This window comes from Myxococcus sp. SDU36, from assembly GCF_030168875.1.
Taxonomy (GTDB): domain Bacteria; phylum Myxococcota; class Myxococcia; order Myxococcales; family Myxococcaceae; genus Myxococcus; species Myxococcus vastator.
In genome coordinates this window covers 6886265-6942880 of the sequence record NZ_CP077414.1, presented here as the reverse complement: position 1 = coordinate 6942880, position 56616 = coordinate 6886265, and the positions used below count along the sequence as shown (strand labels likewise).

Below are 56616 nucleotides of genomic sequence, written 5' to 3'. Positions count from 1 at the left end.
GTGGACGCTGGAGCACTTCGGCGGACGCGGCGCCTGCCACTTCGTCACGCCTTCGGGCCGGGAGGTGGACGCCTGGGCGCTGGCCTGGGTGTTCAAGCACCATGCGCTGCGTGGCTTCCGACTGACACAGGCGGACGTCTCGCACTTCCAGTTGGAGCTGGCGGGCGCGAGCCCTTCGGACGTTGCGCCCCTGCGCGAGCGGCTTGCCGGCGCCTTGCGGAACCTGGGTTGGACACAGCCGAGCCTGGACGTGTGTTACGTGGAGGGAGCGTCGCTGGCCGTGGGCACCAAGCCACAGCCGTTCCGCCGGCTGCGTTGAGCAGCCTTGCATGCCAGAGCGGCGAGCAAGATGTCATGCAGTGGGTTTCGGTGCTTACCTGAGAGGTGCGCGGTCCCTCCTCGGGGGTATGCAGCCGGCTGGGAGCCCGCCTTTGGCCATGCACGCACGTCCGGAACGACATCACCCACGCTGGGCTTCAAGCGCCGGACGTTATGGCGTCGCGCTGCTCGCCTTCGTCGCGGCGTGGCTCATCCAGGCGAGCGTGGCATCGTTCATCCCCGCCACCCCGTTCCTGTTCTTCTTCGGAGCGGTGATGGTGGCCGGCTGGTGGGGCGGCTGGGGTCCCGCCCTGGCGACGACGCTCCTGTCGGCGGTGGTGGTGGACTTCTACTTCCTGAAGCTGCTGCTCAATCAGGAGACTGGCGCGGGAAGGGCCGTCTCGCTGGCGGCCTTCGCGGTGCTCTCGATGCTGATGACGAAGCTGAACGTCCTGCTGCGCGAGGCCAATGCGGAGCGGGCGCGGCTGCTGGAGCGGGAGCGGGCGGCCCGAAGCGAGGCGGAGGCCGGACGCGCACGGCTCCACACGCTCTTCCAGGACGCGCCCGCGGGCATCATCCTCATGCGTGGCCCCCGACACGTCTATTCCTTCTCCAACACGATGAACAACGCGCTGATGGGGACGGACAAGCTGGAGGGCCGGGAGGCCCGCGAGGCCGTGCCCTGGGCGGAGACACGGGGCCTCATCGTCCTGATGGACGAGGTCTACCGCACCGGCGTCCCTTTCGCGGGCAATGCGGTGCCGTTCCCTCGCAAGCTCCCCAATGGGGAGATACAGGAGACGTATCTCAACATCGCGTATCAGCCCACGCGGAACGAGCAGGGTGAGATCGACGGCATCGTCGGCTTCGGGTTCGACGTGACGGACCTGGTCCGGGCCCGACAGCGCGCCGAGGCCCTGACGCACGAGCTCCAGCAGGCCGAGGCGCGTGACTGGCTCCTCGCGGAGTCGGGCGCGGTGCTGACGTCGTCGCTCGACGACGAGGCGACGCTGCGGAACCTGGCGAAGCTGGTGGTGCCCACCTTCGCGGACTGGTGCGTCGTCGACGTGGCGGCGCCAGACGGGACGTTCCGGCGGCTCGCGGCGGCGCACTTCCGGCCCGAGGACGAGGCGCTGGCGGAGGATGTCCTCCGCTTCGGAATGCAGCCCAGCGGCAACCCGGGGCATCCCCCCACGGGCGCCTTGCTGCGGGCGGAGACGGTTCACATCGAGCGGTTGACCCGCGAGCGCATTCACGCGCTCGCGCACAATCCGGAACACGCCCGGGTGATGGAAGCGATGGGGCCCAACTCCCTCATCTCCGTGCCCTTGATTGCGCGCGGACAGGTGTTGGGGGTGCTCAGCTTCATCCACTCCTACTCCGGCCGGCACTACTCGACGTCGGACCTGGCGTTCGCCAAGGAGCTGGCACACCGGGCCGCGCTCTCCCTGGAGAATGCCCGGCTCTATGCGGAGGCTCGGGAGGCCATCCGCCTGCGCGACGAGTTCATGTCCATTGCCAGCCACGAGCTGAAGACGCCGCTCACCCCGCTGAGCCTGAAGCTCCAGGCGCTCGCGCGGGAGCTGGCCCGCCAGCCGGGCCCGGTTCCGCGCGACCTGGTGGAGCGCTATGTGGTGGTGGGCGCACGGCAGGTGCAGAAGCTGGCGGAGCTGGTGGGCGACCTGCTCGACGTATCGCGCATCTCCGCGGGGCGGCTCTCGCTGGAGATGGAGGAGCTGGAGCTGGGGTCGCTCGTCCGGGACGTCGTCACCCGGTATGAACCCCAGGCGGCGCGCGCCGGCTCTTCCTTGCTGCTGGAGGCGGGGGACTTCTACATCGTGGGCCGGTGGGACCGGCTGCGCCTGGAGCAGGTCATCACCAACCTGGTGGACAACGCCGTGAAGTACGGCGACGGCAAGCCCATCCACGTGCGCCTGGAGCCGCATGACGGCGGAGCGCGGCTGACGGTGCGGGACGAGGGCATCGGTATCGCGCCCGAGCACCTGCCCCGCCTCTTTGGCCGCTTCGAGCGCGCCGTGTCGGAGCGCAACTATGGTGGCCTGGGCCTGGGCCTGTACATCACCCGCACGCTGGTGGAGGCCATGGGCGGTAGGGTCCACGTGGAGAGCACGCTGGGGCGGGGCTCTACCTTCATCGTGGAGCTGCCCGGCAACCTGGGCGCGGAGCAGGCCCTCCGTGCCCCCCTGATTGACGATTCCAGACTCGAAGGTCATGCGAGGCCGGGAGGCACCAGTTAGAGGGGCGTCACCACGAGGAAGGAGTGAGGGACATGGAGACTCGGAAGCTGGGAAGGCAGGGCCCCACCGTTTCGGCGCTGGGCCTGGGCTGCATGGGGATGTCCGACTTCTACGCGGGCAGGGATGACGCGGAGTCGGAGGCCACGCTGCTGCACGCGCTGGAGCGGGGCATCACCTTCTTCGACACCGCAGATATGTACGGCTCGGGCGCCAACGAGACGTTGGTGGGCCGGGTGCTCAAGCCGCACCGGGCGAACGTCGTGCTGGCGACGAAGTTCGGTATCGTCCGCGACCCGGCGGACCCGCAGAAGCGCGGCATCAACGGACGGCCGGAGTATGTAAAGCAGGCGTGCGAGGCCAGCCTGCGCCGGCTGGGCGTGGACGTCATCGACCTGTACTACCTGCACCGGCTGGACGCGCAGACGCCCATCGAGGACACGGTGGGAGCCATGGCGGAGCTGGTGCGTGAGGGCAAGGTGCGCTTCCTCGGCCTGTCGGAGGTGGACGCGGACACGCTGCGCCGTGCGTCGAAGGTGCATCCCATCAGCGCGCTCCAGAGCGAGTACTCGCTGTGGAGCCGTGAGCCGGAGGACGGCGTGCTCCAGGCGTGCCGCGAGCTGGGCGTGGGCTTCGTCCCGTACAGCCCGCTGGGGCGCGGCTTCCTCACGGGGCAAATCAAACGCTTCGAGGACCTGGCGCAGGACGACTACCGCCGCTTCTCACCTCGCTTCCAGGGGGAGAACTTCACGCGCAACCTGGAGCTGGTCGGCCACATCGAGCGGCTGGCATGGGAGAAGGGCTGCACGCCGGCGCAGCTCGCGCTCGCGTGGGTGCTGGCCCAAGGGAAGGACCTGGTGCCCATCCCCGGCACCAAGCGCCGCAAGTACCTGGATGAGAACCTGGGCGCGCTGGAGGTGACGCTCACGGACCAGGACGTGGCCGCCATCAACGCCGTCGCGCCTCCGGGCGTCGCCGCGGGCGGGCGCTATCCGCCGTCCATGCAGTCCTCGCTCCCCAAGGCGTCCCAGCCGCGCGCCCGGTGAGGTGACCTTCAGACTCGAATGCGAGGGAGCTGGGCGTGCGGCTGCCATGCGCCGTCGCCGCCCAGGCAGTAGCGGCAGGTGGCCAGCGGCGTCTCCCGTTCGAGGAAGCCGAGCAGTTGGCCCACCAGGTCCGGCGTGTCCAGCGGCACGCCGTCGACCTCGCCCAGCGCGGGCATCTCCGGGTACGTGCCGCCGAGCACCGTCGCCACATGCGGCGGGCGCGTGCAGGCGTAGAAGCGGCCCGCGTGGACCAGGTGACAGCGGACCTTCAGCCAGCAGCGCGCGTGGATGCCTCGCACGGCGTCCTCGGAGGCGTGCGGCGCCTCCGGCGTGAGCTGCTGGAAGGCGTCGATGCGCTTCACCGTGAGGAAGACGCCGTGCTGCTCGCAGCGCTCGGTGATGCGGGCGATGGAGCGCTCCGGCAGCGGCGCGGAGGTGTAGACGGACAGGGTCATCCGGTCCAGGCGCTCGTAGACGGCGTCAGGGGCGCTCTGGGCGAGGAAGCCGTTGGTGGTGACGGACACCTGCGGGGAGATGCCCGAGGCGCGCACGGCGTCCAGCACCGCTGGCAGGTCGGGGTGGAGGAAGGGCTCGCCGCCGGTGAGCTTGAAGACGTTGGGCCGGAGGGCCCGGGCCAACTGGCGCAAGTCCTTGCCCAGCGCAGCGGGGTCCACGGACCAGGCAGGCAGGTGCGGCGACAGCGGGCAGCACTGCACGCAGCGCAGGTTGCAGTGCGTGGCGACATGCGTCTCCAGGGACCAGGTGAGGATGCGTCCGTCTTGGAGCTCGTAGCGCACGGCGGGACTATACGAGGTTGCCCGACGCCCCTGGCGCTTGCCACAGTGCTCACGTGTCTCACGCTTCCGGCGGAATGCTCGCCACCCTGCCCCGCTACCAGTCATCGGCGCGCCTGGCGCCTTCCGTGTTGCGGCTCCATCCCCCGGGTCTGTCACCGGAGGCCGTGGCCGCCTTCCTGCGCCATGCGCTGCCTGCCGACAGCAGCGTGTTCCAGGGCGTGCGCCGGGTTCCGGGCGCCTTGCCTCGCGTGCGTCGGAGCACGGGGACTCCGGAGACTCGCGAGGATGAGGACAGGCTGGCGGAGCGGCTCGTGGCCGCCCTGGCGGACAGCGTAGGCAAGCACCTGGCGACGGGCGCGGTGGACGTGAGCCTGAGCGGTGGCGTGGACAGCGCCGCGTTGTGCGCCCTGGCCGCGCGGCAGGCCCCCGGGCGGGTGCGCGCGTGGACCATGGACGTCCACTTCGCGGATGCCACGGAGCGGCGGAATGCCCGGATGGTGGCGAGTACAACCGGAGTCGAGCTGGTGGACGTGTCCATCCCGGACGCCGTGCTCCCGGAGCTGCTCGAGCCCGCCGTCCTGAGCCAGGAGACGGCCATCCTCAACGCCCGCGCCGTGGCCAGCCACGCCTTCTACGCGGAGGCCCGACGGCAGGGCGCCTCCACGTTGCTGAGCGGCGCGGGCGCGGATGAGGTGCTCATGGGCAACCCGGCGGCGCTCGCGGGTGCGGCGGCCCGTGTGATGGAAGACCGGCGCCTCGTGCACGAGGTGCTGCGCGCAGGGCCTGTGGACAACTTGGGGGTGGATCAGCGGGCCCTCCGCCTTCCCTGGGACGCGGAGCTGGCCTCCCATGACGAGGATCACCCCGAAGAGGTCCGCTACGCGGCCTGGGTGCTGTGGGAGCTGGTGCTGCCTCCCGAGCTCCGGAGCGCGCGCGCGCACAGCGTGAACGTGTGCACGCCCTACCTGGACGCGGACTTCGCGGACGTGGCGCTGGGGCTCCCCTTGGACGTGCTCGCGCGGCACGGGGCCGGCAAGTGGCTCTTCCGGCAGGCGGTGCGCACGCTGGTACCGGACGAGGTCCGGTGGGCCCGGAAGACGCCGCGCTATGCGCACACCGCGCTCTCCAGCCCCGTCCGCGCGCGCTGGCTGGAGCTGTACCGGGAATGGCTCACACCGGTCCGGCTGGCGCCGTTGGAGGTCGTCGACCCGGAAGCGACCCGGGCCCTGCTGGAGCGCTCCGCACGTCTGGCCGCCGACGCTCCCGAGGCGAGCGTCATGGACCGGCTGTTGATGCGGTTGTGCTCCCTCGCCATGCTCCACGCCCACGCCAGCGCCCATCCCCCATGTCCCGAATCCTGATTGCCACCTCCCCCGAGAAGGGCCACCTCAACCCCATGGCCGGCGTCGCGCAGTGGCTGCGCCGCATGGGCCACCACGTGGGCTGGCTGTGCATCCCCGAGCCCGCGCCACAGCTCGAACGGCTGGGCGTGGAGGTGCTGGCGTTGCCTCACGCCGAGGCGCCCGTGCCCGCCATCGAGACGGGCGGCGAGGCGCTCGCGCGGTTGGTGCTCGATGAAGCGGCGCTGGGGCGGTGGATTCGCGGCCTGTTGATTGACGCCGTGCCCTCGCTGCTGGCGCCGGTGCGAGCGGCCGTCGAGCGCTTCCGTCCGGACGTCATGGCCCTGGACGGCATGCAGTACGCCGCCGTGCTGGCCGCCCATGACTTGCAAATCCCCTGGGCGGGCGTGTCCTCCGCGCTGTCACTGCTGGAGCCGCCCACAGACTACGGCCTGCGCCGCAACGTGCGCGCGCTGGCCGACGAGCGGCAAGCCCTGTTCGCCCGCCACGGCTTCGAGGCCCGCTTCCGCAACTGTGAGTGCCTGTCGCCGGACCTCAACGTCATCTTCGCCACCGAGGCCTTCCTGGGCTCCGATGCGGGGCTGCCTCCCGCCACCCACCTGGTCGGACCGTCACGGCCTCCCGAGGCGCGCGGTGACGAGGTGGACTTCCCGTGGGAGCGGCTGGGCACCAGGCCCGTGGTGTACGTGTCTTTCGGCAGCCAGATTTCGTGGCAACCCGATTTGTTTCAGACGATTACCGAGGCCGCCGCGCCCCTGGGCGTCACCGTGGTGCTCAGCGCGGGCGAGCTGGCTGATACAGATTTTATTCACGACCTTTCCGGGGACGTGGTCGCTGTGTCATACACACCGCAGCGACAACTGTTATCGCGAGCCTCCGTGCTCGTGTCCCACGGCGGCGCCAACTCCGTCATGGAGGCGCTGACCGAAGGCGTTCCGATGCTGCTCCTGCCCGTCTGCAACGACCAGCCCATCCAGGCGCACTTCCTGGCGAAGTCGGGCGCGGGACTGGTGCGGGCGCCGCGCTCGCTCTCCGTGGAAGACTGCCGCGAGGCGCTGCGACAGCTGCTGGAGCCGGGCACGGTGCTGCGACAGCGGGTGGCCGGCATCGCCGCGTCCTACCAGGCGCGGGACGGCGCGAAGGACGCCGCTGAACGCATCCTCCGACTCGTGGCGTGAGTGATTGCATGCGTGACTGGGACGTGTGGCGACTGGTGTTGCCGGGTGTGTCGCCGCTGGAGGTGTGGAACCTGCCCGTGATGGGGCGCGAGCTGTGGGAGTTGCTCGGGGCGCCTCGCGTGGACGCGGACCGTCGCGCGGGGGTTTCCGAGCCGGCGCTCGCGGGCCAGCTGGGCCCGGCGCTCGCGGTGGCGCTGTCCACGCTGGTGAAGCGGCACGCGGTGGAGGCCGTGTGGCTCAGTGGCGGATTGGTGTGCCTGGAGGGCTTCGGCGCCATGCTCTCGCACGTGGCCACCGCGCTTCCCTGCCCTGTGTACGTGGCGGAGCATCCCCTCTTCGCGCCGGCGCAGGCGGGCCTGCGCCTGCTTGCACCGCTCGCGCCCGCGCACCCGGTGGCGCTCGACGTGGGCCAGACGGGCATCAAGTGCGTGAGTCACACCGCGGCACCGCGCATCTTCGAGCGCGATACGGCGCTGCTGCCCCGGTACTTCATCGGCATGGCGCGGCCTCCGGACAGGCGTCATGTGCAAGCGGCGGTGGCGTTCATCGCCAGTGCCCTGCGCGTGTTCTCGGCACAGGCTCCCGATGCCTTGTGCCTCGCGCTGCCGTGTCCGCTGGACGCTTCGCTCATCCCTGGAGGCTGCACCTACGGCTGGGAGGGCCACGCGTCGCTGGTGGCGGACATCCTCCAGGCGGCCCTGGGGAACGAGGGCCGCGGCGGTACGGCGCTGGTGCTCAATGACGCGGAGCTGGCCACGGAGGCCGCGCGGAGGGATTCGCGGCTGGCGAACCACTCACGCGTGTTGTGCCTCACGCTGGGCTTCGGGCCGGGTGGCGCGTTGCTGGAACGGCGGTAAGCGGGCGCTCGCCCAGCCTCAGTGCAGGTCCAGCTCCTTCTTGGGCGCGATGTCGGGGCGCTGCTTCGTCACCAGCGCCTTCGCGGTGCTGAAGAGCACCTTGAGCTTTCCGCCCGCGGGGTGGACGTATTCGGCGTGCTCGGGCGTGAAGCGCAGCAGGGCGATGTCGCCCTCATCCGGGCCCTGGGGAAACCAGGGCTTCCAGCCGGGCTCCCACAAGTCATGGATGGTCCTCCGGTCGCGGACGATTTCCACCACGCCCGATACGGAGAGATACGTGGCGCTGTCCTCCGTCGCGTGGAAGGCCAGCGCGCAGTGCGGGTCCGACTCCAGGTCCTGCACCTTCTGCGTGTCCGTCCAGGTGGCGAACCAGAGCACGGTGCCGGACTTGTGCTTCTTCGCCACCGCCATGGGCCGCGTGTGGAAGTGTCCGTCCGCGCCACGGGTGGTGAGCAGGGCGGTGTCATGGCCCTTCAGCAGCTCCTCGAACTCCCGGCGGTCTCCCTGGATGGCCCCCTGCGGCTGATTCATCGTGCGCTCGCCTGTCTCTTCCATGGGGATGACCTTTCGTTCGCCATCGTGAAGTTCCTGGAGAACGTAGGGACGCGCGGGCCGTGGGGAAGCAGCAGGGCTGGAGTCGCGCGGACCGCTCCCCTGGTGGGTTGGTCGCCGCCGGACTCAGGCCACGCCGCTGCCCGGCGTCCGCCCCTGCGCGTCCGGCATCTTCCCCTGGAGCAGGATGTTGTCGCCCCGGCAGAGGCTCTTGTAGGACCACACCCAGAACGAGTCTCCAGGACGTGACTCCTGGAGATACTCGTCCAGCACGTCGGCATCGTCACAGATGAAGCGGTGCGGGGCGCGCGTCTCCCGGTAGAAGCGGTGCTCGATGATGAGCGGGCTTTCGTTCGCCAGCATCTCCCGCAGGCGGCTCAACGTCTCCGGGTCGGTGATGCGCGAGCCTTCGAGAGTCCACGCGTCCATGGTGCGGTGCCGCGCCTTTCTTCCCACGAGCTGAAACGGGCCCGGAGGATGATAGCGGATGACGGCCCACATCAGGGCCGCGCGTCTTGCGATGGCGCCGGACGGTGCTCGGTGAAGAGCTCGTCCTCGTAGCACCAGGCCCACTCCTCACCCGGCTCGAAGGACTGGACGACGGGATGCGCCGACTGCTGGAAGTGCTTCGTCGCGTGCCGGTTGGGCGAGGAATCACAACATCCCACATGGCCACAACTCAGGCAGCGACGCAGGTGCACCCAGCTCGCTCCCATGGCCAGACATTCCTCGCAGCCTCGCGAGCGCGGAGGCGGGTCTCCGGCCTGTTGGATGTGCTCGCAAATCGGCTCCATGTGACACCTCCGTGTGACTGGGGCGACCCAGTGCCCTCCACAGCGTAGGCACTGGGGGCGGGGTCCTTCAGTGAGCACCAGCCAGGATGGCGAGCCACCGGAGGCACGTCCCCACCCCGCCGTGGCGGATGGCGTGCGCGGAGCCCCGGGTGCACGGTAGAGCCACATGGCCACCACCGCACCCGACACCCCCGTCGCCTATGACAGTCCCCGCGGCCGGGGCGTGCTGCTCGCCAGCGTGCTGGGCAGCGGCATGGCGTTCCTCGATTCCACCGCCGTCAACGTCGCCCTGCCCGCCATGGGCCGCGAACTCCACACGGGCCTGTCCGGCCTCCAATGGGCCGTGGACGCGTATCTGCTCACGCTCGGCTCCCTGGTGCTCACAGGGGGCGCGCTCGGCGACGCGAAGGGGCAGCGCCGCGTCTTCCTGCTGGGCATGCTCGTCTTCACCGTCACATCGGTGTTGTGCGGGATGGCGCCCAACACCTGGACGCTGGCCGCCTTCCGCGCGGCGCAGGGCGTGGGCGCCGCGCTGCTGGTGCCCGCGAGCCTCGCCTTGCTGCGCACGTCGTTCCCGCCTCAGGACCGGCAGCGCGCCGTGTCCGCCTGGGCCGGGCTGTCCGGCGTCACCACGGCCGTGGGGCCGCTGCTGGGCGGGTGGCTCGTGTACGCGGGCTCATGGCGCTTCGTCTTCTTCCTCAACGTGCCCCTGGCCGCGCTCACCGCCTGGGCGGCGCTGCGGTACGTGCCGGACATCGCGCCGAAGACAGGGGCGCGCGGGCTGGATGTCGCGGGCTCGGTGACGGCGGCGCTCGGGTTGGGTGGCCTCATCTACGCGCTCATCGAAGGCCCCGCCCATGGATGGCCCCTGGCGGCCAGCGTCGCCGCGGCCGGAGGCGCCGTCCTGCTGGCCGCGTTCTTCGTCCTGGAGGCGCGGCAGCGGGAGCCGATGCTGCCGCTCACCCTCTTCCACTCGCGCACGTTCTCCGGCGCGAACCTCACCACGCTCGTCGTGTACTTCGCGCTCGGAGGCGCCACCTTCCTGGTGGTGCTCGCCCTGCAGCAGCAGCTCGGCTATTCGGCGCTCGGCGCGGGCGCGGCGCTGCTCCCCATCACGCTGATGCTGCTCCTGTTCTCACCTTCGGTGGGGCGGCTCGCGGGGCACATCGGCGCACGTCCGTTGATGACGGCGGGGCCGCTGCTCGCGGGCGTGGGGCTGGCGCTCCTGACGCGCCTCCAGCGCGGAGGTGACTACGTCAGCACGGTGCTCCCCGGCATCGTGGTGCTGGGGCTGGGGCTGGCGCTCACCGTCGGTCCGCTCACGGCGGTGGTGCTCGGCGCCGTCGAGGACCGCCACGCGGGCATCGCCTCCGGCGTGAACAACGCCGTGGCCCGCATCGCCGGCTTGCTGGCGGTGGCGCTGCTGCCGCTGCTGGGCGGGCTCGCCGGCGACGCCAGCGTGGACTTCCTGGTGGGCACACGGCGCGCGCTCTGGGTGTCCGCTGGCCTGTGCGCCGTGGGAGCGCTGTGCTCGCTGCTCACGATTCCGCGCGAGGCCGGGCGGACGACCTCCACGCGACAGGAGCGCGGGACGGACGGGTCCTAGCGCTCCGCACGGGGCAAGGCGCCTGCCATGGCGCCGTTGCCCGCCGCTCAAGCAGAAGGCCCCCAGCCGAGCCAGCGCTAGCTCTTGTACTTCACCGAGCAGCCATAGGGCGTGGTGGTGCTGGCCGGGACCTGCTGGCCACCCACCACCGCGTCCACCGCCGTCTTCACGTGGTTGGTCGGCTTGGCGTTCTTGCCGCGCGGGTCATCGTCGATGGCGCCCGCGTAGCGGACAACGCCCTTCTCATCGATGACATACATGTGCGGCGTCGTCTTCGCGCCGTAGGACTTGCCCACCGTACCGCTCGCGTCCTGGAGCACCGGGTAGGGGAAGCCCTCATCCTTCTTCCACGCCGCGGACTTCTCCGACGTGTTGTGCGCGGTGGAGTCCACCGCCAGCCACACGACCTTCTTCGCGTCGAAGCCCTTCAGCGTGGTGGCCATCGTGTCGCTCTTGTAGTGCCGCTGAACGAAGGGGCACTCGGGGTTGGTCCACTCCAGGACCACGACCTTGCCCTTGTACTGCGCCAGCGTGTGCTCCTTGCCGGACTCGTCCTTCAGCGTGAAGGTCGGCGCGGGCTTGCCGACCTCCGCGTCGGCGAGGGCGGGCGCCCCCGTGAACAACGTGCCCAGCGCGAGTGCGGTGAAGACCTGCTTCATGGCGTTGCTCCAGCGTTTTGGGGACTGCGGGGAAGACAGCACGACGTCAGTGATTCGGGAAACCCGCGGCGCAGAGGACGTTCGCCCCGCTGCCCAGCTTCGAGGGTGCGCACTCCGCCGCGCGCTTCACGGCGTCCGCCACCACGCCCGGCGTGAGCAACTCCGGCAGCACCTCCGGCGTGTCGGGGGCCCCTGGGCTCAGCACCAGGTACATGGGCACACCGGCCCGGCCGTGCTCGGCCAGCTTGGTGGTGATGCTCGCGTCCCGGCGCGTCCAGTCCGCGATGAAGAAGGCCACCTGGTGCTTCGTGAAGGCGTCGCGCACCTCGTCGGTGGCCAGCACGGTGCGCTCGTTGAACTTGCAGGTGAGGCACCAGTCCGCCGTGAAGTCGATGAACACCGGCTGCCCCGCCGCCAGCGCCGCGTTCACCGCGTCCGAGCTCCACGGCCGCGCCTGCGCCACCGCGGACCCGAGCCGAGGCGCCGCCACGGGGTCCTCGTCCTCGAAGCGCAACGTCAGCAGGCCGGACGCCACCAGCACACCCGCGGCCACCGCCACGGTGGCCAGCTTGCGCACGCCGTCCTGCGCCTGCCCCTGGCCATACAGCCACGTGACGAGCCCCACCGCGACCAGGAACGCCAGGAGCCGCGCCATGCCGTCCACGCCGGCCAGCCCGCCCATCACCCACACCAGCCAGACGGTGGTGGCCAGCAGCGCGAAGCCCAGCACCTGCTTGAAGCGCTCCATCCACGCGCCCGGCCTGGGCAGCTTCTTCGCCAGCCCGGGCACCAGCACCAGCACGCAGAAGGGCAGCGCGAGCCCCAGGCCCAGCGCGGTGAAGACGGCCAGCACCGTCAGGGGGCCCGCCGCGAAGGCGAAGCCCACCGCGGTGCCCAGCAGCGGCGCCGAGCACGGCGTGGCCAGCACCACCGCCAGCACGCCCTCGCCAGCGCTGTGCATCAGGCCGTGGCTTTGGTCCACCTTGCCCGCCAGCGCCGTGCCGTCCAGGCCCACGTTGAAGACACCGAAGAGGTTGAGCGCGAAGGCCACCAGCACCGCGCACACGCCCGCGACGAAGAGCGGCTCCTGGAACTGGAAGCCCCAGCCCACGCTCGCCCCGCCCGCGCGCACGGCCAGCACGCCGCCGGCCAGCAGCAGCATGCTGCCGATGATGCCCCCCGCGTAGGCCGCCGCGTGCGCGCCGACGCGGCCCTGCTCCTGCTGCACCATGCGCGTGAAGCCGTAGGCCTTGAGCGCCAGCACGGGGAACACACATGGCATCAGGTTGAGCAGCGCGCCGCCGAAGAAGGCGAACACCAGCGCCAGCCCCAGGCCCATGGACGACTCGGCCGCGGGCGGCGGGGCGATGGCGGCGCCCACCGGCTTCACCGCCGCGATGCTGTCCTTCACCGACGGCGGCTTCACCGCGGCCGGCGTCCCCGCCGCGCCACCGGCCGCCACCATGGGGGCCAGCGGCGCCGTCACCTCGAGGTACTGGTAGCCCGTGGCCGCCGTGCCCAGCCGCAGCACGCCCGTCAGGCCCGGCGCAGACGCCTGCGCGTCCGGCTCCGCCTTGCCCTTGAGCTTGAAGCGGCCCGGACCGTCCGAGGCCAGCCCCACGCGCGCGACGCCGGGGATGCGGTCGGCGACGAAGAAGTCACCTTCCACCGCGGGCACCGCCGCGCCGCCCGGGGCCGTCAGGGTGAGGGTGCCCGTGAAATCCTGGCCCGCGGTGAGCTGGGGCGCATCCAGCGCCAGCGTCGCCGCGTGGCCGCTGTCCTGGGCGGGACGGGGCACCTTGGCCAGCTCGGCGTCGAGGACGGCCGCCGTCTCGGCGTCGCGCACCGTCTGGGGTCCCAGGGGAATGGAGCGCGTCAGCATCAGCTCCGCGGGGATGCAGTGCACCTCGCACACCAGCGCTTCCACGGCGGCGGACACCGTCACCGTGCCCGTGGCGGCCCCTTCCACGGCCCTGGCGTCGGCGACGAGGATGGCCTCACCGTCATAGCCATGGGTGGTGATGAAGCCGTCGGGCGTGCGGAACGTCTGAGGGAAGGGCCACTGCAACGGCCCCACGGTGACGCCGGGCGTGTCCCACGCGACTTCCGTCTCCAGGCCGGAGTCGCCCGGGTTCTTCCAGTAGACGTGCCAGCCCGGGTCCAACCGGAAGCGCACGCCCACGCGGAAGGTGTCTCCCGGCTTCACCTGGGTGGCGTCCACCAGGAGGGCGCCCTCGATGCGAGGGTCGCCTTCGTCCGGCGCGCTGGAGGCCACCGCCGACGCGGGCAGGTCCGCCCACGCGACGGCCGCCACCAGCAGCAGTCCGATTCCGCCAACACAGCCGAGCCTCTTGGACTGCCGATGCGTCATGCGATTCCCGTTAACCCAGAGGAGGCCGGCCCGCCAGCGGCAGTCACGTGCCTCCGAGCACAGTGAACCATCCGGGCAGGCGGGCATTCCCCTCGCATGACGCGCCACGCCCACTCCCAGGCGGACCACCCGGGCGGAGGGGGTTACAGCGTCACAGAGGCAACGTCATCACCCCACAGGGAGCAGCCGAGCGGGGGCGTCAGTCCTCGGTCTTCCAGGGCAGCAGCGCGGGCTCGGGCGCCGTGGGACCCACGCGGCTCATGGTGATGCGGGAGACCTCGGAGTGCGCGCGGCGCATCACCAGCGCGGGGAGCTTGTTGGCCCGGCGCTCCATCACCCGGCGCAGGTCCGCCAGCCGCTCCACGTGGCGCTGCGCGGGCACCTCCGCGGAGCCGAGCCGCGCGAGCTTGTAGAGGGCCACGTCGGCGGCCTCCAGCGCCCGCTCCGCGGCGTCCTGGTGACGGCGGCCCAGGGCCTTCCACGCGGCGGCTTCACTGGCGACCAGGTCCAGCTCGGCGGACACGGCGCGCACGAAGCGGCCCGCGTCGCTGTCGGGCAGCACGCGTGTCACCGGCACGCTGATGCGCCGCGTATCGCCGCGCTCGGAGTAGGACGTGGACACGCCCAGGTTCCACTCCGCCTCCCCCAACATGCCCGAGAAGAGGACCCGGCGCGGGAAGGCCTGGGAGATGGCGCCCAGGGTGGCGCTCATGGCGTCGCCCTCCACGCGCGAGGGGTAGCGGTGGCGGCAGCGGACGTCGGCGAAGCCCGTGGGCAGCACGTGCACGCGCGCGTCGGAGACGACCTCACCGAAGAGCTCGGCGCCCAGCTGGCCCACGGCCATGGGCAACCCTTCCGGGTCATCCACGTGCACGAAGCCGGTGCCGGAGGGGCTGGTGAGGGCCTCCAGGACGTCGGGCAGGTAATGGCGGCCCAACCCCAGCGCGTGGAGCATGACGCCGGACTCGGCGATGCGGGCGCCCTGGGTCTTGAACTCGGCGAGCTGCGACGGGCCCACGGAGGGCTCGCCGTCGGTGAGCATCAGCACCTGGGGCCGGGCGCCGGGCACGAGCACGCGGCGGGCGGCCTCCGAGGCACGCTCCACGGCCTCGTGGAGGGCGGTCCCCTCGCCGGACTCCAGGCGCGCGAGCACCTTGAGGAGCTGCGCCCGGGCGCTGGCGTCCATGGCGCGCATGGGGAGCACCTGCTCGGGCTCGGCGTCGAAGGTGAGCAGGCCCAGGTAGTCACGCGGGCTGGCGCGCTCGACGAGCGCCTGGGCGGCCTGCACGGCGGCGAGCAGCGGCACGCCCCGCATGGAGGCGCTGCGATCCAAGGCCAGGTTGATGGCCACGGGGGCGCGGGGGGCATCGGCGTCGGCTTCCAAGGTCACGAGGAGGAGCACCTCGCGGCCCTGTTCGGCGTCACGCTCCACTGCCCAGGCCGTCTGCTTCATACGTACTCCCCCGTGGTCGCACGAGGCATTGTGCCGCGAATCAATCTGCGGGAGCGGACTGCCCCCGATGCCGGAAGTCTCATGGGCCACAACGCACGGGAGCGGGGGACGCTCGCGAGCAGGCTGCAGGGTCTGAGAATGTCGGGAGTCGTGCTTTGGAGCAAGGGGGCCCGGGGGCTCACCCTGAGGGAGCCGCCACGCGGGCATCGGTTGCCCCGGTTACCGCTGGTGCCCCCGCGCGTCCACCGGCCGCGGGGGCCGCGAATTACTCGGCCGCAGCCCAGCCGCCCCACGACTCCTCGGCGTAGCCCCAGCGGCGGCCGGGCGCGCCCTCGTCGGCCCCCGAGGCCTCCGCGTCAGCGTCCTGCCGCGGATCCACATAAGGCAAACCTTCATCGTCCATGTACGTGGTGTCGTCGTGAACCATTGTCGGCTCCCCTGCAGCTTCGGTCGACCCGGGCTCACCCCATGCGAGACCCGCTCCAACAAGCGTTGACCGATTTACCGAACATGTTGAGGATGTCGCCCCGCGTTGTAAAGCCCTTGGGGTCTCAAAGTTCTGGGGCTCGTGTAGACCGTCTGCCTACCTGCCTGCTCTCCAGCAAGGCGTGCTCGTATTTACAGCCAGTTACGAACCGTCAAGCGTCGGACAGTGCCCGTGACAATCGCACAAGGTAAGCCCTGGGTCCGAGCGAGGGAATCCCACAGCGGTTGACTCTCAGGTATTTTCAAGGAGGCCCTGGCCGCCGTCCGCCCCTGGTAAATCCGTGCGATGGCCGCTCACTCCCCGGCGGACCCAGGCCGCGTTCTCCAATGAAGGACACGTGGGGCAGCAGGGCGCTTGATTCGCGAATCACCCCTGTTAGGGTTGAAGCGCACTCAAGAATTGCCGCGACGCGGCAGCCCGGGCCCATCCGCCGCGCCCCAGAGGTCCTCAGAGTCCCATGAGTCCCATCATCACCGGCCTGTTGCTAGCCCTCGCCGTTCCCATCTTCGTGATGACCATGTCCGGTCGCGTGGGCGTCCTGCTCGCGATGAAGAAGGAGAACCGGCTCGACAACATCCCCTTCCGCGTGGCGCAACTGGTGCGCTTCGGCCTTGGCCAGAAGCGACTGGTGGATCCGGAGGAGTTCACGCCGGGCCTGTTCCACGTGCTCATCTACGCGGCCTTCATGGTGCTGGCCCTGCGCACCGTCATGCTCTTCGCCATGGGGTTTTCGACCACGGCGCTGGAGGTGCTGACGGACCTGGGCCACCCCTTCTGGGCGGATCAGTCCGCGCTGCTCTTCCTCTACAAGGCCTACCTGCTGGCCAAGGACGTGGTCGCCGCGCTGGCCCTGCTGGGCGTGGCCTACTACATCTGGGTCCGCTGGAAGGTGAAGCCGGACCGCCTGACGCCGTCGTGGGAGGCGTACCTCATCCTGTGCTTCATCGGCGGGCTGATGATTTCCGAGTTCCTGTTCGGCGGCAGCCACATGGTGGCCGCGCACGCCGCGCAGACGCAGATGGGCGCCACGCAGGTGCCGGAGTCCGCCGCCGCGCTGGTGTGGTGGGAGCCGTTCACCAGCCTGACGGGCCTGGCCATGATGCCACTGGGCGCCACCGCCGCGCACGTGCTGGGCGTGGCCGGCTTCTGGGTCCACCTGGTCATCATCCTGGCGTTCCTGAACTTCCTGCCGCGCGGCAAGCACTTCCACATCATCACCGGCCTGCCCACCGTCTTCTTCCAGCGCACGCACTCCACCGGCAAGCTGCCCACGCCGGACCTGGAGAAGGAGGAGTTCGGCACGGCCACGGTGAAGGACCTGACGTGGAAGCAGGGCATGGACCTCTACTCCTGTACGGAGTGTGGCCGCTGCCAGACGCACTGTCCGACGTACATCACCGGCAAGCCGCTGACCCACAAGGGCGTCAACCAGGACCTGAAGCATTGGATCTGGGACAACGAGCAGTGGGTGGAGGAAGGCTACGGCCCCAACAAGGTGAAGGAGCCGCTGCCCGAAATCGTCGGCAGCGCGCTGTCCGCGGAGACGGTGTGGGCGTGCACGAGCTGCGGCTGGTGCGAGCAGGCCTGCCCGGTGTTCATCGAGAACGTGCCGCGCCTCATCGACATGCGCCGCTACCAGGTGCAGGTGAAGGCGGAGTTCCCGCCCGAAATCCAGCGCGTGTTCGAGGGCATCGAGCGCCAGGGCAACCCCTGGGGCCTGGGCCAGGACCGGCGCGACGAGTGGGCGGAGGACCTGGCGCTGCCCACGTGGGGTGACGACGGCGGCCCCTACGAGTACCTCTTCTTCGTGGGCTGCGCGGGCAGCTACGACGACAAGCAGAAGAAGGTCAGCCGCGCGCTGGTGAAGATTCTGCGCGAGGCGGGCGTGAGCTTCGCCACGCTGTCGAAGCAGGAGATGTGCAACGGCGACTCCGCGCGCCGCATGGGCAACGAGTACCTGTTCCAGACGATGGCGAAGACGAACATCGAGTCGTGGAACTCGATGGGCGTGAAGGCCGTCATCACCCAGTGCCCGCACTGCTTCAACACCATCAAGAACGAGTACCCGGAGTTCGGCGGCGAGTACCGCGTCATCAACCACACGCAGCTCATCAACGAGCTGCTGAAGGAGAAGCGCATCCGGCTCTCCGCGGTGATGAACAGCAAGCTCACCTACCACGACCCCTGCTACCTGGGCCGCCACAACGGCGTCTATGACGCCCCCCGCGAGGTGCTCAACGCCATCCCCGGGCTCGAGGTGGTGGAGATGCAGCGCAGCAAGCGCGAGGGCTTCTGCTGCGGCGCCGGCGGCGGTCGCATGTGGATGGAGGAGCACATTGGCACGCGCATCAACCACAACCGGTTGAACGAGGCCGCGCTGACGCTGAAGCACGCCGAGGACCCGAACACGCCCTACCCCAACGCCGCGGACAAGAAGAAGCCGGGCCAGGTGGGCGACTACAAGGAGCAGGGCGGCAGCGGCATCGTCGCGGTGGCGTGCCCGTTCTGCTCCACGATGCTCTCCGACGCGGTGAACGACACCGGCCGCGAGGGGAACATCAAAATCAAGGACATCACCGAGCTGGTGGCCGACGCGCTGGAGACCAAGAGCGGCGCGGTGGGCACCGTGGCCCCCAGCGCCACGGTGAGCGCCAAGCCGGAGTAGTGCCAGCGCGGCGGGCCCGCTGAAGGGCCCGCCCGCTTCGCTTCACCCGAGGGCCCGGAGGCTTCCACCGTGAAGCCCCGGGCCTTCGCCGTTTCTAGGGCTTGCGCTGCTTCTCCGAGCGCAGGACGCGCGCCAGCCGCTGGGTGGCGCCGTCGTCGCCCAGCTTGCCGGAGACATACGCCCCCGCGGAGGCGAGCTTGCGGCGGAAGCTGTTGTCCGGCGGAGGCGGTGCGTCCAGGCGCAAGTCGGTGATGCCCAGGCCGGAGAGCAGCGTGCGGGCCAGGTCCTGGTCATCCGCGCGCGCGTGGGGCATCAGCCACTGGCAGACCTCGGTGTGCCCGTGCGCGGCGGCCATGATGAGCGCGGACTCGCCGATGCGGTCCGTCAGCTCGGGGTCGGCCCCCGCATCCAGGAGGCGCTGCACCAGGTCCGCCCGTCCCGCCCGGGCCGCGGCCATCAGCGGCGTGCGGCCCTCCTCGTCGAAGGGGTTGGGGTCCGCTCCCTCGGACAGGTGGGACTCCACGGCGTCACGGTCACCCGCAAGCACGGCATCGAAGAGGGACATCGTCAGACCTCCGCGCGGCAGCATCGCGCCTCGCGCGCTGGGACGCCAGTTGCCCCCGGACGCACGTCGCCTTACGCCCGGAGGGTCAGTTGATTTCGACCGTGCCACCCTTGATGCGGTGGGGGCCGGAGGCGCGCGACTCCAGGGAGGTGCCCTTCACGATGACCTTGCCGTTGCGGCGCAAGGTGATGCTGGCCTCGCCGCACTTGAGGACGACTTCGTCCTGGCCCTCGATGACGACGCGCTTGCCGTCGACATGGGCCTCCGTGGGCCGCGGCGCGGCCTCCGGGGGGGGCGACTCCAGCAACGCGTCCAGCAGCGGCGTCGCGCTGGGCTCCTGGATGAGTCCCATGACGAAGGGCAGACGCGGGTCTCCGTTCTCGAAGAGGAGCACCACCTTCTGCCGCTGGGCGACGGCGGCCTGGAGCGCCTTCAGGTCCACGACAACGGCGAGCCGCGCGGCCACCGGCCCCGAGGTGTTGCCCGGGAAGTCCACGAGCACCGCGCCACTGGCATCAACGCCCACCAGGTTGCCGGCCCGGCTCCCCAGGATGGGCTCCTGGGACGGCGCGCCAGAGGCAAGGGACTTGCTGTCGGGTGACACGCTCATGCCGGCATCTCCATGCGTCAGGCTACCGCAGGCGCCCCCACGGCGCGAATCAGGCCCGAAGCGCCGCCTCTCGGATGCCCGGCGGGCGGCGCTGGCGCCTCGCCACCGGGCCCGAGGTCAGCCGCTCCGGGTCAAATCGGCCCGTAGGACGGCTCCGTGGCGCTGGGCACCGCCAGCGACACCGCGCCCGAGCTGAGGTTCGCGCGGTAGATGCCCGGGTCGCTCCCGCCAGCGCTGATGAGGAAGCCCAACTGGCTGGCGCCCGTCCAGCTCGGCCACGACTCCTCCGAGCCCACCCCGCCGCTGGTGACACGCTGGAGCGCCCCCACGTTCGAGCCCGACAGCTGCCCCACGAAGATGCGCGTGCCCCCGGAGGACAGGCGCCCATCCAGCGCCACCTGGGAGCCGTTCGGAGACACCGCCACGCGGTTCTCCACGAACTGCACGCCCGCGCTCAGGGAGGAGTAGGTGATGGTGCCCCCGTTGAGCGGCACGTGCGCGAGCTGGTCGAGCTGGTTCAGGCCGCTGCCCGCGCCCGCCAGCACCGCGCTCCCGTTGGGCACGAAGGACGGCGCGCCGTAGGCGATGACGTTGTTGGGCGTGAGTTCCTGGAAGCCGCTGCCGTCCGTGTTGATGCGCGCCAGCGCCGTCTGGGAGCTGTTGCCGGGCGAGAAGACGAAGACGACGCTGCGCCCGTCCGGGCTGAAGGTGGGCGTGCGGAAGTTGGCGCAGCCGCGCGCGCACGCCGAGTCATTCGCCCGGAACAGCGTGGACGGCGTGCCGCCCGAGGTGGGCACCGTCAGCAGCGAGGTGGCGCTCCCGCTGCGCTGGACGAACACCACGCTGCGGCCGTCCCGCGACACCGAAGGCCAGTAGGCGCCGCCCACGTTGGTCAGCCGCTGCGGGCTGTTGGCGTCGCCGCTGTCGTCCACCACGAAGACGTTGCGGTCGTCCTCGCGCACGAAGGCGAAGCCGCGGGTGAAGAGGGCGTCCCCGATGCCGCCGCCGCCACCGTCGTCCAGGGGCTCGCAGCCCCCCAGCATCCCCACCGCCAATACCGCTCCGAGGAACCTTTGCTTGCCCGTCATCGTCGTCACTCCGCTTCCCGGCCGATAGAGAGCCCCGTACTACAGAGCGCACCGGGACTGACGTCAACGCGCCACGGATGATTCAACGCACCGTCAAGGTCAGCGGTTGAGCTTCTGGAGCTCGTTGCGGCACAGGTTGCAGAGCGACAGTTGCTTGCGGTCGCAATCCTGCGGCGTCTGCGCGAAGAACATCACGCACCGCGGGTCCTCGCAGTAGGACAACCCGAGCAGGTGTCCCGCCTGGTGCACCACCTCCACCTGCGCGCGGCGCCGCAGCGTATCGCTGGCGGCGCCCTGGGCCAGGCGGTGGAGGCTCATCACCGCCGTCTTCGATTCGCGGTCCGCTTCCCCGAAGACGAAGGGTGAGTCCGGGACGAAGAGGTCCACGTCGGAGATGCCCAACACGGCGAACTGACCGGGCTCCAGCATGGGCGTCAGCCGCCGCATGATGGCGTTGCAGTGGTACTGGCCGCGGTCCTTGTTGAAGGCGTAGGCGGGCGTCGTCAAGACCGCCTTCGACACCACGGCCGCGACACCCATTTGCGCCGCCAGAGGGTCCTGCAAGTCCCTCAACAGCGAGACAGGCGGGCTACCCACGGAGACCAGAAGGAGTGTCTTCTGCGGCATCGGCCCACCGTCCTTCATGCACGGGGCGGACGCATGGCTACCGCGTCCCCCCGGAGCGGAGTGGCTGGGGCGCAAGGATTCGAACCTTGATACTCAGAGTCAAAGTCTGATGTCCTGCCATTAGACGACGCCCCAGCAGGTTCTCACGTGTACTTCTGGTGTCCGAGTGTACGGCATCCCGACGGGTGCGGGGAACTCCCCTGAAGCGGTTCCCTGCAATGTCAGCCACTGGACCCCTCGCCCGGGCCCCGAGGGCCGCCGGAGCCGGGCGCATTGTCGCTCTCTCTTTACACCTGGAGTAAAGCCGCCCCCGGATTCTGGCCAGGGGCGGCCTCTCCTGGGTCAGCCCTTGAGGACGGCGAGCGGCGTGAGGCGCAGGAGCGGCCGGACGAGGTCGGCCTCGTCCTCCAGCACCTCGGTGATGTCGCGGTAGGCGGCGGGGGCCTCCTCCACCAGCGCGGCGATGCGCCCCTTGTCGTACACCACGCGCCGCAGCACGTGCTCCAGCGCCGCCGGACGGATGCGCGCCCGGGACGGCAGGACGCGGGCAGACCTGACAGCCAGCCACCCCTCGGGCCCAGGCCCTGTGTCCGATGTCGACGGGTGACCACCCTCACTTTCCAGCAGCGGACGTGCGTCTCAACGTGGCCGTGGGCCTGGCCCGCCGTCGCGCTACGCAGTGGGCACGAGGTGAAGGCACATGGCGGAAGCGTTCGACGTGGTGGTGATTGGGGCGGGCCCCGCGGGGGAGGTCGCCGGTGCGCGTGCCGCCGAGGCCGGGCTGTCGGTGGCGCTGGTGGAGCATGAGCTGCTCGGCGGCGAGTGCTCGTACTGGGCCTGCATTCCCAGCAAGGCCTTGCTGCGCCCGGGGGAAGTCCGGTGGCTGGCGGAGCATGCCGCCGGCATCCGCGAGAAGCTCCCGGCGGGCATCGACGCGCGCGCGGTGCTGGACCACCGGGATTCGATGGTCAGCCACTACCAGGACGACTCCCAGGTGAAGTGGGCCGAGGACGCGAAGCTGAAGGTGGTGCGGGGCACCGGCAAGCTCACCGGCCCGCGCAAGGTGCGCGTGGAGCGCAAGGACGGCGCCGTGCGGGAGCTGGAGGCCCGCAAGGCCGTGGTGCTGGCCACCGGCAGCCGGCCTCGCATCCCGGACATCCCGGGGCTGAAGGACGCCCAGCCCTGGGACAACCGCCAGGGCACCGCGGCCAGACAGGTGCCCAAGCGGCTGGTGGTGCTGGGCGGCGGCGCCGTCGCGGTGGAGCTGGCCCAGGCGTGGCGCTCCCTGGGCTCCGAGGTGACGCTGGTGCAGCGCGGAAAGGGCCTGCTGTCCCGCGCGGAGCCCTTCGCCGGAGCGCAGGTGGCCCAGGCGCTGCGGGACTCCGGCGCGCGCGTGCTGCTGGGGATGACCGTGACGCGCGTCCAGCGGCCCGGCGGCAAGGGCGAGGCGACGGTGACGCTGTCCAATGGCGAGCAGGTCGTCGCGGACGAAATCCTGGTGGCCATGGGCCGCGTGCCTCGCACGGAAGGAATCGGGCTGGAGACGGTGGGGCTCGAGGGCGGCAAGCCGGTGGAGGTGGATGACCAGCTCCGCGCGAAGGGCGTGGACGGCGGCTGGCTCTACGCGTGCGGCGACATCAATGGCCGCAACCTCCTCACCCACATGGGCAAGTACCAGGCCCGCATGGTGGGCGACGTCATCGCGGGCAAGCAGGCGAGGGCCTGGGCGGACGCGAAGGCCACTCCGCAAGTTGTCTTCACCCACCCGCAGGTGGCCAGCGTGGGCCTCACCGAGGCCAAGGCGCGCGAGGCCGGGCTGCCGGTGCGCACGGTGGAGAAGCAGCTCCAGGACGTGTCCGGCACGTCGCTTTTGGGCAAGGGCCTCACCGGCACCGTGAAGTGGGTGGTGGACGAGCAGCGCCGGGTGCTGGTGGGCGCCACGTTCACCGGGCCGGAGGTGGGGGAGATGCTCCACGCGGCCACCATCGCCGTGGCGGGGGAGGTGCCGCTCGATACGTTGTGGCACGCGGTGCCGTCGTTCCCCACCATGAGCGAGGTGTGGTTGAAGCTGCTGGAAGCGTACGGCCTGTAGCGCGCCGGCCCCTCCGTTGCGTGTGCGGGGGCGGGCGTGGAATGGTGCCGCTGCCCACCCCACCCCTCCCTACTGATGACCGCCGTCGACCCGGGGCCCCCCGGCTCCGAATCCCCCCCACCGGCCGAGGGTGAGGGGACATCTCCTGGAGTAGGTGCGCCCTGGGCGCGCTGGGCCTGGTGGCTCGTGCTTACCGTGCTGGCCGTGGCCGCCATCGCCGTGGGCCAGCATCCCCGCCGGGGCGTGGACTTCCGCGTCTACCTCATGGCGGCGGAGCGCTTCTGGGAGGCCTCGGACATCTACCGCCTGTCCGACGGCCACATGCCGTTCAAGTACGCGCCCATCACCGCGCCCCTCTTCCTCCCCTTCACGCTGCTCCCCGCGCGCGCCGCCGTGGCCCTGTGGAACCTGGGCTCCATCGCCGCGCTCGCCGCCGTGGCCCGCCTCACCATGCGCGCCACGCCTTCGTCGGGGGAAGCCACGCCCTGGGCCTGGGCGCCCGCGCTGACGACGCTGGCCCTGCTGCCGTCCTTCACCTTCGAGCTGTTCTACGGCCAGGTGGACGCCGTCATCCTGCTGCTCGTCCTCCTGTCCACGCTCGGCGCCGAACGCGGACAGGTGTGGCGCCCCGGCATCGCCTTCGCCGTCGCCTTCCTGCTCAAGCCGCCCGCCGCCCTCGTCGGCCTCTTCTTCCTGTGGCGCCGGCACTGGCGCGTCATCGGCGCCACCGCCGTGGTGGGACTGCTGCTCACCCTGCCCACGCTCGCCCGCTACGGCTGGGACGGCACGCTGGCGCAGTTCCAGCTCTGGAGCGACACGTTGGCGCGCACCACGCCGCCCTGGGCGCTCCAGGCCAACACCCAGGGCCTGCCCACCGTGCTGCTGGCGCTGGTGTACCCGCCCGACACCGTGGTGCCCCCCGGTGACATGTCGCTGGCGCAGGCCGTGGCCATGGTCCTCTTCGTCGCCGCCGTCGTGTGGGCAAGACCCGGGCCAGCGGACCTCATCGCCGTGTGTTGCCTGGGCGTCACCCTGTTGTCACCGCTGGCGTGGCGCGCGAACTACGTGCTGGCCTGGCCGTTGATCCGCGCCGCGGTGGAGAGCCGCCACCGGCCCAACCTGGTGCTGGTGGCGCTCATCGCCCTCACGGGGCTCCTGGTCTCTGACTCGGGGCTGGGCGCGGAGTGGAGCCGCCACGTCCTCCTGTGGCGCCCCTTCGCGCTCGTCTACACGGCGCTGCTGATCGCCCTGCTGTCGCAGATGCGCCGCGTGGGCGCACCGCGCGCGGTGGTGGACGCAGACGCCGTGTCACGCCTGCCACGTTGCTTTGGTGGCGGGCTCGCGCCGTGACGCTTCCGTCAAATTGATGGAAGCAAAGTGTCACGGGCCCCGGACAGGCCCGACACATGGCGTCGCTATATGCGCGTCCAGTCATGTTCGAGACCTTCGACAGCGGCCCGGACGTCCAATCAGCGCGGCGGTTCGCGCTCTCCACTACGGCGTCCGTCGCCGTGTTCGCGCTGATGGGCATCGCCGCCATCACCGCGGCCGGCAAGGTGACGGAAGTCATCAAAGAGAAGAAGGGCACGGACGTGGTGTTCCGTCCGCCCCCTCCTCCGCCCCCACCCGTGGTCGAGGTGAAGCCGCCGCCTCCGCCCCCACCTGCTCCCAAGCCGAAGCTGGCGCCCAAGCCCGCACCGCCCGCCGCCGCGAAGGCGCCGCCGCCCACCGTGGCCCCCGCGCCCATCGTCGTTCCCAAGGAAGTGCCGCTGGAGAAGCCACCCGAGTCGGCGACGGAGACGGTGGCCGCCGCGCCCATCGCCGTGGGTGGCACCGGCGCGCTCGTTCCTGGCGGCGTGGTGGGCGGCGTCCCCGGCGGTGACACGCTCGCCGGCGGTGGCGGCCGTGTCGCGCCCATCAATCTTCCCGAGTCCGGCACGCCGCCGGAGCCCCTGTCCTCCAACCTCACGCCGGAATACCCCTCCGCGGCCCGCTCCAAGGGCCTGGAAGGCCTGGTCATCCTCAAGGGCGTGGTGGGCGTGGATGGCCGCGTCACCCAACTGAGGGTGATGCGCGGCGACGAGCCCTTCGCCAGCGCGGCCATGGCCGCGGCGAAGACGTGGCGCTTCAAGCCCGCCATCGTCGGCGGTCAGCCCACGGCGGTGTTCCGCATCTTCAAGGTTCCGTTCCGTCTCAAGTCGTAAGCCGAAAAGGCCTCACCCGCACCTGCCCCCCAGGAGCAACCCGTCATGAACTTCAATCTCAGGGACATCTACAACCACATGGGTGTGTTCGCGCTGGGCATCGCGTGGACCCTCATCCTCTTCGCCGTCGCGTCCCTCGCGGTGTTCTTCGAACGCCTCTTCGTCTTCTTCCGCTCGCGCTCCATCTCCAAGCGCTTCGCGTCCCGCGCCGGCCCGCTCCTCACCCAGCACCAGCACGAGGCGCTGGTGAAGGAGGCGGAGGCCACCAAGGGCAGCCACCTGGCCATGCTCCTGGGCGGCGGCATGAAGCACTTCCTCGCGAAGTCCCGCGTGCCGGCCGGCAAGCTGGGTCCGGTGGAGCTCACGCGCCGTGAGCTGGTGCGCATCAACGAGCGCGTCAGCGCGGACGTGCGCCGCGGCATGTCCGTGCTCGCCACCGTCGGCTCGGTGGCGCCCTTCGTCGGTCTGCTCGGCACGGTGGTGGGCATCATCGAGGCCTTCTCCGGCATCGCCAAGGAAGGCTCCGGCGGCCTGGGCGCGGTGTCCGCCGGTATCGCCGAGGCGCTCGTCGTCACGGCGCTGGGTCTGCTCGTCGCCATCCCCGCGGTGCTGATGTTCAACTTCCTCTCCACCCGCGCCGACTCGCTCCAGCTCTCCCTGGACGCCGCGCGGAGCGAGTTCATGGACTACCTGGAGGACCTGGGGCCGCAGAAGCCCGCCGCCACCAACGGCGCCGCGGTGGCCACGGGCCCGGAGCTGGCTGCTCGCAAGGAGTCCCGCGATGTCCACCCCGCGTAGGAGCCTGACGCCGGAGATGAACGTGACGCCCCTGGTGGACGTCGTGCTCGTCCTCCTCATCATCTTCATGGTCGTCACGCCGCAGATTGAGTCCGGCGCCGCGGTGGAGCTGCCCACCGCGACGAACCCGGACAAGGAGAACAAGGAGCTGACGCCCACCACGGTGAGCCTGTCCGCCACCGGGGCCTTCTACCTGGACCGCAAGGAGTTCAAGCGCGACGCGCTCATGGCCGAGCTGAAGGCCGTGCGCGCGAAGGACCCGGACTCGCCCGTGGTGCTCAAGGCCGACCGGGGCGTGCGCTACTCCGAGGTGCGCGGCCTCTTCAAGGCGATGCAGGAGCTGGGCTTCCCCGGCATCAACCTGCAGGTCGTCGACAAGCCGAAGAACTAGGAGCGCACGCCATGGCATTCGACCTCGGAGGCGGGAAGGGCGGCATCCGCCCGGCGATGAACGTGACGCCCCTGGTGGACGTGGTGCTCGTCCTCCTCATCATCTTCATGGTCGTCACTCCGCTGATGACGAAGCAGATGTGGATGACGGTGCCCGCCAAGGGCGATGACCCGGAGGCCGCTGCGCCTCCTCCCGATGCAAAGCCACCCGTGGTGCTCACGGTGGACAAGTCCGGCGTGCTGCGCATCAACCGGGAAGAAGTGCCCCGCGACCAGGTCGTGGCCCGGCTCCAGCGCATGCTCAACGCGCGCCCGGACAAGATTGTGTTCTTCGACGCCAGCGATGACGTGCCGTACGGCGCCGCCATGGACGTGCTGGACCTCGCGCGAGGCGGGGACATCACTGTCGGCGTGCTGCCGGACAAGCTCGCGGATTGATGCAGTGCCGCGGCGGACCGTGACACCGAGTTTGCGGTCCGCCGCCTGAATCGTCACAGCCCCTTCATCCAGATGCCATGCGTGTCGCGTTCTCTACGCACACCTCGGTAAGGAGTGTCGTGTTGTCTCGCACCGCCCCCCTGCGCGCCTTCGTGGCCGCGCTTGTCATGACAGCTACGCCCGTGTTCGCACAGGCGCCCGGCGTTCCGGGCCCGGCTCCCGCTCCCGCGGTCGACCCCGTCACGCAACCTCTCCCCCAACCCGAGGAAACCCAACCGCCGCAGCCGACGGACACCGCGACGCAGCCGTCTGGGATTGCCGCTCCGGCCACCGCGGCGGAGCCTTCCGCGCAGCAGCCGGGCACCGAGGCCGACCCCACCGCGCAGCAGCCGGGCACCGAAGCGTCGCCGACGGCCGCGCAGCCCGGCACCGAGACCGCGCCCACCGCTCAGCAGCCGGGCACCGAGGCCGACCCCACCGCGCAGCAGCCCGCGGCGCCCGCCGATGAGTCCATGGAGGGCATGAGCGACGAGGCGATGCTGGCCGAGTCCGCCGTTCCGCCCCCGGGCTTCACCGGCATCCACGGCCGCGTGACGGACGAAGCCAGCGGCGAGGGCCTCATCGAGGCCACCGTGAAGGTCGTGACGGGCGCCCAGAAGCAGGTGCTCACCGACCTGGACGGCTTCTACCGGGTCGCGCTGCCGCCCGGGAAGTACGACCTGCGCGTCTTCTATGACGTGTACCAGGGCCGCCGCATCACCGGCGTCGTGGTGTCGAAGGGCAAGGCGACGAAGCTGGACATCGCGCTCGGCGCGGACGAAGGCGCGGTGCAGGAGGTCGTCGTCGAGGCCCGCGCGGACCGCCGGGCCGAGGGCGCGCTGCTCCAGGAGCGCAAGAAGGCCGCCGCCATGTCGGACGCCATCAGCGCGCAGGAAATCGCGCGCACGCCGGACTCCAGCGCCTCCGACGCGGTGAAGCGCGTGGTGAGCGCCACGGTGGTGGACGGCCGCTACGTGCTGCTGCGCGGCCTGGGGGGCCGCTACAGCACCACGCTGCTCAACGGCGCGCTGCTGCCCAGCCCCGAGCCGGACGAGCCCAGCGTCCCGCTGGACATCTTCCCCACCAGCCTGCTCGCCAACCTCAACGTGGTGAAGAGCTACACGCCGGACCTGCCCGGCACCTTCGGCGGCGGCACGCTGCTCATCGAGACCAACTCCTACCCGAGCGAGTTCGAGCTCAGGCCGCGCATCACGCTGGGCGGCGACTCCGTGACGACGTTCCGCGAGCGCAACAGCCAGGCCCAGGGCGGCTTCGGCGAGGCAATGGGCTTCCCCAGCGCCAGCCGCCAGCTCCCCGGCGCGATTCCGCGCGACACCCAGCTCGGGGCGTCCGGCGAGTCCCTCGAAGTGCTCACGCAGCAGTACCGCAGCTTCCCCAACATCTGGGAGGCCCGCCGCACCACCGCGCTCCCCAACATGGGCCTGGGCGTGTCGGTGGGTGACACCCTGCGCTTCGGCAACAGCCGCCTGGGCTACCTGGCCAGCGCCAACTACGGCCACCGCGACGGCGTCCAGGAGGGCACCTTCGCCCGCGCCTCCCGCGACGAGACGGACACCCTCTACGCCTTCGAGTCGGCCAACAACACCCAGGGCTTCGAGACGGCCAGCCTCAGCGGCCTGGGTAGCGTGGGCTTCCAGATTGACCGCGACAACGAGCTGACCTGGTTCGGCCTCTACACCCGCGGCACCGACACGCGCACGCACACCGCGGCCTCCACCAACATCATCCGGACCGAGCGCGCCGAGAGCACGCGGCTCCAGTTCGTCAGCCGCCAGCTCTTCTTCAACCAGCTCCGCGGCTTCCACCGCCTGGGGCTGCTGGGTGACGCCGAGCTGGACTGGCAGGCCAACGTGTCCCGCGTCGACCGCGACGAGCCCGACACCCGCGACACGCTCTACAGCAACAACTTCAACGTCCCCGGCACGGTCCCCACCTTCCCCAACCAGCCCAACAGCGGCGAGCGCTTCTTCGCCGAGCTGGGTGAGACGTCCACGGGTGGCAGCCTCAACGTCACCGTGCCCTTCTCCGCCGTCAAGCTGAAGGCCGGTGGGCTCGCCCAGGTGTCCTTCCGTGACTTCGGCGCGCGCCGCTTCCGCTACCTGCTGGGCAACACGCCCGTGGACCGCAGCCTCCCGCCCGAGCAGCTCTTCGCGCCGGAGAACATGGGCACCAGCATCAACGTGCGTGACTCCACCCGCGCCGACGACGCGTATGACGCGTACCTGGGCATCTTGTCGGGCTACGTCTCCGCGGACATCCAGCCCCTGGAGGCCCTGCGCCTGGTGGGCGGCGTGCGCCTGGAGACCTCCAACCAGGTGCTGACGCTCAAGGACCCGTTCACCGGCGCCTCCGGCGTGGAGAACCGCGCCGACTACGCGAACCTGCTGCCGGCCCTCAACGCCATCTACGCGCTCACCCCGACGGTGAACCTGCGTGGCGGCTACAGCTACACGCTGGCGCGGCCCACGTTCCGCGAGCTGGCGCCCTTCATCTACTTCGACTTCGTGCGCCGCCGGAACGTGTCCGGCAACCCGGAGCTGGAGCAGACGCGCATCCACAACGTGGACGCGCGCGTCGAGTGGTTCGCGGGTGAGAACGAGGTGCTGGCCGCCAGCGCCTTCTACAAGCGCTTCGAGAACCCCATCGAGCGCGTCATCAACAACCCGGAGGCGCAGGACCTCAGCTACAGGAACGCCGCGGGCGCGGACACCTACGGCCTGGAGCTGGAGGCCCGCACGTCCCTGGCGCGCGTCACCGACGCGCTCCGTGACGTGCGCGTGGGCGCCAACCTCACGCTCATCCGCTCCGAGGTGGACCTGGGTGACGCCAGCGTGGTGGGCGCGCAGACGAACCGGCGGCGCCCGCTCCAGGGCCAGTCGCCCTACGTGGTCAACTTCAACGTCGGCTACCAGCGGCCCGCGAGCGGCACCGAGCTCACCGTCCTCTACAACGTCTACGGCCCCCGCATCAGCGAGGTGGGCGTCCAGCGGCTCCCCGACGTCTACGAGCGTCCCTTCCACCGCGTGGACATCTCCGTGGCCCAGCAGCTGGGCTCCGCGCAGCTCAAGCTCACCGCGGCCAACCTCTTCAACTCCTCCGTCACGCTCCGCCAGGACTCGGTAGTCGTGCAGTCGTACAAGCCTGGCGTTGCCTTCAGCGCGTCGTTGGGCTGGTCACTTTAACCCGCGAAAGGAAGCACTCCCATGAAGCGCCTCTTTGCATCCCTCCTGACGCTCTCCGCCCTGGCCTTCACCCCCGCCTGCGGCGACGACGATGACAACACGCCCCCCGCCCCGCCGCCGCCGAGCACCACGGAGGACGTGTCCGCCAACATCACCCAGGACACCACCTGGAAGGCTGGCCACACGTACACGCTGAAGAACTACATCTTCGTGGAGAGCGGCACGCTCACCATCGAGCCGGGCGCCCGCATCCTGGGTGACCAGGGCAGCGCGCTCGTCATCACCCGCAACGCGCGCATCCACGCGGTGGGCACGGCCCAGGCGCCCATCGTCTTCACCAGCTCGCGTCCCGTGGGCAGCCGCGCGTCGGGCGACTGGGGCGGCGTGGTCCTCCTCGGCAAGGGCCACGTCAACGTCGCTGGCGGCGAGAACACCGTGGAGGGCTTCTTCGCCTCCGCGGGCAACCCGCTGACCCGCTACGGCGGCGGCGCCACCCCCGACGGGTCGCACGACTGCGGCAAGCTGAACTACGCGCGCATCGAGTTCGCTGGCTTCGAGCTGGCCGAGGACAACGAGCTCAACGGCCTCACCGTGGGGGGCTGCGGCAGCGACACCGACCTGAAGTACATCCAGGTGCACCTGGGCGCGGACGACGGCATCGAGTTCTTCGGTGGCTCGGCCAACCTGTCGCACGCCGTCGTCACCCAGGCGGATGACGACTCGCTGGACTACGACCTGGGCTACAACGGGAAGATCCAGTTCTTCATCGCGCAGCAGAACGCGGTGGTGGGCAACTTCGGCATCGAGGCGTCCGGCAACCGGAACGACAACGCGGCCACGCCGCGCTCCACGCCGGAAATCTGGAACGCGACCTTCATCGGCTCGGGCCGTCCGTCGGGCACCAGCCCGGTGCAGGCGGGCATGGTGTTCAACACCGGCGCGGGCGGCAAGCTGAACAACATCATCGTCGCCCACTTCGCGGACTTCGCCGTGGACGTGAGCGGCACGGCCTCCGCGGCCCTGTGGAACGCGGCCACGCCCGAGCTGTACCTGCGCAACGCGTTCTTCTGGAGCAACCGCGGTGACACCGCCTCCATCCCCGCGGTGCCGAACCCCACCGTGGACGCGGGCGGCAACGTCACCAACCCGGACGTGTCCAACTTCAGCGAGCCGGAGAAGGTGCTGGCCTCCGGCCTGAACAACCGCGTGGTGGACCCGCAGCTCACCGACGCGCTCAACCTGACGGCGCCGAACTTCATGCCGGTGGCCGGCTCGCCCGCGCTCAACCCGGACTCCGCCGCCACGCCGCCGGCGGGCTTCGACACCTCCGCCCGCTTCGTGGGCGCGGTGGGCACCACCAACTGGCTGGCCGGCTGGACGGCCTTCCCGCAGAACTGACGTCCCCACGCTGAGCTGAGCCGGGCCCCTCCACCGAACGCGGGTGGGGGGCCCGGTCCCATGGCCCGGTCGAGTGCGGCGCGCGGAGGGGGGCTCCGGCGACGGCACCCGGCCGGGCCGTGGCCTTTGCAGCGCCCCCGGAGCCTCCTGGCGTCCCTGGGCCCACCGCCCCGCGCGGCCCGCCCTCGCGGGGTTGTCATCCCCGGCGGCTCCCCCAACGTTTCTCCGGTGGCGGGCCCGACTCCTGCCTGCCCAGGAGGAGCCACCGCCATGCGTGACACGATTCAGCAGCCAGGAGCCCGCTCTCCCGCTGTGTCCCCACGCGGCGGAAGCCAGCGGTGGAGCCCATTTCGCCGCGACGGCCAGCGCACCTCGGAGGAGCGCCTCCCGCAACTCGTCTCCGCGCTCGCGGGTGGCGCCCTGCTCACGCTGGGCCTCCAGCGCGGCAGGCTGGGCGGCGTGGCCATGGCCCTGGCCGGTGGCGGCCTGCTCTTCCGCGGCACCCGGACCGAGCAGGCGCCTTACGTCCGCAGGCACGGCGTCGTCGTCCGGAAGCTCCGCCGGCAACGCGGCCGGGACGCCACCGTCGAGCTGACGGTGCTCCAGCGCTCCATCACCATTCAAGGCACGCCGGAGGCGCTGCATCGCCGCTGGCTCGACGCGGAGACGCTCAGCCAGGTGATGGGACACTTCGCCGACGTCACGTCCTCCGGCGAGGGCCTGCAGCACTGGAAGGTCCCGGGCGTGCTCGGCAAGGAGTTCGAATGGCACGCCCAGGTGGTGGAGGAGCGCCCCGGTGAGCTGCTGCGCTGGCAATCCGTGGGGGACACGGCCCTGCCCAACGAAGGCTGGGTGCGCTTCCGCCCCGCGCCGCGGGACTGGGGCACGGAGGTGACGCTCCGCTTCGTCTTCGACCCGCCGGGCGGCGTCCTGGGCGAAAAGGCCGTGCAGTGGCTCGGCGCCGTGCCCGCCGCGCTCGCGCTCATGGCCCTCAAGCGCTTCAAGAGCCTCGTCGAGTCAGGCGAGATTCCCACCACCCGGCCCAACCCCGCCGCTCGCGAGGGCGGCTACGCCTCCTGAGGAACCTGCCCATGCGCGCACTCTGCTGGAACGGCATCAACGACCTGGGCGTGGAGACGGTGGGGGACCCTCGCATCGTCAACCCGCACGACGTCATCCTCCAGGTGAGGATGTCCACCACCTGCGGCTCCGACCTCCACTTCATCGACGGCGACATCCCGACGATGCGCAAGGGAGACGTCATCGGCCACGAGTTCATGGGCACCGTCGTGGAGAAGGGGCCCGCGGTGAAGAAGGTCCAGGTGGGGGACCGCGTCGTCGTCCCATCCTTCATCTGCTGCGGAAGCTGCTGGTACTGCCAGCACGACCTCTGGTCCCTCTGCGACAACACCAACCCCCAGGGCGAACTGCAGGAGCCCCTGTTCGGCTCCCAGACGGCCGGCATCTACGGCTACACCCACGCCTTCGGCGGCTACGCGGGTGCGCATGCGCAGTTCGTCCGCGTCCCTCACGCGGACAACGACTGCTTCCGAGTGCCCGAAGGCGTGACGGATGAACAGGCGCTGTTCCTCTCCGACGCCGTCCCCACCGGCTACATGGGCGCGGAGTTCTGCGACATCCAACCCGGCCAGACGGTGGCCGTGTGGGGCTGCGGCGGCGTGGGGCTGATGGCGCAGAAGGCCGCGTTCCTCCTCGGCGCCGAGCAGGTGATTGGCATTGACCGCTTCCCCGAACGGCTGAAGCTGGCGCGGGAGAAGGTGGGCGCGGAGACTATCAGCTACGAAGAAGTGGACAGCGTCCAGGACGTGCTGAAGGAGCTCACCGGCGGCCGAGGCCCCGACGCCTGCATCGACGCGGTGGGCATGGAGGCGCACGGCACCGGCGTGGGCGCCGCGTATGAGCGCGCGAAGCAGGCGCTGCACCTGCAGACGGACCGGGGCCAGGCGCTGCGGCAGGCCATCCTCGCGTGCCGCAAGGGCGGCATCCTGTCCGTGCTGGGCGTCTACGGCTTCATGGACGCGTTCCCCATGGGCGCCCTCATGAACAAGGGCCTCACGGTCCGCGCCGCCCAGCAGCACGGACAGAAGTACCTGCCGCGCCTGCTGGAGCACGTGGTGAAGGGCGAGCTGGACCCGTCCTTCCTCGCCACCCACCGGTTCTCCCTGGAGGATGCGCCGAAGGGGTACGAGCTCTTCAAGAAGAAGCAGGACGGCTGCGTCCGGGCGGTGTTCCTGCCCAACTGACGCGCCAGTCCTCGCGAGGCCGTCCGGTGGCCGCGACACACCGGGCGGCTTCGTTTATCCGCAGCCCCGCTCAGGCCTCGGACAACATGCCGTTGCCGGTGTGGTGCGCCGCCGCGGCGAGCGCCTCCGGCGTGGACCCGTCCGCGAACAGGGAGGCCCCCGCGGCGGCGCGGGCCTTGGGCGGACGGCCCCGGCGGCGGGGCGCGTTCTCATCGCTCCCCTGCGCCGCGCTCGCGGGGTCCGCCGCCGCGCCGTCAGCCCGGGCGCCCTTGCGCGCGGCACGCGGCAGGTGGATGCCGTCCAGCTTCGCGCTCAGCTCCACGTTCTCCTCGGAGAAGACCCGCGCGTACGCCAGCGCCCGCTGGCCCTTCTGGAGCAGCGCCTCCTGGCTTTCGTGCAGCGCCTGCCGCGCGGACTCCAGCGCCGCCTGCGCGCGCGCCACGGCCTCCGCCTGCTCCCGCACCTGTTCGGCCGCGGCGTCCAGCACCTCGCCGTTCATGTCCGGGAAGCGGACCTCCGCCAGCTCCGTGGTGAACAGCTCGAGCAGCGCACGCAGCGCCGGGGAAATGGGGTCGTTCTCGTTCGAGTCGAACATGCGCGGGCCTCCTGGCTCCTTGCGGGAAGGTGGCCCCTATCTGCCCAGATGTTCAGTGTCAGATCAAGAGGGTAGGCTAAAACAGCACCCCTACTGATCAATCCACGCGCACCAGCGCCGCCTGCTGCAAGCCGTCGTCCGCGCTCACCTCCACGGACAGGTAGTGCCGGCCCACCCCGTCGAACGTCTCCGGAATGGCGCCTCCGCCGCCGACGATGAAGGCGGGGATGCCCCCGTTGGTGAATGAATAATAGGAGTGGATGTGCCCGTAGAGCGTGAGGTCCACGCCCGCGCGCGCCATCTTCCCCATCAAACCCGCGGCCTCGCCCCGGTTGGCGAAGCCGCCGCCGCGCAGGCCCACCGGGTCCTGCGGAGGAACGTGCATGGCCACCACGTGCGTGCCGTCCCGCGAGGCCGCCAGCCACCCCTCCAGTTGCTCCTCCACGCCGGGGTCCAGCGTGCCGTTGCTGGAGTCCACCACCGAGAAGCGCACGCCCTTGAAGACGAAGCTCTGGCTGCCGCGCCCCACCAGCGCGTGGTATTCGGCCGCGTCGCGGGTGAACGTCTCGTGGTTGCCCAGGGTGGCGTACAGCGGGATGCGCGAGCCCGCCTCCAGCCGCTCCTGGAACTCCAGCAGCTCGTCGCGCGTGCCGGACTCCGTGAGGTCACCCGCGAAGAGGATGAAGCGCGCCGCGTCGTCCCGCCGCATGCGCGCGTAGATGTCCCCCACGCGCGGCAGGGCCTCCTGCACGTCCGCCAGCACGAGGAAGCGGAAGGGCTCTGGTGATTCCGAATCCGGCGGCGCCACGGACAGCCGCGCCGTCGTCCCCGCGCGCAGCGCCACGCGCCACACCTTCACCGTGGGCAGCGCCTGGGGAAGGGCCTCCTGCGCCAGCGGCGCGCCCCCCTCCTCCTGGGCCACCAGCACCGCGTCCGGCATCGCGTTGCGCACCGTCACCAGCCAGTCGGACGGCGCCTGTGCGCCCACGTCGATGCGGGCGGTGAAGGCCGGCGCGTTGCCCCACAGCACCAGCGAGCCCGGCGCCAATTCGCGCACCGTCGCCAGCCCGTCCGCCACCGACAGCGTCACCCCGCCCTGCTGCGCCTGTCCCACCTTGGAATCCGCGACGGCGCGGTTCTCCGCGGGCCGCATGCCACAGCCCGACGACACCAGCGCCGCCAGCACTCCCGCCATCACACCCACGCGCATCACCGCTCACCTCCCAGGGCATGAATCAATGACAGCCGGCCCACGAGCGCGCCACCCCCCTGCACCTCCGCGGCGACGCCCCAGTCATCCGTCAGCAGCGCCCGGCCCCGCAGGCCAAAGGCGCCCACGATTCCGCCACCGCGCGAGCGGATGCCGCCCGCGAAGGAGTCCTTGCGGTGGTCGTAATAGAGCATCGCCTCGCCCCGGAAGGGCCCGCCCCGGCCCAGCCACACGCCGTAGCCGAAGGTGAAGAGCAGCTGCTCGTGCAGGTTCCCGTCGCTCACCGCGCCAGGGTACGTGATGGCCTCCGCCGACGTGCCCACGCTGACCTCCGCGAAGGAGCCCGCCAGGGCCGGGCTGATGCGCGACATGGCCAGCCGGCCCCGCAGCGCCACCTCTCCGCTGATGAGCGCGAAGCCCTCGGTGGGGTAGCGGTGGAACTGGCCAAAGGCCTCCACGTCCAGCGCGCTGCCATCCGTGCCCGCCAGCGAGCGCTCCGGCGCGCCCAGCAGCCGCCACGCCCCGCCCAGGCGCACCTGGGTGTTGCCCTCGGACGGGTCCACCCGCACGGCGCCCAGCAGGCGCAGCGAGTCGAAGCGGGCCTGCGCCCCCACCGTGAGGAAGTGGCGGTAGTCGAAGGCCGCGTCATTCACATACTGGTAGCCCACCTCCAGCTCCAGCGGCGGAAGCAGCGGCGGCGCCACGCCCGGGTCGAACGCCGGCGCCGTCACCGCATACAGGTTGGCCAGCGCGGAGATGCCCAGCACGCTGAAGCCCGCCAGCGTCACCGCGTACAGCGGCGCAATGGTGCGCCGCGACGCGCCCGTCAGGGCGATGGGCACCCCGCCCAGCGCGATGAGCCCCAGGCCCGCGCCCTCCATGGCGAAGAGCCGCTTCGCCGTCTGGCCGTCCCCCGCCACCAGGGCCCCCAGCCCGTGGAAGAGCAACCCCGGCACCACCGCCACCGGCACCGCCAGCGGCTTGAAGTCGGGGCGCTCCGGGGGCGGCGGAGGCACCTGCGCCAACGGCTGCTGGGAGGGGCCGACCCGCGCCTGGAGGGGCGCATCCACAGAGACGTCCGGGCCGCCATCTCCACCTCGGGCCGGGCCCGGCGTCGAGAACAGCAGCACTCCACTCAGCCACACGGCGCCCCACCGCGAGCGAAGGGGGAGCTCGGACACCATCGGCGACGCCTCTTTCTCCGTGAGGGACCGGCCGCCCCCGCCCGCCGGCAAGCGCAGGCGGGTCCGCTAGATAACCGCGCTGGGCCCCCGCACGGCAGGCGCCCTGCGTGAAGAATTGTGAAGCCTCACACCTCGGCAACCCTGAAAAACTTTGCACAGAGTGCAATCTGGAACCGAGATTTTCCCCGGAAGGAAGGTATGCTCCTACCCCGTGGCGGAAAACAGCCCTCAGCAATTCGGTAAATACGTCCTCCTCTCGAAGATCGCCGCGGGAGGCATGGCTGTCACCTACCGCGCGCGGATGACGGGCGCGGCGGGCGTCACCAAGCCCTGCGTCATCAAGCAGATCCTCCCGCACTTCGTCGACGATGCGGACTTCGTCGAGATGTTCATCGGCGAGGCGCGCGTGGTGGCCAGCATGAGCCACAGCAACATCGCGCAGATTTTCGACTTCGGTGAGGTGGACGGGCAGTACTTCATCGCCATGGAGCTGGTGCAGGGCCAGCCCCTGTCCAAGGTGCTGCGCCGCGCCCAGCGGATGGGCATTGGCTTCTTGCCGGAGTCCCTGGCGCTCCATGTGGCCAGCAAGCTCTGTGACGGCCTGGACTACGCGCACCGCCACGTGGGCGACGACGGGCAGACGCTGGGCCTGGTGCACCGCGACGTGTCCCCGGACAACGTCCTCATCTCCTATGAGGGCGAGGTCAAGGTCATCGACTTCGGCATCGCCAAGGTGACGAGCGCGGTGGAGGCGAAGACGTCTCCCGGCACCCTCAAGGGCAAGTACCCGTACTTCTCCCCGGAGCAGGCGCAGGGCCGGCAGGACCTGGACGCGCGCACCGACGTGTACGCCGCGGGCGTCGTCCTCTACGAAATGGTGTGCGGCAAGCGCCCCTATGAAGGGGAGTTCGTCACCGTCCTGCCCCGCATCCTCATGGGCGACCGACTGCCACCGTCCGCTCACAACCCCACCCTCAGCGAGGACGTGGAGACGGTCATCTCCCACGCCCTGGCGCTGGACCGCGAGGCGCGCTACCAGACGGCGAAGGACCTGAGCGAGTCGCTGGTGGAGCTGCTCTACCGCGACAACCCGCGCTTCACCCCCACCCTGCTGTCGCAGCTCATGGCGCACCTCTTCCCCGAGGAGCTGGCCGCCGAGGGCCGACGGGTGGAGGTGTCCCCCACCTTCCAGGAGCAGCTCGCCGCCTGGCAGACGGGCGTCACGGAAGCGACCCAGGGCCGCGCGCGGCTCCCGTCCAGCAACGCCCAGCGGGGCTCCAGCCCCGGCGTGCGCAGCCGTCCCGGCAGTGACAGCGGACGCCCTGGCAGCGACAGCGGGCGCCCTGGCAGCGACAGCGGACGCCCTGGCAGCGAAGCAGGCCGCCGCCCCGCGAGGAGCAACCCGGGGGTGCGCCGTCCCACGAGCAGCGGCGTGCGGCGGGTCACCCAGTCCCAGCTCCCCCGCTCCGAGGGCGGCGCCCGCAGGACGTACACCGCCGAGCGCCCCGGTCCCCCCGTGCCGGAGCTGGGCGACGAGCCGAGCACCGACGCGGGCGAAGCGCCCCTCCCCACCCAGGCCGCGCCGCGCGACACCCCCATCGAAGTGCCCGCCGCCGAGGCCGAGGAGCCCACCACCCAGGCGCACCCGGTGGGGACCTGGAGTGGCAAGGGCTACCGCACCACCGTGGACGACGCCCGGGACGCGCTGGCGCGCGAAGAGGCCGCGCGCGTGGCGAAGGGGAAGGAGAAGGCGCGCATCGTGACGATGTCCGTCATCTATGCCGCCGCCGCGCTGCTCCTCGTCGGCGTGTTCTACAAGCTCGTCATCGCGCGCGAGTCCACGTTCGACGACGCGTACGCCTCCACCACCACGCTGTGGCTCGCCTCCAAGCCCGCGGGCGCCACCGTGCGGCTCAACGACCAGGTGCTCAAGGGTGCCACGCCGCTGATGGTGGAGGTCAAGATTGGCGAGACCAACACGCTGGCCCTGACGCTGCCCGGGCACCTGCCCTGGACGAAGCGCTTCACGCCCACGTCGAGCCTGGTGGAGCCGCTGACGGCGGAGCTGAAGCCCATCGCCGCGCCGCCACCACCGCCGCCCGTCGAGGTGGCCGTGGCGACGGCGCCGGAGGAGGACGCGGGCGCAGCGCTGGTGGCGGAAGCTTTCGGCGCCTCGCTGGAGGACGGTGGCGCGGGCGCCCCGGAGGAGGACGCGGGCGCAGCGCTGGTGGCGGAAGTTGGCGGCGCCTCGCTGGAGGACGGTGGCGCGGGCGCCCCGGAGGAGGACGCGGGCGCGGCAACGGACGTGGCCGTCACACAAGACGGGCCCGTGGAGCCGGAGACGCCGCAGCGGACGATGCACGAGGTGGACTACCCCACGCGCGTGCTGGTGCTGCGCCCCCAGTACAACGCCGTCCCCCTGCCCGAATACAACACCGCCAGCATCGAGCTGAACCCCAGCACGACCTACTCGGTGTGGACGCAGGGCAACGCGTCCATGGCCGAAGGCCGACGCACCGCCTCCGGCACGCTGGCCTACCTCATCGAGGGTGACGGGCCGGTGGACAGCAGCTTCGGCCTGCTCGGCACGTCGATGCGCACCATCAAGGGCGCCCGCAAGCTCCACGTCTTCGCGCTGGATGACGGCGGGCCGGACGACAACAGCGGCTCCATCCGCATCAACGTCCGCCAGTCCGCCTACGTGCCGCCGCGCTCGTTCACCTTCGACGCGAAGGAGCACGCGGTGCAACTGAAGCCCGAGCATCAAATGGTGCTGCGCGGCCTCAACCCGCGCTCCACCTACCTGCTCACCGTGCGTGACGACATCGCGGAGCTGCGCCCCGGTGCCAGCGGCCGCGTCCACCAGGTGCTGTGCATGGAGCGCGGGCCAGCGCCCGAATCCGTGCGCGCCACCCACCGCGTCCTCGAGACTGGCAAGCGCTACCAGGTGACGGACACGGAGGACCTGCACTGCACCTTCCCCGACCTCCAGGTGAGCGACAACAGGGGTGCCTTCGAGGTGGACATCGTCGACGTGACGTCCATGAGCCGCAAGGAGCGCGCGGAGGCCCTGAGGGGCTCAGGCCGCTCGGAGCGGTAGCAGCGCGGGGGGCCGGCTCGACAAGGACGGGAAAGGCACGTGGGCGCGGGGCCGAGAGGGCACCGGGCCCACGCGTCTTTCCTCGGGACGGACTCAGATGTCCAGGTTCTGCACGTCCAGGGCGTTGCGCTCGATGAACTCGCGCCGCGGCTCCACCGCCTCGCCCATCAGCAGCGAGAAGATTTCGTCGCTCTCCACCGCGTCCTCCACCCGCACCTGGAGCAGCGTGCGCGTGGCCGGGTTCATCGTCGTGTCCCAGAGCTGCTCCGGGTTCATCTCCCCCAGGCCCTTGTAGCGCTGCAGGCCCAGCCCGCGCTGCGCGTCCTTGCGGACGGCGGCGAGCACCTCCTGCACGGAGAAGACGGTGATTTCTCCCGCATCCACGCGGACCTTGTACGGCGGCTTGCCCAGCGCCACGAAGGCGTCGCGCAGCGCCGTCAGCTCCACGTACTCCGGCGACGACAGGAAGGCGTGGTCGAACACCGACTCCCGCATGGCGCCATTCACGTCGGTGTGGAACACCAGCTTCTTGGTGTGGTGCTCGGGGTCCTGCACCAGCTCGTGGCGCACGCGGCCCAGCACGTCCGGCATGCGGCGCTCGAAGGTGTCGTAGGCGGCCTTCACCGCCGTCTCCAGGGCCGCCTCGTCCGTCAGCGTCTCCGCCGACAGCCGCGCGCCCTGCACCAGCGCGTCCACCACGCGCGCGTCCCGGCGCTTGGCCTGCTTCTCCAGGCGCGCCTCGTACGTAATCACCTTCTCCAGCAGCGCCTTCAGCTCCGCGCCGCCCAGCTCGCCCTCGGGCGTCAGCACCCGCGCGTGCTCGGAGGCAATCTTGAGCAGGTACTCGTTCAGCGCGGCCTCGTCCTTGACGTACTGGTCCTTCTTGTTGCGCGTGACTTTGTAGAGCGGCGGCTGCGCGATGTAGAGGTAGCCCTTCTGCAAGAGCTCCGGCATCTGCCGGAAGAAGAAGGTGAGCAGCAGCGTGCGGATGTGGCTGCCGTCCACGTCGGCGTCCGTCATCAGGATGATGCGGTGGTAGCGCGCCTTCTCCGGGTCGTAGTCCTCCGCGCCGATGCCCGTGCCCAGGGCCGTAATCAGCGTCACGATTTCGGCGCTGGTGAGCATCTTCTCGAAGCGGGCCTTCTCCACGTTGAGAATCTTGCCGCGCAGCGGAAGGATGGCCTGGTTGCGCCGGTCCCTGCCCTGCTTGGCGGAGCCACCTGCGGAGTCACCCTCCACGATGTAGAGCTCGCTCTCGTTCGGGTCGCGGCTCTGACAGTCCGCCAGCTTTCCGGGGAGCCCGCCGCCGTCCAGCACGCCCTTGCGGCGCACCGTCTCACGCGCCTTGCGCGCGGCCAGCCGCGCCCGGCAGGCGTCGCCAATCTTCGCCACGACCTTCTTGGCGACCATGGGCGTCTCTTCCAGGAAGGAGCCGAGCTGGTCGTTCACCATCTGCTCGACCAGGCCCTTCACCTCGCTGTTGCCCAGCTTCGTCTTCGTCTGCCCCTCGAACTGGGGGGTGGTCAGCTTGATGGAGATGACGGCGGACAGGCCCTCACGCGCGTCCTCGCCGGTGGGCGTCTCCTTGAGGTCCTTCCAGAGGCTGCCCTTCTCCGCGTAGCTGTTGAGCGTGCGCGTCAGCGCCGCCTTGAAGCCGGACAGGTGACTGCCACCCTCGTGGGTGTTGATGTTGTTCGCGAAGGTGTAGATGCGCTCGTCGTAGCCGTCATTCCACTGCATCGCGATGTCGAGCGCGACGCCCTCGCGCTCCGTGCTGAAGGCGATGGGCTTGTCGTGGAGCGTCTGCTTCGACTTGTTGAGGTACTCCACGAACGAGGAGATGCCTCCGTCGAACTTGAAGTCGTGCTCCTTGTTCGTGCGCTCGTCGCGGACGGTGATGTGCAGTCCGGCGTTGAGGAAGGCCAGCTCGCGCAGACGCTGGCTGAGCGTGTCGAAGTTGAACTCCACCAGCTCCATCACCGTGGAGTCCGGCTTGAAGGCGATGTACGTGCCGCGCTTGTCGGTGGTGCCCACCTCGCGCGGCGGCGAGTCCGGGATGCCCTGCGCGTACGACTGCTCGTAGACAGCGCCGTTTCGCTGGACGCGGACCTTGAACCACTCCGAGAGGAAGTTGACGCAGGTGACGCCCACGCCGTGGAGGCCGCCGGAGACCTTGTACGCGCCGTTGCCGAACTTGCTGCCGGCGTGCAGCTCCGTGAGGACGACCTCCAGGGTGTCCTTGTTGGGGAACTTGGGGTGCGGGCCCACGGGGATGCCGCGCCCGTTGTCCTGCACGCTCAAGGAGCCATCCACGTGGATGACGACCTCGATGTCGGTGCAGTGCCCGGCCAGCGACTCGTCCACCGCGTTGTCGACGACCTCGTACACGAGCTTGTGGAGCCCGTAGGTCATCGTGTCGCCAATGTACATGCCGGGGCGCTTCCGGACCGCCTCGCGGCCCTCGAGCTTGGTGATGCTGTCCGTCCCATACTCCACGGGCGGCGGAGCAACCGCCGAGCCGGTAGCGGGGGTCTTTTCCATGTGAAGCTGTCCTTGGGAAAAGGAGCCTTGCAACAGGTCCGTGCGTACCACTTCAAGGCACGTCGAACAAGGTTAACGAGGACTCGCAAGGCTGCGTAAACATTCGTGAAATCCGCCTGGCCGCCTGCCTGGGAGGCGGCCCCCGGAAACGGGGTGTTCAGGCATCGAAACGGGGCGGCGGGAGGCGGTCCTCCAGCGCCGCGAACAGCTCGTCGAAAACAGCCCTGCGGGCGAAGAGATGCCGGGTGACGAGCACTCGGCCTTCCTCCTTGAGGAACAGGGCGAGCACGCTCCCCTTCCGGCCAATCCGGCGCACGTGGTCAATCTGCCCCCAGTGCAGGTCCAGCGCCTTCTTGCTGAAGGGCCGGGCCACGCGCACGCCCCGCGCGTCCACCGTGACGCCCCAGCCCGTGCGGGGCCGCAGGCGGTGGAAGGACACCAGGAAGGTCAACATCAGCCCCGCGGAGACGCCAGCGCGGGCCACGGCCTGCACACCCCCTGCGTCACGGGCATCCGCCAGGGCCCAGGCGGTGAGGACGGCCAGCACGCAGGCCCCCGCGAACAGGGCGATGCGGGTGGCGCGAGGGTCGAAGGCGTAGAAGCGCGGGCTGCTCATGAGTGCCCCCGCACCCTAATCCTCCCTGCGCGCGGGTGCGCGGTTTTGAGCGCCGCGTCTGTTCTCCGCCGGGCGGAGCGTGCCCTACGCTCCCAAGCCCCATGACGAATGCCGAGCTGTCCGCGCGCCTGCTGTCGAACGTCATCGCCTTCAAGCACCTTCAGCGGGAGCGGGGCACGCTGCGGCACCTGGGCCTGCCGGGCGTGGACGCCTTCTGCCTGCCGGAGCACCCGGAGCACGCGCGGGCCCAGCAGGTCTTCTTCCACGACGCGGGGGCGCTGCGCGACGCCCTTCCCGCCCTGACGGACTTCTACCGGCGCCTGGACCTGCCCGGCTGGCGCGTGGTGCTGCCGCCCGGAGACCCCGAAGCCCGGCGGGTGCTGGAGGCCGCCGGCTTCGGCCCCGACGCGGTCCGGATGGACGCCATGGGCCTGGCGCTGGGGGACGTGCCCGACGTCCCTCCGGACATCTCCCTGGAGGTCTCCGAGACGCAGGACGACATGGTCGCCATCAACAAGCGCACGTGGGGCCAGTTGGGGCGCCAGCTCGACGTCTGGCTGCGGCCGCCGCGGCTGCCCGTGCACACGCTGGTCGCGAAGGCGGCGGGCGTTCCCCTGGCGTGTGGTCTGGCCCGGGACGTGGGTGACACCGCGGGCATCTACATGGTGGCCACGGTGCCCGAAGCCCGGGGCCAGGGGCTGGCCGCGCAGGTGATGCGCGGGCTGCACCACCAGGCACGGGCACGGGGGATGACGGCCGCGGTGCTCCAGGCGACACCGGAGGCGAAGCCCCTGTACCAGCGCCTGGGCTACCGGGATTTGGGCGCGTGGGAGACCTGGGGCCGCCCGGGCGCCTGAGTCAGCGCAGCGCCTCCAGCTCCGCCAGGATGGAGAGCACCTGGGCCGGCTGGCTGAGCCCCACCAGCCGGTCCGCCAGCCCATGCGCCGCCAGCCGCGCCAGGTGCGCCAGCCGCACCAGCTGGGGGCCGCCCCGCTCGGCGTCCAGGACTGCCACCACGACGCGAAGCGGTTCGCCGTCGGGCGTATCGCCCGCGAGCGGCGTGGCCAGCGTCACCAGCGCCGCGGTGGGCAGCGCGCCCGGCAGGAAGGAATGCGGCACCGCCACCCCGCTCCCCACCGCGCACGAGGACTCCTCCCGGTGCCGCCTCAGGCCCTCCACCACCCGCGCGACGTCGGCGCCGGGCCGAGAGGAGGCCAGCCGCTCCGCCACCACGTCCAGCACGTCGTCCCAGCCCGCGCAGGACAGCTGCAGCACCACGCGCTCCGGCGCCAGCAGGGGCGCCAGCGGTGGCACGGGCACGTCGCGCCGCCCTGGGGCCACGGGGAACTCCGCGTCCAGGAAGTCGCGCACGCGCGCGAGCTGCCGCCTGGACAGGCGCCGCTGGGCGATGTCCAGGAAGAGGGCCCCCGCGCCCGGTACCTCCTCCAGGTAGGCGGCCACGGACGGGCTCAGCCGGTTGGCCACGTCCATCAGCAGCGAGGACGGGACTCGCAGTTCGCGGGCAATCGCCGACAGGCGCTCGGGCGTGGGGGGCGCGTCCACGCCGTTCTCCACCCGGCTGAGGTACGCGCTGGACACGCCGATGCGGCGCGCCAGGTCCCGCAGCGACAGACCCGCATCCGTGCGCAACAGCCGAAGGGTGGCTCCCAGGTGCATCAGCGGCTCGCGGGCAGCACCCGGGCCGCGCTGGCCCCGTTGCTGGAGGATTCAGGGGAGGGCTCCGCCGCCGTGGCGGGCGACGCGTCACACACGACCAGCAGCGAGCCCGGCGCGTCCCGGATGATGCGCTCGCGGTGCAGGCCGAAGGCCTTGTCCTCCAGCCCCCACTGCGCGCCGATGCCGACAATCACCAGGTCGTAGCCATGGCGCGCCTCACCCAGGGCGGCCTCATCCGGCGCGTCGCTGCGCACCACCTTCAGCGTCACGCCGCCATCGGTCGCCGGGAACAGCTCCTCCACCTGCGACCGGGCCCCGCCGTTTCCGCCGAGGTCCGACGTCACGTGCAGCACCGTCACCTCGGCGCCCGCCTGCTTCATCAGCCGCCGGGCCAAAGCCAGGGCCGCGCGGTCATGCCGGCTGCCGACGAAGGGCACCAGCACGCGCTGGATGTCCGACAGGCCCCGGTCCACCAGCACCGCCACCGGCCCCCGGGCCTCCTGCATCACCTCATGCACCGTGCCGCCCAGCACCGTCTGGCTGAAGAGCGGCTTGTGCCACCCCAGCAGGACCAGGTCCGCGCGCCGGGCCTTCGCGGTGCGGCAGATGTCCCGAGCCGGGTCGACGGAGACGAACGACAACGGCCGCACGGAGAGCCCCAGGCTTTCGGCCCGCCCCAAGAGCGGCGTCAGCGCGCTGTCCTCCTCGGGTTCCCGCTGCTGCGCCGGGCGCAGGGACGCGCGCTCCGGGGACATCAGGTGCAGCGCATGAAGCTGCGCGCCCTCCTCACGCCCCGTCAGCGAGCGCGCCAGGGTGGCCATGCCCGGCCCCGCCTGCCCGTGGGACACGCACATCAGCACGCTGTAGGGCGGCGGGCCCGGCTCCACCGGCAGCGGCAACACCACGCGCTCGCGGGCGAGCTCCTCCAGCGGGTAGATCCACTTCAGCAGCGGCGTGGTGATGAACGTCGTCACCAGCGCCATCAGCACCATCATGGTGAACAGCTGGGGTGAGATGACGCCCAGGTCCAGGCCGATGTTGAGGACGATGAGCTCCATCAACCCGCGCGTGTTCATCAGAATGCCGATGGCGCTCGCCTCGCGCCACCGCAGCCCCGTCAGCCGCGCCGCCACCGCGCTGCCACCGAACTTGCCCACGCAGGCCAGCACGATGATGACGCCGCACGTCACCCAGTCCTCCGCGGTGTTCAGCAAGCCAATCTGCGTGCGCAGGCCGCTGAAGGCGAAGAAGATGGGCAGCAGCAACACCACCGCCACGTCCTCCAGCCGCTCCGCCAGCGCCTCCGCCAGCCGGCCCTCCTTCGGAATCACCGCGCCGAAGAGGAAGGCGCCGAAGAGCGCGTGGATGCCGATGAGCTCCGTCACGCCCGCGGACGCCAGCAGCAGCACCAGCGTGCCCGCCACCACGTTCTGGGTGAGGCCCTCCCGGCTGGCCACCCGCGCGCCCAGGCGCGCGAGGAAGGGCCTCACCGCCAACAGCATGAAGGCGATGTAGCCCAGCGCCAGCACCGTGGTGAGCGCCGCCTGCGTCAGGCTCGACGCGCGGACGATGGAGACGACGAAGGCCAGCAGGCACCACGCGGTGACGTCATCCACCGCCGCGCAGGCGATGGCCACCGTGCCCACCTTCGACTGGAGCAGCCCGCGCTCGGCGAGGATGCGCGCCAGCACCGGGAAGGCGGTGATGCTCATCGCCACGCCCATGAAGAGCACGAACGAAGTGAAGGGCACCTCTGGCGACGACAGGCTCTTGTAGAGCCACAGCGCGCCCGCGCCCGCGCCCAGCGCGAAGGGGACGACGATGCTGGAGTGGCTGATGGCCACCGACGCACGCCCACGGCCCTTGAGCAGCTGGGGGTCCAGCTCCAGGCCAATGAGGAACATGAACAGCACCAGGCCCACCTGGCTGAGCATCGTCAGCACCGGCATGGACGAGGCCGGGAACAGCCCGTTCATGACTTCCGGCGCCAGCCAGCCCAGCAGCGAGGGCCCCAGGACGATGCCGGCCACCACCTCCGCGATGACCAGCGGCTGTCCCAACCACCGCGCGCCGCGGCCGATGAGCCGCGACAAACCGATGATGACGATGAGCTGCAAAATCAGCAGCGCGAGCGCGTTGGTGTGCATCCGGCCCTCCACGTAAAGTGTTAAGCTGGCACTTACCAACCGGATATCAAGGCGTCAACGGGAGGGAACGCGGGGCGTCAAGGGAGACCTGCTGGCCTGCTTCACCCCGTCAGATGGCGGCTGACGGCGTCCAGGAGGGTCTCCACATCCACGGGTTTGCGCAGGTGGCCGCAAGCGCCAATCTCATCCGCGACCTGGCGCGCATTCGCTGACGCGGAGAAGACGAGCACCGGGATGTCCCGCCAGGGGGGCACCTGACGCATGGCCCGCGCGAACGCGCCGCCGTCCATGACGGGCATCATCATGTCCAGCAGGACGAGCCCCGGCAGCTCCGTGGCCGCGCCCAGCACCTCCAAGGCATGCTTCCCATTGCTGGCCCCCAGCACCGTGTAGCCCGCGTCACGAAGCACCTCTTCCAGGGCCTCGCGAAGATCCGCGTCGTCATCCACCACCAGCAACGGCCGGCTCACTCACGCCTCTCCTTCTCCAACGGCCCATCCAGGGGAGCGCGCGCCCGCGTCCGCCATGTCGAATCCCGCGCCGTTGTCCCGGGCACGGTAACGGCCACCGCACGCCCCCGACGTCGCGAAAAACACGCTGCGCCCTCCCGAGCGCTGGCTGGTAAACGTCCGGGCGTTGCCGGGCAGGTTTTCCAGGACCCCACGGAGCAAACGAGCCCCCCGCGCCATCATCCCCGGGGCAGACCTACTTCCAGGACAGCTCGTATTCGCTGTCGAGCAGTCCGACCTGGCGACCGTGGACCCGGACCTCGCGCGCGCCCACCGCCTCCAGCACGCCGTGCAGCACGCCCTCGTGGTAGGCGGCGGGCATGAAGTCGCGACGCATGATGAAGCGGGCGCTGGTCTCCCCCGTCCACAGCGGGTAGCGCTCCCCGTAGGTCACCGCGGCGAGGTAGGCCTCTCCCAGCGACTGCAACAGCAGCCGCGGCTTGCCGCTGGCCGTGCGCATCAGCTCCCGTCCGAACTCGGACGCCACGAAGTCCACCGTGGCCTGCGTTCCCATGCGCCGCAGCACGCCCTCGAAGCCTTCCAGCTGCGGAGCGAGCAGCCGCGCCGCCGTGGACGACATCCGGAGGAACCGGGTGATGGGGTACATGTGGAGGAGGTTGATTTCCCAGATGCCGGCCACGCCCTTGCAGCGGGCCACGGCGCCTTCGCCTCCCAGGAAACCCACGACGTCCAGCGTGCCCTGGAAGAACATTCCACGCGCCATGTCGTCGTCAGTGGCCGCCAGACGCCGCAACTCCAGCTCCCAGGCCGCGCCACCACCCGCGCTCGATTCGTAACCCGCGTACATGCTCATCTCCCCGAGGGGCCCTTCCAGGGCGCCCGGGGAACACACCGCCACCTCTCCTCGCGGATGTTTCCGAGCTCCCAGGATTCCCCCCCACTTCCGGGAAGCCAACAGTCGCATATTTTTCCGGTGCTGTCGAATCAAACCCGGTTCGCCCCGCGGGCCGAGAGGATCATCCGCCAGCCAACGAATGGGGACGGATGCCCCAAGCCGGGCTCAGCCCGCAATCAGGGATGCCTGGGCGGCGGCCACGGCGGCGCCGGGCTCCGAGCGGTGGCCGGCGGCGAGGAGCGCGCGCTCCAGGGCGCCCACCGTGGAGAGGACGTCCGCGGGCCCCACGCGGTTCATGTGGCCCACGCGGAAGTAGCGCGTCTTCAGGTCCGGGTGGAGGCCGCCGGCGACGACGACGCCCTGCCCCTTCACCCCGCCCACCAGCGCCGCGTCCACGCCGTCCGGGTAGTACACGGCGCTCAGCGTGTTGGCGGCCACGGCGTCGGAGGCGGGCAGCAGGCGCAGGCCCAGGGCCTTCCACGCCGCGCGGAAGGCGCGCGCCACGCGCTGGTGCCGGGCGAAGCGGGCGTCCATGCCCTCGGCCAGAATCTGTCCCAGGCTCACGTCCAGCGCGGCGACGAGGTTCACCGGCGGGGTGGCGAAGTAGGCCGGCTTGCCCGCCTCGTAGGCCTCCATGATGGGCAGCCACTCCGCGAAGTCCGCGTAGACGCTGGCCACCGGCGCCTTGCGCTTGCGCCACGCCTCCATGGCCCGGGGGCCCACGGTGAGCAGCGCCAGGCCGGGAGGAACACCCACCGCCTTCTGGCTGGCCGTGAGGTACACGTCCGCCTCCCACGCGTCCTGGTGGAAGGTCTCCGCCGCGGTGGCGCACACGCCGTCCACCACCGACAGCACGCCGTGCTTGCGCGCGGCCCGCACCAGCGCCTCCGCGGGGGCGAGCACGCCGGTGGACGTGTCCACATGGGTGACGGACAGCACCTTGAAGCCGCCCTTCGACAGGTGCGTCTCCACCTCGTCCAGGGAGGGCACGTCGCCCGGCGCGGCGCGCACGTGCGTCACCTGGGCGCCGTGGCGCTCGAGAATCTTCGCCATCCGGTCGCTGAAATAGCCGGTGTTCACCACCAGGGCCGCGTCCCCGGGCTCCACCAGGTTGGCCACCGCCAGCTCCATGGCCAGCGTGCCGGAGCCGGACACCACGAAGGGCTGCGCGGAGGGCGCCAGGCACACCTCGCGGAGCCGCTTCAGGGCCCGGCCGAAGACGGCGATGAAGGCGGGGTCCGTGTGGCTGAGGGTGGGAGCGCCCAGCGCCTGGAGCACCTCGGGCTCGAACTCCACCGGCCCCGGAATCATCAGCAAGTCTCTCACGGCGTCACCGCTCCTCTCGCGCAGCCGGCGCGAGCGGAGGTGCCCGCGGCCCGGGCCGACTGTGGCGGTCCCCGGCCGCGCTGTCCACGCACATGTGCTCCGCCTCAGAGGCGGACGAGCAGCTCGCGGAGAATGGCGAAGCCCTGCCGGAAGTCCTCCAGCCGGGCCTGCTCATTGGGGGCGTGGTAGTACTGCATGTCCCCGAAGCCCGTAATCTGCACGTCGCAGCCCTGGCGTTGCAGGTCCCTCACGAGCGGCAGCGAGCCGGTGAGCGAGAAGGGCGTGGCCGCCGCACCGCGCACCACCTGCATGGCCTCCTTCAGCGCGCGCAGGCCCTCCGAGTCCAGCCGGCAGGCGATGCCCTCGGTCCCCTCCCCCAGGAAGCGGAACGCCAGCTCACCGCGCTTGCCGCCGGCCGTGCGCGTGCGCGGGAAGTGCGCGGGGGCGTCGTCGCGCGCCAGCCGGGCGTCGAGCTCCGCCATGAAGTCCGTCACCGCCTTCTGCACCTCCGCCAAATCGTAGAAGGGCGTGAGGCGGATGTCGCCGCGCAGGACGACGTCGGCGGGCACCTTCGTCTCCTTGGTGTTGGGCGCCTCCACCACGGTGGCCTTGAGGCTGGAGGACGACAGGAAGCCCCAGCGCTGCTCGTCCTCCGTGGGCGGGAAGCGCTCGTGGAAGAAGCGCGCCAGCTCCAGCGACGCGGCCATGCCCAGCTCCAGCGCGTTGACGCAGTTCTGCGGCATCCCGGAGTGGCCGCCCACGCCCGTCACCTTCAGCTCCCACAGCGACACGCCCGCGGTGCCCAGCGTGGGGCCGAAGTTGGCGCTGTCCAGCCAGTACACCGGCTGGCTGGACAGCGGCTTGAGCAGCCCCTGCTCGGCCACGTAGTTGAGGCCCAGGCCCGGCAGCTCCGAGGACTCCTCGTTGGAGATGAGCACCACCTTCAGCGTGCGGCTGGGGCGCACCTTGCGCTCGGCCAGTTGGGCCAGCAGGTCCGTGAGCACGGCGACATGTCCCAGGCAGTCGGTGACGCCTCGCCCGTAGAGCACGCCGCCGGGGCCTTGCCACAGCTCGAAGGGGCTGCGCTCCCAGCCCTCCGCCTGTTGGTCCGCCGGGACGACGTCGAAGTGCGCGCCGACGAAGCCGATGGCGCCTTCCCCCTCGCCCGGCACGGTGAGCACCAGGCAGGGACGCGACGCCTGGCCCGGCCCCGCCACGGACTCCGCCTGGATGAAGCCGCTCTCGATGTGCGGCGCCAGGGCGTCCAGCACCACCTGCGCGGCGAGCCGCTCCTCGGGCACCAGCCCCGCGCCAGGGTTGTTCTGCAGCTTCGGGGTCAGGGCGATGAGCCGCCGGAGCACGTCGAGGAAGCGGTCCTCACGCAGGGCAAGAGCTTTCATGAAACGGATTGGAGCCCAGGCGCGCGGTGGAAGTCACCGGAAACGAACAAGCGCCTCGGCCTGGACAGGCGCTGGCGTGGAGCGGTGGACGAAAGGGTCCGCGCAGCCTGGGTGACGCGGCGCTCCATGGCCGGCACTGGTGCGGCGCCAGGTCCGTCCGCATCTTGGAGGCACCATGCCAAAGACGTCACCACCGAAACCGCCGCGCGCGCTGTTCATCCGGGACTGGGCGCCCGCGTCCCCCGAACCACGGCCTGAGAAGGAAGCGCAGGTGACCACGATGGCGGTGGGTGAGGAGACGGGCGACGGCGGCGAGCTCCAACGCTGAGGACGCCCGTGACACGGACAGGCCCGGTGGTGCTGCTGGGTGCGCGAGATGACGCCCACGTCCTGGAGGTGGCGCGCCGGCTTCGGGCCGAGGACGTGGACACGGTGGTGGTGGACACGCGGGCCTTCCCCGAGCAGACGCGGCTGTCGCTCACCGAGTCGCTGGACGGCATCGTCGTGGACGGACGTGAGGTGGGGCGTCCGGCCGCCGTGTACCTGCGCGGCCTGCATGCGCACCCAATGGCCTTCGGCGTGGATGCCCAGGAGGCCATGGACGCGGACTGGCGCACCACGCTCACCGCGTTCCGCGAGAAGAGTGCGCTGCTCCTGGGACTGCTGGGCCGCTGGGAGCGGCTGGGCGTGCCGCTCTACAACCCGCCCTCTTCGGACTGGTGCATGCACAAGCCCACGCAGCTCGCCGCGCTCCAGGCCAAGGGGCTCCCCGTGCCCCGGACGCTGTGGACGAATGACGCGGAGGCGGTGCGCCGCTTCGCCCAGGAAGGGCGCGTGGCCTACAAGCCCGTCGTGGGCGGCGCGGCGACGCGCGAGTTGACTGAAGCGGACCTCACGGACGAACGCCTCGCGGCGCTCTCCGCCGCGCCCGTCACCTTCCAGGAGCTGCTGCCGGGTGAGAGCCTGCGCGTGTACGTGCTGGACGGCGCCGTCATCGCGAGCCTGCGCATCGTCTCGTCGTCGCTGGACTTCCGGCAGCACGAGGAGCGCATCGAGCAGGTGACGCTGCCGCCCGAGGTGGCACGCGACTGCGTGAAGGCGTGCGAGGTGTTGGGCCTGCGCTGGACGGGGATGGACTTGAAGCGGGGCGCGGACGGCGTGCCGCGCATCCTGGAGCTGAACGGCTCGGCGATGTTCCTGGGCTTCGACGCGCGCGGGGGCACGGACGTGGCGGGGCACCTGACGCGCGCGCTGGCGCGGCACGCACGCGGCGGGTAGCTCAGCGGCGGCCTAGGAACTGCGGGTCGGACCAGTCCCAGAGCCGCTCCGGGTGCTCGTCCACGTCGAGCGGGAGGCTGTTCCACCGGTACACCGCGCGCGAGCTGGCGCCGTGGACATGGAGGACCAGGCTCAACACGGCCAGCACCACGAAGGTGGCCGTCAGGCCGCGCCGGGCCTCGGGGCCCTTCCACTGGAGCGCGCGCACCACGGGGACGAGGAAGAAGACGAGGTAGGGCACCATGTCCGAGAAGAAGCGCGGGCCATACGAGTGCCCTGCCCACCAGTGCGGAAAGGTGGAGATGGCGGCCCAGTGCAGCGCCACCACCGCGACCAGCGCGGCATGCAGCCGGGAGAAGGTCCGGGCGCGCACGTCCATCCACAGGCCCCACGCGCTCATGAGGAGCACGGGGGTGAACACGAGCAGCCCGCGCGCGGGAGACACGAGGTTGCCGGCCAGGGCCTCGGCCACGCGAGCGGCGGACAGCTCCAGGCGCTGCGGTTCGTAATAGGGCGCCAGCACGGAGCCGTAGTGGACGAGGTTCACCGTCACCCACGGAATGGCGACGGCGAGCGCGCCCGCGAAGAACCTCCAGGCCTGACGCGGATGGGTCCACGGCACGTAGAGCGACAGCACCAGCACGGAGAGGCTGTTGGTGGGCCGCATGACGTAGGCGAGCGCCAGGGCGACGCCCGCCCAGGCCAGGTGACGCGGGGCCTCACGCGCGCGGATGAGGCAGAGGAGCACCCCGGTGAGGCACAGCAGCGAAGGGCCGTGCTGCCACAGGGCGCGGCTGGCGGTGGAGAGCAGCGGCGTGCAGAAGACGAAGACGGCGGCGAGCAGCAGCGCGCGTTGGCGGGACAGGTGCAGCGCGGTGCCCAGCACGAACATGACGACGCCAGCGAGCGCGGTCAGCGCGGAGGCGAAGAGCCGCTGCGGGCCATTCCACGCATCCAGGTCCACGCTGCCGGTGGCGTCGTAGATGTGACGCCAGTGCGCCAGGGGCTTCGCCAGGGATGGATGCAGCGTGCCCACGGGCGTGGCGAGGCGCACGAAGCCATCCACCAGCACGACCATGGGCACCGCGGCCAGGGAAGGCCCCAGGGGGAAGTAGTTGTAGAGGTGGCCGTCGCGCTCGTAGAGGCCGTGGCGGTAGGACTCGAAGGTGGGGGCGTATTCGTCCAGGTCGAGGTTCCCTTCACGCAGCAGTGACAGCGTGGTGGGGAGCGTCAGCTTGGAGTCGAAGGGCGTGTAGACGGGGAACGCCGCCAGCGCCGCGAAGAAGCCCACGAAGAGCAGCACCCGCCCCGCCCAGAGGCGAGACGTGGAGCGCGCGGGCGCGGAAGCCACGGGAGTGGAGACGGCGGATGAGCTCATCGCGGCGGGCCAACCTCGCGCGCTCCGGCAGCGGCGCGTTGGAGGGTCGCCGTCTTAGTGCCTTGGGGGCGTGAAAGCCAGGAGCAGGCTCAATGCCAGAGAATGCTGGCACCGCGGAACCTGGCGCGTATCTGGATAGACTGCCACTGCGGGTATGACACCAGCGCCGGGAGGCATGCATGGACAGCAGATGGGCACTCGTCACGTGGTTGCTCGCGCTGGCCTTCACGGCATGCGGGCACACCGCGCAGAAACCCCAGCAGGCATGGGAGCAAGTGCCACACGGAGAAGGCGAGTCATGCACCCACGCGGACCGGTGTGTCACATGGGTCTGTGATGGCGCCATACAATGTGGCCTCTACCTCTGTGAAGACGCGGGGAGGCTGCTCGCCAAGGGCGGTGGCACCATCGCCCCGCCCGCCGCGCCCGGCTCGGGTCCCCATCGGCGCTGGGGCAACGTCCAGAAGCTCCCCGGCGGAAATGGGCCTGTCTTCGTCTTTGACTGGCACAACTCGCCGCAGCCTGAACATCGAGCCCCGCGCCTACCATCAGGCCCTGACTGGGTCCGGCATCATCTCTTTCCCCAGGCAGAACATCTCGCGAAGTGGTTCGCGAGGAGCCCTCGCGCACTGAACGTGCATGACTTCACCCTGGTCATCGCGAAGGACACACATCAGCGCATCCACAGCGGCCCCCGAGGTGGCGCCTGGAACCAGGAATGGACCGACTTCGCTCGCAGGTATCCCGGCGCCTCCCAACAGCAGGTTTGGGAACACCTGGGGAAGCTGGTCCAGAAATACGACCTGATAGGCCCCATCGTCCCCTATTACTATCTGCGCTGATGACCTGCCGCTGGAGGCGCAGCACGTGAGGTTCTTCGAGGTTCTCGAGGATGAAGCCACGAGGCACTCGGGCCGCATCGACGGCGTGAGCCCCTGGTGCATCCCGAGCATCGACTGCACCCTCTGTGGCGGCTACGGCGGCCTCGGAGAGGCCTACCCCACCGTGGACCTCTCGCGTTTCGCACACCGTGCCCTGCTGGAAGAGCCGCGGAGTCAACAAGCCCTGTCACTGGAGGCATACCAGCAACTGTGCGAGCACCTGCGGCCGTGGGTCCCCCGAGGTGCCCCCTTGGAGCCCGGCACACAATTGGGGCCTGTCGCCGGCAAGGCCAAGGGCCGTTTTGGAGACTTCTACTTCCAGGCGCCCTGGGCTCCGTGGATCCGAATCTCAGCCCTGGAGAAACTTCACGCGGCCGGCGTGAGGGGCCTGCATGGCGCGCCAGGAGAATTGGGCTATCGCGGACAGCCAGCACCGCCCCTGCACTGCCTGGAGGTCCTCGCCCACGGAGCGTTGCATCCCTCCAGCCACGCTCCGGACTGGCAGGAGCCCTGTCCCCGGTGTGGCAGCCACCGGAACGGCTACCCAGCTGAGTCCGCCGTGCTGGCCGCGAGCACGCTGCCCGAGGACATCGACCTCTTCCGCCTTCGGGACTTCAAGACGATCATCGTCGCTAGCGAGCGCTTCGTCGCAGCCGTGAAGCAGCTTCAACTCAGCGACATCGCGTTCCGCGAGCTTTCCGTCCACCCAGACTAGGGCTGGGCCGCAGGCTCCTCTGACCGAGGCTCCACGCCCTCCACCTTGCCCACCTGGTCCAGGTCCTGCCGGTTGCTCAAGGAGAAGCGCACCAGCGCGCGGAGGATGCGATTGCGCTTCACGTTGCCAAGCACCTCCCGCAGGTCCTCGTACACCGTCGGGTCGCTGATGAGCCCGCCCACGGTGCCGTCTCCCTTCGCCACGGTCGCCGCAATCTGCTTCAGGTCCGCCGCCGCGCTGCCCAGGTCCGCGAACATGCCGCTCGCGTCGCCGTACACCAGCTGGTGCACCGCCCCGTTGGGGCTCTTCTTCGCGTCCTCGATGAGCCCCGCGAGCTGCCCGGCCGCCGCCCCCAGCTCCGTCAGCGCCTTCGCGCCATCCTGGCCGTAGACGAGCGCGTGCGCCGTGCCGTCCCCCGTGCGCACCTCGCGCAGAATCCCCTCCAGCTCACCCACCGCGCCATCCACCCGCGCCGCCGCGTTGGACGCGTTGGCCAAGAGCCCCCGCACCTCGCGCCCGGCCTGCTTGTCGTAGATGAGCGCGTGCAGCACGCCCTCGCCCTTCTCCACCTCTTCCAGCAGCGCCCGCAACGCGGCCATGCCGCGCGTCACGTCACGGGCCATCTCCGGGTTGGCGTACGTGTCCACCGCCGCCCGCAGCGACTTGCTGATGGCCACCGAGTTCTCCATCACCTGCGACGCCCCGTTGAGCAGCGCGGACAAGTCACCGCTCGAGGATGACTTGAGCACCCCGCCCGCCTCCACCGGCGGGGCCGTGGGGTTGCCCAGGGAGATGTCCACCGCCTTGTCGCCCAGCACCCCCATGCTGGACAGCTGCGCCACCGAGTCCTGCCGCACGCGGTCCGTGTAGCGTGACGACACCTGGAACTGGACCTCCAGCCGCGGGTCCTTCGGGTCGGGAGAGAAGACGATGCCCGTCACCCGCCCCACGTTGAGCCCCCCAAGCCAGACGGGAGACTCATCACTCAGGCCCTGCACGTTGGTGAAGTACGCGCGGTACGTCGTCTTGCGCTCGAACAGGCGCGACTGCTGGCCAATCACCATGACGACCACGCTGGCGACCGCCAG

The 56616-nt window shown here is 70.7% G+C and carries 49 protein-coding genes, 1 tRNA gene and 1 pseudogene (2 of these 51 only partly in view); 24 read left to right on the top strand and 27 right to left on the bottom strand.

The window, feature by feature from the left end:
- The 3 genes from KGD87_RS28270 to KGD87_RS28260 form a co-directional block, all read left to right on the top strand.
- Positions 1-319 carry the final stretch of a phenylacetate--CoA ligase family protein gene (locus KGD87_RS28270; protein WP_350100128.1) on the top strand. Its footprint begins 1001 nt before the window's first position, so the window shows 319 of its 1320 coding nt (coding positions 1002-1320); its start codon lies beyond the left edge, outside the window; its stop codon occupies positions 317-319.
- Positions 320-437: 118 nt separating this feature from the next.
- The gene (locus KGD87_RS28265; protein ID WP_284664045.1) at positions 438-2576 is read left to right on the top strand and encodes an ATP-binding protein; all 2139 of its coding nucleotides are present in this window, start codon (positions 438-440) and stop codon (positions 2574-2576) included.
- 32 nt (positions 2577-2608) lie between these two features.
- A complete protein-coding gene (locus tag KGD87_RS28260) occupies positions 2609-3619 on the top strand; it encodes an aldo/keto reductase (protein ID WP_284664043.1) in 1011 nt (336 codons plus the stop codon).
- 8 nt (positions 3620-3627) lie between these two features.
- On the opposite strand, the gene KGD87_RS28255 is transcribed toward KGD87_RS28260, so the two are convergent.
- Positions 3628-4416: a radical SAM protein gene (locus KGD87_RS28255; protein WP_284664041.1), complete on the bottom strand. Its 789-nt coding sequence runs from the start codon at positions 4414-4416 to the stop codon at positions 3628-3630.
- Between the two features lie 53 nt (positions 4417-4469).
- On the opposite strand from KGD87_RS28255, the gene KGD87_RS28250 reads away from it, so the two are divergent.
- The 3 genes from KGD87_RS28250 to KGD87_RS28240 are packed head-to-tail and all read left to right on the top strand — an operon-like array spanning position 4470 to position 7812.
- Positions 4470-5777, top strand: a complete 1308-nt coding sequence (locus KGD87_RS28250; RefSeq protein ID WP_284664040.1) for an asparagine synthase-related protein — start codon at positions 4470-4472, stop codon at positions 5775-5777.
- A complete protein-coding gene (locus KGD87_RS28245; RefSeq protein ID WP_284664039.1) occupies positions 5762-6955 on the top strand; it encodes a glycosyltransferase in 1194 nt (397 codons plus the stop codon). The genes KGD87_RS28250 and KGD87_RS28245 overlap by 16 nt, the downstream gene beginning before the upstream one ends.
- Before the next feature lie 8 nt (positions 6956-6963).
- Entirely contained in the window at positions 6964-7812 is an 849-nt protein-coding gene (locus KGD87_RS28240) for an ROK family protein (protein WP_284664038.1), read from the top strand.
- Between the two features lie 18 nt (positions 7813-7830).
- Here the strand turns inward: KGD87_RS28240 and KGD87_RS28235 are convergent, their stop codons facing one another.
- The 3 genes from KGD87_RS28235 to KGD87_RS28225 all read right to left on the bottom strand — a co-directional run bounded on the left by KGD87_RS28235 (position 7831) and on the right by KGD87_RS28225 (position 9158).
- On the bottom strand, positions 7831-8367 hold the full coding sequence (locus KGD87_RS28235; protein WP_284664037.1) for a pyridoxamine 5'-phosphate oxidase family protein: 537 nt from the start codon (positions 8365-8367) through the stop codon (positions 7831-7833).
- A 123-nt stretch (positions 8368-8490) separates the two neighbouring features.
- The gene (locus KGD87_RS28230; RefSeq protein WP_163779566.1) at positions 8491-8793 is read right to left on the bottom strand and encodes a hypothetical protein; all 303 of its coding nucleotides are present in this window, start codon (positions 8791-8793) and stop codon (positions 8491-8493) included.
- A 71-nt stretch (positions 8794-8864) separates the two neighbouring features.
- Complete coding sequence (locus KGD87_RS28225) at positions 8865-9158, bottom strand: UBP-type zinc finger domain-containing protein (RefSeq protein WP_284664035.1); 294 nt, start codon at positions 9156-9158, stop codon at positions 8865-8867.
- 166 nt (positions 9159-9324) lie between these two features.
- On the opposite strand from KGD87_RS28225, the gene KGD87_RS28220 reads away from it, so the two are divergent.
- Positions 9325-10764, top strand: coding sequence for an MFS transporter (locus tag KGD87_RS28220; protein ID WP_284664033.1), 1440 nt, complete (start codon positions 9325-9327; stop codon positions 10762-10764).
- A gap of 77 nt (positions 10765-10841) precedes the next feature.
- On the opposite strand, the gene KGD87_RS28215 is transcribed toward KGD87_RS28220, so the two are convergent.
- The 4 genes from KGD87_RS28215 to KGD87_RS28200 form a co-directional block, all read right to left on the bottom strand.
- Entirely contained in the window at positions 10842-11423 is a 582-nt protein-coding gene (locus KGD87_RS28215; protein WP_284664031.1) for a thioredoxin family protein, read from the bottom strand.
- A gap of 46 nt (positions 11424-11469) precedes the next feature.
- Entirely contained in the window at positions 11470-13794 is a 2325-nt protein-coding gene (locus KGD87_RS28210) for a protein-disulfide reductase DsbD family protein (protein WP_284664029.1), read from the bottom strand.
- Between the two features lie 199 nt (positions 13795-13993).
- Positions 13994-15247 carry a vWA domain-containing protein gene (locus tag KGD87_RS28205; RefSeq protein ID WP_284664028.1) on the bottom strand — a complete coding sequence of 418 codons (1254 nt, stop codon included), beginning with the start codon at positions 15245-15247 and terminating at the stop codon, positions 13994-13996.
- 265 nt (positions 15248-15512) lie between these two features.
- The gene (locus KGD87_RS28200) at positions 15513-15674 is read right to left on the bottom strand and encodes a hypothetical protein (RefSeq protein WP_284664027.1); all 162 of its coding nucleotides are present in this window, start codon (positions 15672-15674) and stop codon (positions 15513-15515) included.
- A 517-nt stretch (positions 15675-16191) separates the two neighbouring features.
- Between KGD87_RS28200 and KGD87_RS28195 the strand changes: the two genes are divergently transcribed.
- A complete protein-coding gene (locus KGD87_RS28195; RefSeq protein ID WP_284664025.1) occupies positions 16192-18399 on the top strand; it encodes a (Fe-S)-binding protein in 2208 nt (735 codons plus the stop codon).
- Positions 18400-18493: 94 nt separating this feature from the next.
- On the opposite strand, the gene KGD87_RS28190 is transcribed toward KGD87_RS28195, so the two are convergent.
- The 6 genes and pseudogenes from KGD87_RS28190 to KGD87_RS28165 form a co-directional block, all read right to left on the bottom strand.
- Positions 18494-18964 carry an ankyrin repeat domain-containing protein gene (locus KGD87_RS28190; protein ID WP_284664023.1) on the bottom strand — a complete coding sequence of 157 codons (471 nt, stop codon included), beginning with the start codon at positions 18962-18964 and terminating at the stop codon, positions 18494-18496.
- Positions 18965-19049: 85 nt separating this feature from the next.
- The gene (locus KGD87_RS28185) at positions 19050-19574 is read right to left on the bottom strand and encodes a DUF6484 domain-containing protein (RefSeq protein ID WP_284664021.1); all 525 of its coding nucleotides are present in this window, start codon (positions 19572-19574) and stop codon (positions 19050-19052) included.
- 131 nt (positions 19575-19705) lie between these two features.
- Positions 19706-20671: a TolB family protein gene (locus tag KGD87_RS28180; RefSeq protein ID WP_284664020.1), complete on the bottom strand. Its 966-nt coding sequence runs from the start codon at positions 20669-20671 to the stop codon at positions 19706-19708.
- A gap of 90 nt (positions 20672-20761) precedes the next feature.
- Entirely contained in the window at positions 20762-21289 is a 528-nt protein-coding gene (locus tag KGD87_RS28175; RefSeq protein WP_284664018.1) for a non-proteolytic archaemetzincin-like protein, read from the bottom strand.
- Positions 21290-21350: 61 nt separating this feature from the next.
- Positions 21351-21424, bottom strand: a tRNA-Gln gene (locus KGD87_RS28170).
- Positions 21425-21631: 207 nt separating this feature from the next.
- Positions 21632-21823: pseudogene (locus KGD87_RS28165) on the bottom strand (RtcB family protein); the annotation flags it as partial.
- A gap of 166 nt (positions 21824-21989) precedes the next feature.
- Here KGD87_RS28165 and KGD87_RS28160 point away from each other — a divergent pair.
- The 10 genes from KGD87_RS28160 to KGD87_RS28115 all read left to right on the top strand — a co-directional run bounded on the left by KGD87_RS28160 (position 21990) and on the right by KGD87_RS28115 (position 34115).
- The gene (locus KGD87_RS28160) at positions 21990-23381 is read left to right on the top strand and encodes a dihydrolipoyl dehydrogenase family protein (RefSeq protein ID WP_284664016.1); all 1392 of its coding nucleotides are present in this window, start codon (positions 21990-21992) and stop codon (positions 23379-23381) included.
- Between the two features lie 186 nt (positions 23382-23567).
- Positions 23568-24731: a glycosyltransferase family 87 protein gene (locus KGD87_RS28155; protein ID WP_284664015.1), complete on the top strand. Its 1164-nt coding sequence runs from the start codon at positions 23568-23570 to the stop codon at positions 24729-24731.
- Between the two features lie 83 nt (positions 24732-24814).
- Complete coding sequence (locus tag KGD87_RS28150; RefSeq protein WP_284664014.1) at positions 24815-25585, top strand: energy transducer TonB; 771 nt, start codon at positions 24815-24817, stop codon at positions 25583-25585.
- Positions 25586-25630: 45 nt separating this feature from the next.
- Positions 25631-26383 carry a MotA/TolQ/ExbB proton channel family protein gene (locus tag KGD87_RS28145; protein WP_284664013.1) on the top strand — a complete coding sequence of 251 codons (753 nt, stop codon included), beginning with the start codon at positions 25631-25633 and terminating at the stop codon, positions 26381-26383.
- Positions 26367-26774, top strand: a complete 408-nt coding sequence (locus KGD87_RS28140; protein ID WP_284664011.1) for an ExbD/TolR family protein — start codon at positions 26367-26369, stop codon at positions 26772-26774. Before KGD87_RS28145 ends, KGD87_RS28140 begins: the two co-directional genes overlap by 17 nt.
- Before the next feature lie 11 nt (positions 26775-26785).
- Positions 26786-27211, top strand: a complete 426-nt coding sequence (locus KGD87_RS28135) for an ExbD/TolR family protein (RefSeq protein ID WP_176423308.1) — start codon at positions 26786-26788, stop codon at positions 27209-27211.
- Between the two features lie 77 nt (positions 27212-27288).
- Positions 27289-30453, top strand: a complete 3165-nt coding sequence (locus KGD87_RS28130; protein WP_284664009.1) for a TonB-dependent receptor — start codon at positions 27289-27291, stop codon at positions 30451-30453.
- Between the two features lie 21 nt (positions 30454-30474).
- The gene (locus KGD87_RS28125; protein WP_284664007.1) at positions 30475-31851 is read left to right on the top strand and encodes a beta-helix domain-containing protein; all 1377 of its coding nucleotides are present in this window, start codon (positions 30475-30477) and stop codon (positions 31849-31851) included.
- A gap of 270 nt (positions 31852-32121) precedes the next feature.
- Complete coding sequence (locus KGD87_RS28120) at positions 32122-32931, top strand: SRPBCC family protein (RefSeq protein WP_284664005.1); 810 nt, start codon at positions 32122-32124, stop codon at positions 32929-32931.
- Between the two features lie 11 nt (positions 32932-32942).
- On the top strand, positions 32943-34115 hold the full coding sequence (locus KGD87_RS28115; protein ID WP_284664003.1) for a zinc-dependent alcohol dehydrogenase: 1173 nt from the start codon (positions 32943-32945) through the stop codon (positions 34113-34115).
- A gap of 70 nt (positions 34116-34185) precedes the next feature.
- On the opposite strand, the gene KGD87_RS28110 is transcribed toward KGD87_RS28115, so the two are convergent.
- The 3 genes from KGD87_RS28110 to KGD87_RS28100 all read right to left on the bottom strand — a co-directional run bounded on the left by KGD87_RS28110 (position 34186) and on the right by KGD87_RS28100 (position 37104).
- Positions 34186-34710, bottom strand: a complete 525-nt coding sequence (locus tag KGD87_RS28110) for a hypothetical protein (RefSeq protein WP_176410720.1) — start codon at positions 34708-34710, stop codon at positions 34186-34188.
- A 97-nt stretch (positions 34711-34807) separates the two neighbouring features.
- Complete coding sequence (locus KGD87_RS28105; RefSeq protein ID WP_284664001.1) at positions 34808-35920, bottom strand: metallophosphoesterase family protein; 1113 nt, start codon at positions 35918-35920, stop codon at positions 34808-34810.
- Positions 35920-37104, bottom strand: coding sequence for a hypothetical protein (locus tag KGD87_RS28100; protein WP_284663999.1), 1185 nt, complete (start codon positions 37102-37104; stop codon positions 35920-35922). The genes KGD87_RS28105 and KGD87_RS28100 overlap by 1 nt, the downstream gene beginning before the upstream one ends.
- 211 nt (positions 37105-37315) lie before the next feature.
- Here KGD87_RS28100 and KGD87_RS28095 point away from each other — a divergent pair, with 211 nt between their 5' ends.
- Entirely contained in the window at positions 37316-40204 is a 2889-nt protein-coding gene (locus tag KGD87_RS28095) for a protein kinase domain-containing protein (protein WP_284663998.1), read from the top strand.
- Between the two features lie 93 nt (positions 40205-40297).
- On the opposite strand, the gene gyrB is transcribed toward KGD87_RS28095, so the two are convergent.
- Entirely contained in the window at positions 40298-42745 is a 2448-nt protein-coding gene (gene gyrB, locus KGD87_RS28090) for a DNA topoisomerase (ATP-hydrolyzing) subunit B (protein WP_284663996.1), read from the bottom strand.
- 157 nt (positions 42746-42902) lie between these two features.
- Entirely contained in the window at positions 42903-43361 is a 459-nt protein-coding gene (locus KGD87_RS28085) for a hypothetical protein (protein WP_284663995.1), read from the bottom strand.
- Between the two features lie 101 nt (positions 43362-43462).
- Here KGD87_RS28085 and KGD87_RS28080 point away from each other — a divergent pair, with 101 nt between their 5' ends.
- Entirely contained in the window at positions 43463-44218 is a 756-nt protein-coding gene (locus KGD87_RS28080) for a GNAT family N-acetyltransferase (RefSeq protein ID WP_284663994.1), read from the top strand.
- Between the two features lies 1 nt (position 44219).
- Here KGD87_RS28080 and KGD87_RS28075 read toward each other — a convergent pair whose 3' ends face one another.
- The 6 genes from KGD87_RS28075 to KGD87_RS28050 form a co-directional block, all read right to left on the bottom strand.
- Entirely contained in the window at positions 44220-45038 is an 819-nt protein-coding gene (locus tag KGD87_RS28075) for a helix-turn-helix domain-containing protein (protein ID WP_284663992.1), read from the bottom strand.
- Positions 45038-47185, bottom strand: coding sequence for a cation:proton antiporter domain-containing protein (locus tag KGD87_RS28070; RefSeq protein WP_284663991.1), 2148 nt, complete (start codon positions 47183-47185; stop codon positions 45038-45040). Before KGD87_RS28070 ends, KGD87_RS28075 begins: the two co-directional genes overlap by 1 nt.
- Before the next feature lie 101 nt (positions 47186-47286).
- Complete coding sequence (locus KGD87_RS28065) at positions 47287-47655, bottom strand: response regulator (protein ID WP_284663989.1); 369 nt, start codon at positions 47653-47655, stop codon at positions 47287-47289.
- 235 nt (positions 47656-47890) lie between these two features.
- Complete coding sequence (locus KGD87_RS28060; protein ID WP_284668699.1) at positions 47891-48502, bottom strand: DUF2378 family protein; 612 nt, start codon at positions 48500-48502, stop codon at positions 47891-47893.
- Positions 48503-48715: 213 nt separating this feature from the next.
- Positions 48716-49876 (bottom strand): pyridoxal-phosphate-dependent aminotransferase family protein, encoded by a 1161-nt coding sequence (locus tag KGD87_RS28055; protein WP_284663988.1) that lies wholly within the window; start codon positions 49874-49876, stop codon positions 48716-48718.
- A 104-nt stretch (positions 49877-49980) separates the two neighbouring features.
- Positions 49981-51276, bottom strand: a complete 1296-nt coding sequence (locus KGD87_RS28050; RefSeq protein WP_284663987.1) for a M20/M25/M40 family metallo-hydrolase — start codon at positions 51274-51276, stop codon at positions 49981-49983.
- Between the two features lie 175 nt (positions 51277-51451).
- On the opposite strand from KGD87_RS28050, the gene KGD87_RS28045 reads away from it, so the two are divergent.
- Together KGD87_RS28045 and KGD87_RS28040 are read left to right on the top strand one after the other, a co-directional pair.
- Entirely contained in the window at positions 51452-51604 is a 153-nt protein-coding gene (locus tag KGD87_RS28045; RefSeq protein ID WP_163780412.1) for a hypothetical protein, read from the top strand.
- An 8-nt stretch (positions 51605-51612) separates the two neighbouring features.
- Complete coding sequence (locus KGD87_RS28040; protein ID WP_284663986.1) at positions 51613-52554, top strand: ATP-grasp domain-containing protein; 942 nt, start codon at positions 51613-51615, stop codon at positions 52552-52554.
- 1 nt (position 52555) lies between these two features.
- Here the strand turns inward: KGD87_RS28040 and KGD87_RS28035 are convergent, their stop codons facing one another.
- Positions 52556-53932 carry a glycosyltransferase family protein gene (locus tag KGD87_RS28035; protein ID WP_284663984.1) on the bottom strand — a complete coding sequence of 459 codons (1377 nt, stop codon included), beginning with the start codon at positions 53930-53932 and terminating at the stop codon, positions 52556-52558.
- A gap of 179 nt (positions 53933-54111) precedes the next feature.
- On the opposite strand from KGD87_RS28035, the gene sitA6 reads away from it, so the two are divergent.
- Positions 54112-54774: a SitA6 family polymorphic toxin lipoprotein gene (sitA6, locus tag KGD87_RS28030; RefSeq protein ID WP_284663982.1), complete on the top strand. Its 663-nt coding sequence runs from the start codon at positions 54112-54114 to the stop codon at positions 54772-54774.
- A 25-nt stretch (positions 54775-54799) separates the two neighbouring features.
- On the top strand, positions 54800-55528 hold the full coding sequence (gene sitI6, locus KGD87_RS28025) for a SitI6 family double-CXXCG motif immunity protein (RefSeq protein ID WP_163780408.1): 729 nt from the start codon (positions 54800-54802) through the stop codon (positions 55526-55528).
- Here the strand turns inward: sitI6 and KGD87_RS28020 are convergent.
- Positions 55525-56616: the 3' portion of an MlaD family protein gene (locus KGD87_RS28020; protein ID WP_284663979.1), read on the bottom strand. It continues 72 nt past the right edge of the window; 1092 of the gene's 1164 nt are visible here — the last part of the coding sequence; the start codon falls outside the window, past its right edge — the gene reads right to left on this strand; the stop codon is at positions 55525-55527. The genes sitI6 and KGD87_RS28020 overlap by 4 nt on opposite strands.

Excerpts from the sequence above, each read along its gene's own strand:
- KGD87_RS28100 (WP_284663999.1), bottom strand. The coding sequence starts at position 37,104 with ATGGTGTCCGAGCTCCCCCTTCGCTCGCGGTGGGGCGCCGTGTGGCTG.
- KGD87_RS28045 (WP_163780412.1), top strand. The coding sequence starts at position 51,452 with ATGCCAAAGACGTCACCACCGAAACCGCCGCGCGCGCTGTTCATCCGG.
- KGD87_RS28120 (WP_284664005.1), top strand. The coding sequence starts at position 32,122 with ATGCGTGACACGATTCAGCAGCCAGGAGCCCGCTCTCCCGCTGTGTCC.
- KGD87_RS28185 (WP_284664021.1), bottom strand. The coding sequence starts at position 19,574 with ATGAGCGTGTCACCCGACAGCAAGTCCCTTGCCTCTGGCGCGCCGTCC.
- KGD87_RS28075 (WP_284663992.1), bottom strand. The coding sequence starts at position 45,038 with ATGCACCTGGGAGCCACCCTTCGGCTGTTGCGCACGGATGCGGGTCTG.
- KGD87_RS28070 (WP_284663991.1), bottom strand. The coding sequence starts at position 47,185 with ATGCACACCAACGCGCTCGCGCTGCTGATTTTGCAGCTCATCGTCATC.
- KGD87_RS28200 (WP_284664027.1), bottom strand. The coding sequence starts at position 15,674 with ATGGTTCACGACGACACCACGTACATGGACGATGAAGGTTTGCCTTAT.
- KGD87_RS28105 (WP_284664001.1), bottom strand. The coding sequence starts at position 35,920 with ATGCGCGTGGGTGTGATGGCGGGAGTGCTGGCGGCGCTGGTGTCGTCG.
- sitA6 (WP_284663982.1), top strand. The coding sequence starts at position 54,112 with ATGGACAGCAGATGGGCACTCGTCACGTGGTTGCTCGCGCTGGCCTTC.
- KGD87_RS28205 (WP_284664028.1), bottom strand. The coding sequence starts at position 15,247 with ATGAAGCAGACGGCCTGGGCAGTGGAGCGTGACGCCGAACAGGGCCGC.
- KGD87_RS28190 (WP_284664023.1), bottom strand. The coding sequence starts at position 18,964 with ATGTCCCTCTTCGATGCCGTGCTTGCGGGTGACCGTGACGCCGTGGAG.
- KGD87_RS28240 (WP_284664038.1), top strand. The coding sequence starts at position 6,964 with ATGCGTGACTGGGACGTGTGGCGACTGGTGTTGCCGGGTGTGTCGCCG.
- KGD87_RS28110 (WP_176410720.1), bottom strand. The coding sequence starts at position 34,710 with ATGTTCGACTCGAACGAGAACGACCCCATTTCCCCGGCGCTGCGTGCG.
- KGD87_RS28145 (WP_284664013.1), top strand. The coding sequence starts at position 25,631 with ATGAACTTCAATCTCAGGGACATCTACAACCACATGGGTGTGTTCGCG.
- KGD87_RS28130 (WP_284664009.1), top strand. The coding sequence starts at position 27,289 with ATGCGTGTCGCGTTCTCTACGCACACCTCGGTAAGGAGTGTCGTGTTG.
- KGD87_RS28265 (WP_284664045.1), top strand. The coding sequence starts at position 438 with ATGCACGCACGTCCGGAACGACATCACCCACGCTGGGCTTCAAGCGCC.
- KGD87_RS28230 (WP_163779566.1), bottom strand. The coding sequence starts at position 8,793 with ATGGACGCGTGGACTCTCGAAGGCTCGCGCATCACCGACCCGGAGACG.
- KGD87_RS28060 (WP_284668699.1), bottom strand. The coding sequence starts at position 48,502 with ATGTACGCGGGTTACGAATCGAGCGCGGGTGGTGGCGCGGCCTGGGAG.
- KGD87_RS28050 (WP_284663987.1), bottom strand. The coding sequence starts at position 51,276 with ATGAAAGCTCTTGCCCTGCGTGAGGACCGCTTCCTCGACGTGCTCCGG.
- KGD87_RS28175 (WP_284664018.1), bottom strand. The coding sequence starts at position 21,289 with ATGCCGCAGAAGACACTCCTTCTGGTCTCCGTGGGTAGCCCGCCTGTC.
- KGD87_RS28080 (WP_284663994.1), top strand. The coding sequence starts at position 43,463 with ATGACGAATGCCGAGCTGTCCGCGCGCCTGCTGTCGAACGTCATCGCC.
- KGD87_RS28085 (WP_284663995.1), bottom strand. The coding sequence starts at position 43,361 with ATGAGCAGCCCGCGCTTCTACGCCTTCGACCCTCGCGCCACCCGCATC.
- KGD87_RS28220 (WP_284664033.1), top strand. The coding sequence starts at position 9,325 with ATGGCCACCACCGCACCCGACACCCCCGTCGCCTATGACAGTCCCCGC.
- gyrB (WP_284663996.1), bottom strand. The coding sequence starts at position 42,745 with ATGGAAAAGACCCCCGCTACCGGCTCGGCGGTTGCTCCGCCGCCCGTG.
- KGD87_RS28235 (WP_284664037.1), bottom strand. The coding sequence starts at position 8,367 with ATGGAAGAGACAGGCGAGCGCACGATGAATCAGCCGCAGGGGGCCATC.
- KGD87_RS28160 (WP_284664016.1), top strand. The coding sequence starts at position 21,990 with ATGGCGGAAGCGTTCGACGTGGTGGTGATTGGGGCGGGCCCCGCGGGG.
- KGD87_RS28195 (WP_284664025.1), top strand. The coding sequence starts at position 16,192 with ATGAGTCCCATCATCACCGGCCTGTTGCTAGCCCTCGCCGTTCCCATC.
- KGD87_RS28260 (WP_284664043.1), top strand. The coding sequence starts at position 2,609 with ATGGAGACTCGGAAGCTGGGAAGGCAGGGCCCCACCGTTTCGGCGCTG.
- KGD87_RS28135 (WP_176423308.1), top strand. The coding sequence starts at position 26,786 with ATGGCATTCGACCTCGGAGGCGGGAAGGGCGGCATCCGCCCGGCGATG.
- KGD87_RS28225 (WP_284664035.1), bottom strand. The coding sequence starts at position 9,158 with ATGGAGCCGATTTGCGAGCACATCCAACAGGCCGGAGACCCGCCTCCG.
- KGD87_RS28245 (WP_284664039.1), top strand. The coding sequence starts at position 5,762 with ATGTCCCGAATCCTGATTGCCACCTCCCCCGAGAAGGGCCACCTCAAC.
- KGD87_RS28115 (WP_284664003.1), top strand. The coding sequence starts at position 32,943 with ATGCGCGCACTCTGCTGGAACGGCATCAACGACCTGGGCGTGGAGACG.
- KGD87_RS28215 (WP_284664031.1), bottom strand. The coding sequence starts at position 11,423 with ATGAAGCAGGTCTTCACCGCACTCGCGCTGGGCACGTTGTTCACGGGG.
- KGD87_RS28035 (WP_284663984.1), bottom strand. The coding sequence starts at position 53,932 with ATGAGCTCATCCGCCGTCTCCACTCCCGTGGCTTCCGCGCCCGCGCGC.
- KGD87_RS28150 (WP_284664014.1), top strand. The coding sequence starts at position 24,815 with ATGTTCGAGACCTTCGACAGCGGCCCGGACGTCCAATCAGCGCGGCGG.
- KGD87_RS28210 (WP_284664029.1), bottom strand. The coding sequence starts at position 13,794 with ATGACGCATCGGCAGTCCAAGAGGCTCGGCTGTGTTGGCGGAATCGGA.
- KGD87_RS28140 (WP_284664011.1), top strand. The coding sequence starts at position 26,367 with ATGTCCACCCCGCGTAGGAGCCTGACGCCGGAGATGAACGTGACGCCC.
- KGD87_RS28125 (WP_284664007.1), top strand. The coding sequence starts at position 30,475 with ATGAAGCGCCTCTTTGCATCCCTCCTGACGCTCTCCGCCCTGGCCTTC.